This is a genomic window from Streptomyces sp. NPDC002181 (assembly GCF_042890485.1).
In the GTDB taxonomy this organism is placed as follows: domain Bacteria; phylum Actinomycetota; class Actinomycetes; order Streptomycetales; family Streptomycetaceae; genus Streptomyces.
This window is the reverse complement of record NZ_JBIASC010000011.1, coordinates 1-57,671: the sequence shown is the minus strand read 5'-3', so window position 1 is coordinate 57,671 and position 57,671 is coordinate 1. Positions and strand designations below refer to the sequence as shown.

The 57,671-nt window shown below is 72.9% G+C and carries 48 protein-coding genes (1 of these 48 running past the window's edge); 33 read left to right on the top strand and 15 right to left on the bottom strand.

The annotated features are described in order from the left end of the window. From ACFYXV_RS24800 to ACFYXV_RS24770, 7 genes are all read left to right on the top strand, one after another. Window positions 1-1,143: the 3' portion of an allantoate amidohydrolase gene (locus ACFYXV_RS24800; protein ID WP_385473425.1), read on the top strand. Its footprint begins 48 nt before the window's first position; 1,143 of the gene's 1,191 nt are visible here — the last part of the coding sequence; the start codon falls outside the window, past its left edge; the stop codon is at window positions 1,141-1,143. Then, the gene (locus ACFYXV_RS24795; protein WP_385473423.1) at window positions 1,134-2,474 is read left to right on the top strand and encodes a formimidoylglutamate deiminase; all 1,341 of its coding nucleotides are present in this window, start codon (window positions 1,134-1,136) and stop codon (window positions 2,472-2,474) included. The genes ACFYXV_RS24800 and ACFYXV_RS24795 overlap by 10 nt, the downstream gene beginning before the upstream one ends. Before the next feature lie 23 nt (window positions 2,475-2,497). After that, window positions 2,498-3,676 carry an imidazolonepropionase gene (hutI, locus tag ACFYXV_RS24790; RefSeq protein ID WP_389384064.1) on the top strand — a complete coding sequence of 393 codons (1,179 nt, stop codon included), beginning with the start codon at window positions 2,498-2,500 and terminating at the stop codon, window positions 3,674-3,676. Window positions 3,677-3,803: 127 nt separating this feature from the next. Then, a complete protein-coding gene (locus tag ACFYXV_RS24785) occupies window positions 3,804-4,493 on the top strand; it encodes an LPXTG cell wall anchor domain-containing protein (RefSeq protein WP_389384063.1) in 690 nt (229 codons plus the stop codon). A 16-nt stretch (window positions 4,494-4,509) separates the two neighbouring features. Beyond that, entirely contained in the window at window positions 4,510-5,550 is a 1,041-nt protein-coding gene (locus tag ACFYXV_RS24780; protein WP_389384062.1) for a hypothetical protein, read from the top strand. Between the two features lie 104 nt (window positions 5,551-5,654). Then, window positions 5,655-6,698: a hypothetical protein gene (locus tag ACFYXV_RS24775; RefSeq protein WP_389384147.1), complete on the top strand. Its 1,044-nt coding sequence runs from the start codon at window positions 5,655-5,657 to the stop codon at window positions 6,696-6,698. A gap of 14 nt (window positions 6,699-6,712) precedes the next feature. Continuing rightward, window positions 6,713-8,014 carry a hypothetical protein gene (locus ACFYXV_RS24770; RefSeq protein ID WP_389384061.1) on the top strand — a complete coding sequence of 434 codons (1,302 nt, stop codon included), beginning with the start codon at window positions 6,713-6,715 and terminating at the stop codon, window positions 8,012-8,014. Between the two features lie 76 nt (window positions 8,015-8,090). Here ACFYXV_RS24770 and ACFYXV_RS24765 read toward each other — a convergent pair whose 3' ends face one another. After that, complete coding sequence (locus ACFYXV_RS24765; protein WP_385475884.1) at window positions 8,091-9,608, bottom strand: peptide MFS transporter; 1,518 nt, start codon at window positions 9,606-9,608, stop codon at window positions 8,091-8,093. Window positions 9,609-10,083: 475 nt separating this feature from the next. Here ACFYXV_RS24765 and ACFYXV_RS24760 point away from each other — a divergent pair, with 475 nt between their 5' ends. Together ACFYXV_RS24760 and ACFYXV_RS24755 are read left to right on the top strand one after the other, a co-directional pair. After that, window positions 10,084-10,761, top strand: coding sequence for a response regulator transcription factor (locus tag ACFYXV_RS24760; protein WP_030865957.1), 678 nt, complete (start codon window positions 10,084-10,086; stop codon window positions 10,759-10,761). Window positions 10,762-10,776: 15 nt separating this feature from the next. After that, entirely contained in the window at window positions 10,777-12,042 is a 1,266-nt protein-coding gene (locus ACFYXV_RS24755; protein ID WP_383338171.1) for an ATP-binding protein, read from the top strand. Window positions 12,043-12,126: 84 nt separating this feature from the next. Here ACFYXV_RS24755 and ACFYXV_RS24750 read toward each other — a convergent pair whose 3' ends face one another. After that, window positions 12,127-12,672, bottom strand: coding sequence for a GtrA family protein (locus tag ACFYXV_RS24750; protein WP_389384060.1), 546 nt, complete (start codon window positions 12,670-12,672; stop codon window positions 12,127-12,129). Between the two features lie 223 nt (window positions 12,673-12,895). On the opposite strand from ACFYXV_RS24750, the gene ACFYXV_RS24745 reads away from it, so the two are divergent. The 4 genes from ACFYXV_RS24745 to ACFYXV_RS24730 all read left to right on the top strand — a co-directional run bounded on the left by ACFYXV_RS24745 (window position 12,896) and on the right by ACFYXV_RS24730 (window position 17,010). Next, a complete protein-coding gene (locus tag ACFYXV_RS24745; RefSeq protein WP_383338175.1) occupies window positions 12,896-14,035 on the top strand; it encodes a 5-(carboxyamino)imidazole ribonucleotide synthase in 1,140 nt (379 codons plus the stop codon). Continuing rightward, window positions 14,032-14,568, top strand: a complete 537-nt coding sequence (purE, locus tag ACFYXV_RS24740; RefSeq protein ID WP_383338177.1) for a 5-(carboxyamino)imidazole ribonucleotide mutase — start codon at window positions 14,032-14,034, stop codon at window positions 14,566-14,568. The genes ACFYXV_RS24745 and purE overlap by 4 nt, the downstream gene beginning before the upstream one ends. After that, entirely contained in the window at window positions 14,565-15,743 is a 1,179-nt protein-coding gene (locus ACFYXV_RS24735) for a dipeptidase (RefSeq protein WP_385475879.1), read from the top strand. Before purE ends, ACFYXV_RS24735 begins: the two co-directional genes overlap by 4 nt. Window positions 15,744-15,906: 163 nt before the next feature. Then, entirely contained in the window at window positions 15,907-17,010 is a 1,104-nt protein-coding gene (locus ACFYXV_RS24730) for a membrane dipeptidase (RefSeq protein WP_389384059.1), read from the top strand. 15 nt (window positions 17,011-17,025) lie between these two features. On the opposite strand, the gene ACFYXV_RS24725 is transcribed toward ACFYXV_RS24730, so the two are convergent. Beyond that, complete coding sequence (locus ACFYXV_RS24725; RefSeq protein ID WP_389384058.1) at window positions 17,026-18,369, bottom strand: UDP-glucose dehydrogenase family protein; 1,344 nt, start codon at window positions 18,367-18,369, stop codon at window positions 17,026-17,028. 194 nt (window positions 18,370-18,563) lie between these two features. Here ACFYXV_RS24725 and ACFYXV_RS24720 point away from each other — a divergent pair, with 194 nt between their 5' ends. The 4 genes from ACFYXV_RS24720 (at window position 18,564) to ACFYXV_RS24705 (ending at window position 24,933) form a co-directional block, all read left to right on the top strand. Continuing rightward, window positions 18,564-19,721 (top strand): acyl-CoA dehydrogenase family protein, encoded by a 1,158-nt coding sequence (locus ACFYXV_RS24720; protein ID WP_366100388.1) that lies wholly within the window; start codon window positions 18,564-18,566, stop codon window positions 19,719-19,721. A 210-nt stretch (window positions 19,722-19,931) separates the two neighbouring features. Continuing rightward, the gene (locus tag ACFYXV_RS24715; RefSeq protein WP_389384057.1) at window positions 19,932-21,158 is read left to right on the top strand and encodes an LCP family protein; all 1,227 of its coding nucleotides are present in this window, start codon (window positions 19,932-19,934) and stop codon (window positions 21,156-21,158) included. A gap of 225 nt (window positions 21,159-21,383) precedes the next feature. Further along, window positions 21,384-23,129, top strand: coding sequence for an LCP family protein (locus ACFYXV_RS24710; protein ID WP_385475870.1), 1,746 nt, complete (start codon window positions 21,384-21,386; stop codon window positions 23,127-23,129). Window positions 23,130-23,262: 133 nt separating this feature from the next. After that, complete coding sequence (locus tag ACFYXV_RS24705) at window positions 23,263-24,933, top strand: LCP family protein (protein WP_389384056.1); 1,671 nt, start codon at window positions 23,263-23,265, stop codon at window positions 24,931-24,933. A 75-nt stretch (window positions 24,934-25,008) separates the two neighbouring features. On the opposite strand, the gene ACFYXV_RS24700 is transcribed toward ACFYXV_RS24705, so the two are convergent. Beyond that, window positions 25,009-26,052, bottom strand: coding sequence for a glycosyltransferase family 2 protein (locus ACFYXV_RS24700; protein ID WP_383338199.1), 1,044 nt, complete (start codon window positions 26,050-26,052; stop codon window positions 25,009-25,011). 374 nt (window positions 26,053-26,426) lie between these two features. On the opposite strand from ACFYXV_RS24700, the gene ACFYXV_RS24695 reads away from it, so the two are divergent. Then, complete coding sequence (locus ACFYXV_RS24695) at window positions 26,427-27,761, top strand: LCP family protein (RefSeq protein WP_389384146.1); 1,335 nt, start codon at window positions 26,427-26,429, stop codon at window positions 27,759-27,761. A 35-nt stretch (window positions 27,762-27,796) separates the two neighbouring features. Here ACFYXV_RS24695 and ACFYXV_RS24690 read toward each other — a convergent pair whose 3' ends face one another. Continuing rightward, on the bottom strand, window positions 27,797-28,348 hold the full coding sequence (locus ACFYXV_RS24690; RefSeq protein WP_383338201.1) for an acyl-CoA thioesterase: 552 nt from the start codon (window positions 28,346-28,348) through the stop codon (window positions 27,797-27,799). A 106-nt stretch (window positions 28,349-28,454) separates the two neighbouring features. Here ACFYXV_RS24690 and ACFYXV_RS24685 point away from each other — a divergent pair, with 106 nt between their 5' ends. Continuing rightward, window positions 28,455-29,807, top strand: coding sequence for an LCP family protein (locus tag ACFYXV_RS24685; protein WP_385475864.1), 1,353 nt, complete (start codon window positions 28,455-28,457; stop codon window positions 29,805-29,807). A gap of 107 nt (window positions 29,808-29,914) precedes the next feature. On the opposite strand, the gene ACFYXV_RS24680 is transcribed toward ACFYXV_RS24685, so the two are convergent. Together ACFYXV_RS24680 and ACFYXV_RS24675 are read right to left on the bottom strand one after the other, a co-directional pair. Next, the gene (locus ACFYXV_RS24680) at window positions 29,915-30,997 is read right to left on the bottom strand and encodes a sugar phosphate nucleotidyltransferase (RefSeq protein WP_385475886.1); all 1,083 of its coding nucleotides are present in this window, start codon (window positions 30,995-30,997) and stop codon (window positions 29,915-29,917) included. A gap of 121 nt (window positions 30,998-31,118) precedes the next feature. Continuing rightward, window positions 31,119-31,871, bottom strand: a complete 753-nt coding sequence (locus ACFYXV_RS24675; RefSeq protein WP_389384055.1) for a TIGR03089 family protein — start codon at window positions 31,869-31,871, stop codon at window positions 31,119-31,121. A 139-nt stretch (window positions 31,872-32,010) separates the two neighbouring features. Here ACFYXV_RS24675 and ACFYXV_RS24670 point away from each other — a divergent pair, with 139 nt between their 5' ends. Both ACFYXV_RS24670 and ACFYXV_RS24665 read left to right on the top strand, forming a co-directional pair. After that, entirely contained in the window at window positions 32,011-33,450 is a 1,440-nt protein-coding gene (locus tag ACFYXV_RS24670; protein WP_389384054.1) for a peptidoglycan recognition protein, read from the top strand. Between the two features lie 43 nt (window positions 33,451-33,493). Then, window positions 33,494-34,504, top strand: a complete 1,011-nt coding sequence (locus tag ACFYXV_RS24665; RefSeq protein WP_389384053.1) for a DNA-3-methyladenine glycosylase family protein — start codon at window positions 33,494-33,496, stop codon at window positions 34,502-34,504. Between the two features lie 43 nt (window positions 34,505-34,547). Here ACFYXV_RS24665 and ACFYXV_RS24660 read toward each other — a convergent pair whose 3' ends face one another. The 3 genes from ACFYXV_RS24660 to ACFYXV_RS24650 form a co-directional block, all read right to left on the bottom strand. Next, the gene (locus ACFYXV_RS24660) at window positions 34,548-35,855 is read right to left on the bottom strand and encodes a coenzyme F420-0:L-glutamate ligase (RefSeq protein WP_389384145.1); all 1,308 of its coding nucleotides are present in this window, start codon (window positions 35,853-35,855) and stop codon (window positions 34,548-34,550) included. A gap of 2 nt (window positions 35,856-35,857) precedes the next feature. Then, a complete protein-coding gene (cofD, locus tag ACFYXV_RS24655; protein WP_385476077.1) occupies window positions 35,858-36,817 on the bottom strand; it encodes a 2-phospho-L-lactate transferase in 960 nt (319 codons plus the stop codon). 83 nt (window positions 36,818-36,900) lie between these two features. Next, window positions 36,901-37,449: a cysteine dioxygenase gene (locus tag ACFYXV_RS24650; RefSeq protein WP_389384052.1), complete on the bottom strand. Its 549-nt coding sequence runs from the start codon at window positions 37,447-37,449 to the stop codon at window positions 36,901-36,903. A gap of 647 nt (window positions 37,450-38,096) precedes the next feature. Here ACFYXV_RS24650 and ACFYXV_RS24645 point away from each other — a divergent pair. The 3 genes from ACFYXV_RS24645 (at window position 38,097) to ACFYXV_RS24635 (ending at window position 43,886) form a co-directional block, all read left to right on the top strand. Further along, window positions 38,097-38,360 carry a WhiB family transcriptional regulator gene (locus ACFYXV_RS24645; protein WP_003983763.1) on the top strand — a complete coding sequence of 88 codons (264 nt, stop codon included), beginning with the start codon at window positions 38,097-38,099 and terminating at the stop codon, window positions 38,358-38,360. 316 nt (window positions 38,361-38,676) lie between these two features. Then, the gene (locus tag ACFYXV_RS24640) at window positions 38,677-42,408 is read left to right on the top strand and encodes a glycosyltransferase (RefSeq protein WP_389384051.1); all 3,732 of its coding nucleotides are present in this window, start codon (window positions 38,677-38,679) and stop codon (window positions 42,406-42,408) included. Continuing rightward, complete coding sequence (locus ACFYXV_RS24635; RefSeq protein WP_385476083.1) at window positions 42,405-43,886, top strand: DUF5719 family protein; 1,482 nt, start codon at window positions 42,405-42,407, stop codon at window positions 43,884-43,886. Before ACFYXV_RS24640 ends, ACFYXV_RS24635 begins: the two co-directional genes overlap by 4 nt. A 52-nt stretch (window positions 43,887-43,938) precedes the next feature. On the opposite strand, the gene ACFYXV_RS24630 is transcribed toward ACFYXV_RS24635, so the two are convergent. Further along, entirely contained in the window at window positions 43,939-44,418 is a 480-nt protein-coding gene (locus tag ACFYXV_RS24630; RefSeq protein ID WP_385476085.1) for a metallopeptidase family protein, read from the bottom strand. Window positions 44,419-44,556: 138 nt separating this feature from the next. Here ACFYXV_RS24630 and ACFYXV_RS24625 point away from each other — a divergent pair, with 138 nt between their 5' ends. The 6 genes from ACFYXV_RS24625 (at window position 44,557) to ACFYXV_RS24600 (ending at window position 50,129) form a co-directional block, all read left to right on the top strand. Then, entirely contained in the window at window positions 44,557-44,937 is a 381-nt protein-coding gene (locus ACFYXV_RS24625) for a DUF3499 domain-containing protein (protein ID WP_053688375.1), read from the top strand. Window positions 44,938-45,010: 73 nt separating this feature from the next. Beyond that, window positions 45,011-46,381, top strand: a complete 1,371-nt coding sequence (locus ACFYXV_RS24620) for a phosphomannomutase/phosphoglucomutase (protein ID WP_383338223.1) — start codon at window positions 45,011-45,013, stop codon at window positions 46,379-46,381. Between the two features lie 86 nt (window positions 46,382-46,467). Beyond that, a complete protein-coding gene (locus ACFYXV_RS24615) occupies window positions 46,468-46,653 on the top strand; it encodes a Trm112 family protein (protein WP_030296876.1) in 186 nt (61 codons plus the stop codon). Between the two features lie 117 nt (window positions 46,654-46,770). Beyond that, the gene (locus tag ACFYXV_RS24610) at window positions 46,771-47,904 is read left to right on the top strand and encodes an SIS domain-containing protein (RefSeq protein ID WP_385476088.1); all 1,134 of its coding nucleotides are present in this window, start codon (window positions 46,771-46,773) and stop codon (window positions 47,902-47,904) included. 43 nt (window positions 47,905-47,947) lie between these two features. Next, window positions 47,948-49,105, top strand: a complete 1,158-nt coding sequence (manA, locus tag ACFYXV_RS24605) for a mannose-6-phosphate isomerase, class I (RefSeq protein WP_389384050.1) — start codon at window positions 47,948-47,950, stop codon at window positions 49,103-49,105. A 94-nt stretch (window positions 49,106-49,199) separates the two neighbouring features. Continuing rightward, window positions 49,200-50,129: a cation diffusion facilitator family transporter gene (locus ACFYXV_RS24600; RefSeq protein ID WP_383338231.1), complete on the top strand. Its 930-nt coding sequence runs from the start codon at window positions 49,200-49,202 to the stop codon at window positions 50,127-50,129. A 92-nt stretch (window positions 50,130-50,221) separates the two neighbouring features. Here ACFYXV_RS24600 and ACFYXV_RS24595 read toward each other — a convergent pair whose 3' ends face one another. Continuing rightward, on the bottom strand, window positions 50,222-52,315 hold the full coding sequence (locus ACFYXV_RS24595) for a fructose-specific PTS transporter subunit EIIC (RefSeq protein WP_389384049.1): 2,094 nt from the start codon (window positions 52,313-52,315) through the stop codon (window positions 50,222-50,224). A gap of 311 nt (window positions 52,316-52,626) precedes the next feature. On the opposite strand from ACFYXV_RS24595, the gene ahcY reads away from it, so the two are divergent. Further along, window positions 52,627-54,081 carry an adenosylhomocysteinase gene (ahcY, locus tag ACFYXV_RS24590; protein WP_030866050.1) on the top strand — a complete coding sequence of 485 codons (1,455 nt, stop codon included), beginning with the start codon at window positions 52,627-52,629 and terminating at the stop codon, window positions 54,079-54,081. 159 nt (window positions 54,082-54,240) lie between these two features. Next, window positions 54,241-54,861 carry a hypothetical protein gene (locus tag ACFYXV_RS24585; RefSeq protein WP_389384048.1) on the top strand — a complete coding sequence of 207 codons (621 nt, stop codon included), beginning with the start codon at window positions 54,241-54,243 and terminating at the stop codon, window positions 54,859-54,861. Between the two features lie 27 nt (window positions 54,862-54,888). Here ACFYXV_RS24585 and ACFYXV_RS24580 read toward each other — a convergent pair whose 3' ends face one another. Both ACFYXV_RS24580 and ACFYXV_RS24575 read right to left on the bottom strand, forming a co-directional pair. Beyond that, window positions 54,889-55,194, bottom strand: a complete 306-nt coding sequence (locus ACFYXV_RS24580) for a hypothetical protein (protein ID WP_385476097.1) — start codon at window positions 55,192-55,194, stop codon at window positions 54,889-54,891. A gap of 18 nt (window positions 55,195-55,212) precedes the next feature. After that, entirely contained in the window at window positions 55,213-56,163 is a 951-nt protein-coding gene (locus tag ACFYXV_RS24575) for an RDD family protein (protein WP_389384047.1), read from the bottom strand. A gap of 120 nt (window positions 56,164-56,283) precedes the next feature. Between ACFYXV_RS24575 and ACFYXV_RS24570 the strand changes: the two genes are divergently transcribed. Beyond that, entirely contained in the window at window positions 56,284-57,291 is a 1,008-nt protein-coding gene (locus ACFYXV_RS24570; protein ID WP_389384046.1) for a stage II sporulation protein M, read from the top strand. A gap of 184 nt (window positions 57,292-57,475) precedes the next feature. Here ACFYXV_RS24570 and ACFYXV_RS24565 read toward each other — a convergent pair. After that, window positions 57,476-57,671: hypothetical protein (locus tag ACFYXV_RS24565; protein ID WP_389384045.1), on the bottom strand; the 196-nt coding region annotated here is incomplete at its 5' end.

Genomic DNA, 57,671 nt, shown 5'->3' with positions numbered 1-57,671 from the left:
TACCGCCGCCACGCCTGGACCGGGGCCGACGCCGACTGCCGGACCTGGTTCCAGGCGCAGGCCGAGGCCCGCGGTCTCGCGTACGAGACCGACCGCAACGGCAACCAGTGGGCCTGGCTCGGCGACCCCCTCGCCGGTGACGCCGTCGTCACCGGCTCCCACCTGGACTCCGTGCCCGACGGGGGCGCCTTCGACGGCCCCCTCGGCGTGGTGTCCTCCTTCTCGGCCCTGGACGAACTCCGCAGGAGGGGCGTGGAGTTCACCCGGCCGCTGGCCATCACCAACTTCGGTGACGAGGAAGGGGCCCGCTTCGGCCTCGCCTGCGTCGGCTCCCGGCTCGCGGCCGGACAGCTGACCAAGGAGAAGGCGTACGAGCTCCGCGACGCCGACGGGATCAGCCTGCCCGAGGCCATGGAGGCCGCCGGGTACGACCCCTCGGCCATCGGCGCCGACCCCGAGCGCCTCGCCCGTATCGGCGCGTTCGTCGAGCTCCACGTCGAGCAGGGCCGGGCCCTGGACCTCTCCGGCGACCGCGTCGGCATCGCCTCCGCGATCTGGCCGCACGGCCGCTGGCGGTTCGACTTCCGCGGCGAGGCCAACCACGCCGGGACCACCCGTCTCGTGGACCGCCGCGACCCGATGCTCACGTACGCCTCGACCGTCCTGGCCGCCCGTACCGAGGCTGCCCTCGCCGGGGCCGTCGCCACCTTCGGCAAGATCTCCGTCGAGCCGAACGGGGTCAACGCCATCCCCTCGCTGGTACGCGGCTGGCTCGACTCCCGCGCGGCCGACCAGGCGACGCTGGACACCGTGGTCACCGCCATCGAGAAGGCCGCCCGCGAGCGCGCCGACCAGGACGGCATCGACCTGGCCGTCGTACGGGAGTCCTTCACCCCGGTCGTCGAGTTCGAGCACGCCCTGCGCGACGAGATGAACCGGATCCTCGGCGGCTCCGTCCCCGTCCTCGGCACGGGCGCGGGACACGACGCCGGAATCCTCTCCGCCGCCGTCCCGACCGCGATGCTGTTCGTACGGAACCCGACCGGGGTCTCCCACTCCCCGCGGGAGTTCGCCGCCGAGGACGACTGCGTGGCCGGAGTCCTCGCGCTGGCCGACGTACTGGAAGGACTGGCCTGCCGGTGAAGACGTACTGGTTGGAACACGCCTGGCTCGGCACGCACGTGGAGCCGGGCGTGGCCCTCGACGCGGGCGCCGACGGACGGATCGCCAACCTGCGGACCGGGGTCGAGACCCCGCCGCCGGGGGCGGAGGTACTGCGCGGCCTGACCGTTCCGGGGCTGGCCAACGCGCACTCGCACGCCTTCCACCGGGCGCTGCGCTCCCGCGTCCAGGTGGGGTCCGGGACCTTCTGGACCTGGCGCGAGTTCATGTACACGGTCGCCCAGAACCTCACCCCCGACACGTACTTCGCGCTCGCGCGGGCGGTGTACGCGGAGATGGCGCTGGCCGGGATCACCAACGTCGGCGAGTTCCACTACGTGCACCACGCCCCGGGCGGCGCCCCGTACGCCGACCCCAACGCGATGGGCGAGGCCCTGATCGAGGCGGCCGCGGCGGCGGGCATCCGGATCACGCTGCTGGACACGGCGTACCTGTCCTCGGGCTTCGGCAAGGCCCCCGACCACCACCAGCTGCGGTTCTCGGACGGGACGGCCGAGGCGTGGGCGGAGCGGGTCTCGGCCCTGAAGCCGCGCGAGCACGCGCTGATCGGTGCGGCGGTCCACTCGGTGCGCGCCGTACCGGCGGACCAGCTGGACACCGTGGCCCGCTGGGCCGGGGAGCGGCGGGCCCCGCTGCACGTCCACCTCTCGGAGCAGACCGCCGAGAACGAGGCCTGCCAGGCCGCGCACGGGCGCACCCCGACGCAGCTGCTGGCCGACCACGGGGTGCTCGGCCCGCGGACCGTCGGCGTCCACAACACGCACCTGACGGACGGGGACATCGCGCTGCTCGGCGGCACGGCCACCGGCACGTGCATGTGTCCCACGACGGAGCGGGACCTGGCCGACGGCATCGGTCCGGCGGTCCGGCTCCAGCACGCGGGCAGCCCGCTCTCGCTCGGCAGCGACAGCCACGCCGTGATCGACCTCCTGGAGGAGGCCCGCGCGATGGAGCTGAACGAGCGCCTGCGCAGCCGGACCCGGGGGCACTGGACGGCGAACGCGCTGCTGACGGCGGCGACGGCGGACGGCCACGCGGCGCTGGGTCTGGCCGACGCGGGCCGCCTGGAGGCGGGCGCGCTCGCGGACTTCACCACGATCGCGCTGGACTCCGTACGCACGGCCGGTCCGCTGCCGCGGCTCGGCGCCGAGACGGCCGTCTTCGCGGCCACGGCCGCCGATGTCCGCCACACGGTGGTGGGCGGCCGCCACATCGTCCGCGACGGGTCGCACACCCTGGTCCCGGACGTCCCGTCCGCCCTTTCCGAGTCCATCGCAGCCGTCCGCGGCTGACGTTCTCGTTCCCGAAGGGAACCATGTCCACCACCCTCGTCACCAACATCGGCAGCCTCGTCACCAACGACCCCGCGCTGGGAGACGGCAGCCCCCTCGGGCTCGTCCGGGACGCGGCCGTCGTCATCGACGGCGAGACCATCGCCTGGGCCGGCCCCGCCGACCGGGCCCCGGCCGCCGACTCCGCGTTCGACGCGGGCGGCCGGGCGCTGATCCCCGGCTTCGTCGACTCCCACTCCCACCTCGTCTTCGCCGGCGACCGCACCGCGGAGTTCAACGCCCGCATGTCCGGGCGGAGCTACTCGGCGGGCGGCATCCGGACCACCGTCGCCGCCACCCGCGCCGCCACCGACGCCGAGCTCGAAGCCAACCTCGTCCGGCACCTCGAAGAGGCCCGCCGGCAGGGCACCACCACCTTCGAGACCAAGTCCGGCTACGGCCTCACCGTCGAGGACGAGGCCCGTGCCCTGCGCATCGCCGCCGCGCACACCGAGGAGGTCACCTACCTCGGCGCGCACATCGTCTCTCCCGACTACGCCGAGGACCCGGCGGGCTACGTCGGCCTCGTCACGGGCGAGATGCTCGCGGCCTGTGCCCCGTACGCCCGCTGGGTCGACGTGTTCTGCGAGAAGGGCGCCTTCGACGGCGACCAGGCCCGCGCGATCCTCACCGCCGGCGCCGCCGCCGGGCTGATCCCGCGCGTCCACGCCAACCAGCTCTCCCACGGCCCCGGCGTGCAGCTCGCCGTGGAGCTGGAGGCCGCCTCCGCCGACCACTGCACCCACCTCACCGACGCCGACGTCGACGCCCTCGTCCAGGCCGCGGACACCACCGTCGCCACGCTGCTGCCCGGCGCCGAGTTCTCCACCCGCGCCCAGTGGCCCGACGCCCGCCGCCTGATCGACGCGGGCGCCACCGTCGCGCTGTCCACCGACTGCAACCCCGGCTCCTCGTACACGAGCTCGATGCCCTTCTGCATCGCCCTCGCGGTACGCGACATGCGGATGACCCCGGACGAGGCGCTCTGGTCCGCCACCGCCGGCGGCGCCCGCGCCCTGCGCCGCACCGACATCGGCCGGATCGCCCCCGGGGCCCGCGCCGACCTGGCCCTCCTGGAGGCGCCGAGCCATGTCCACCTGGCCTACCGGCCGGGCGTTCCGCTGGTTTCGGCGGTCTGGCGGAAGGGCGTCCGCGCCCACTGACGAACGGTCAATCCCGGCCCGTCCTTTGTCTTCCCTCCGTAAGGCCCCGGGCGTACCTTGAGCCACCAATCTGATGCGCCGTCAGGAATCGGCCATCGGGAATCCGTGGCCCGAGGGGAAGACGAAGGTGTCCGACCGGAAACGCTCCACCGCGCTCGCGCTGGCCTCCGCGCTGGCCGCGGCGGCGGTCCTGCTGGCCGCCCCCGCAGCCCATGCGGACGTCGTCGACGTCGCGTACGACTGCAAGACCCCCATCGGGGACAAGTCGGCGGTCTCGCCCATCGACATCAAGGCCGTCAAGGAGGGCGGCGGGTACAAGCTGACGATGTCCTTCCAGAAGGGCGTCTCGTCCAGCCCGGTCGAACTCGGCAAGGGCGCCATGAGCCCCAGCGCCGTCATCCTCGTCGGCGGGGCCGAGAAGGCGTCCGTGCCGGTATCGGGAGCGTCCAATCCCGAGGCCGTGCCCGCCAACACCCCCATCAAGATCACCGACCTCTCGGGCACCTACACCCCCAAGAAGAGCGGCAAGGTCACCTTCACGGCGGGCGTGCTCACCATCAAGGCGCTGGGGACCACGACCACCTGCACCCCCGGCAACAGCCCCAAGCCCTCCCTTGAGCTGGACGTGACGGGCACAGGGCCCTCCGGGGCATCCGCGGGATCCGCGGGATCCGGGGACACCGCGGAAGACACCCTCCCGCAGACCGGACCCACCGACTCCGCCCTCGCCCTCGGCACCCTCGGCGCCACCGTGCTCCTCACCGGCGCCGCCGGCGTGCTCTGGCTGACCCGGCGCGGCCAGCGGGCCCGGTCCTGAACGGAGCACCCCGGCCATGCCCGTGCTCCACACCCCCGCGCACACCGCCGGCCGGCGCCCGCGCACCGCGTTGCTCGCCGCGGTCCTGCTGCTCGGGGCCGCGGGCGGCGCCGCCGTCACCACCGCCGCCCCCGCCCACGCCGACGAGCCCGGCTGGACCGCCGAGCCCGCCGCGGGCGGCGCCGGGCCGGCGCGCCCGTACTTCTACCTCGCGGGCCCGGCCGGCACCGTCCTGGAGGACCGGCTGGCCCTGACCAACACCTCCGACCGGGAGCACACCGTCACCCTGCGCGGGGCCGACGCCTACAACACGGCGGACGGCGCCCTCGCCGTGAGCCCGGCGGTGCCCGCGGCCAAAGACGGCCGCGCCACCGCGGTCCCCGGCGCCGGCTCATGGATCAGCTTCGGGCCGGCCGGCACCGTGAGGATCCCGCCCCGCACCCGCGCGGTGGTCCCCTTCACCGTCACCCTCCCGCCCGCCTCCCTGCCCGGCGACCACCCGGCCGCCGTGATCGCCTCCGAGGACGGCCGCGAGGCGGGCGTACGGATCCACCTGCGCGTCGGCGGCCCGACGCTGGCCGCCCTCACGGTCGAGGACGTCTCCGTACGCGGCAAGGGCGCCCGCGCGGTCGTCGCGTACACCCTGGTCAACCGGGGCAACGTGGCCCTCGTCCCCGAGTTGGCCCTGCGCGCCGAGGGGCTCTTCGGCGAGGTCCCGGGCCGCACCGCCCGCGCCTTGCCCGTCGAACTGCTCCCCGGTCAGCGGGTGTCGCTGACCGAGCCCTGGCCCGGGGCCCCGGTCCTCGACGACGTCGACCTCACCCTCACGGTCACCGCTCCCGGCGCGGCCCCGGCCACCGCCGGCGCCTCGGCGTGGTTCGTGCCCTGGGGGATCGCGGCCCGGATCGGCGCCGGGCTGCTCGCCCTCGGCGGCGTCGGCCTGGCCGCGCTGCTCCTCGTACGCAAGCGGCGGCGCGGCGGGCCGCCGGCGGAGCAGGAGCCCGTACCCGCGGGGAAGCGGGCACCGGAACACGAGCTGACGGGAGCGTCCAGGTGAGCGGAAGAGTCGGCGGGAAGGCCGGCGGGAAGGCCGGCGGGCCGGTCGGCGGGCCGGTCGGCCGGGGGCGCTGCGGCAAGGCCGTGGCCCGCCTCGCGACGGGGCTGGCGCTGTGCGCCCTGATCCTGTTCCCGGCACCGGCCCCGGCGGCGCACGCCGCCGAGGGCAAGCCCGCCGTGGCGCTCTCGCTCCAGGAGGCCGCGAAGGGCGCCGAGATCACCGTCACCGGCACCGGCTGGCGCGCCAAGACCCTGGTGATGCTGCTGCTCTGCGGACAGAACATGATCGGCGGCACCAACAGCTGCGCCAACGCGGACGGGGCCGCGGTCTCGGTCGGCGAAGACGGCCGCTTCGCCGCCCGGCTGGCCGTCGTGGCGCCGCCCAAGCCCTGCCCCTGCGTCGTCAACGTCACCTCCGTGGGCGGGGACCAGGCCACCGTCGCCGCCCCGCTGAAGATCACCGACCACCCGGTGGCCGAGCTGCCCGCCGAGTCCGGCTCGGCGCGCCTGGCCATGCTCAGCGGGGTCCGGCTGGAGGGCGGGGACGGGGTGCTGACCTGGTTCGGTGCCCCGCCCGCCCGGAAGTTCACGGTCACCGTCGGCAACCTCGGCTCGGCCCCGGTCAAGGATCCCGTCTTCCAGCTCGGCACCGCCCACGGGGTGTTCGCGCCGCTGTGGGACGAGGTCCGGTGGAAGGGCACCATCCCGCCGGGCGGCAAGGCGGAGGTCCGGCTGAACGTCAGCCTGGCGGCCGGGGCGCACGGGGACTACACCGTCTCCCTCAAGTACGGGGACACGGTCGTGGCCACGCAGCCCTGGGGCGTGGACCGCCCGTACGGGGTGCTGCTGTTCTGGGGCCTGCTCGTGCTGGTGATCCCCGCCGCGGTCTTCCGCATCGGCATGGCCGTCGTCGACAAGGTCCGGCCGCGCACGGCGGCGGCGGGCGCCGGCCGCCACCGGGGCGCGAGCGCCCCGGAGCCGGGCGGCCCCTTCGAAGCCCGGCCGGCGCCCGCCCCGGACTCCCCCCAGACCACCACGGCGGTACTGCCGTGGTTCACCCCGGACAGCGCGCCGGGGCCGAGGAACCCCCACGTACCACAGGCGTCCGCACCGTCTGAGAACAGTCCGACGACGAAAGGACCTTTGTGAAGACCCAACGGAGGGTGAGCGCGGCCGTGATCGCGCTGCTGCTCGGCGGCGCCGGCATCGCCATCGGGGCCGGCCCCGCCCAGGCGGCCGAGACCAAGTTCAACGTCAAGTGCGTGCCGCCGGCGGGCGGCGGCGACCCGGTGCAGGGCGAGACCACCGCCAAGGTCACCGCCCCGGCGTCGGCGAAGGTCGGTGACGAGGTCGACGTGTCCTGGGAGACCGTGAAGCCGGCCTCGAACAACACGGACCTGATGGACATCCCGCAGGACGCGGTCCAGCCCACCGGCTGGATCACGGTGGGCGGCGGGGGAGGCGAGCTGAAGGTCGTCGGGGAGAAGAAGAACCCGCCGATCCCCAAGAAGGCCCCCATGCAGATGTCGACGATGAAGGGGAAGCTGAAGCTCACCAAGGCGGGCAAGATCACGCTGACCCCCGGCAAGTACGACGTCGCGGTCACCTTCTCCTTCGGCACGTTCGTCACCAAGTGCGCGCCCACGGGGGCCGTGGGCGTCGGTGCCACCATCGACGTGTCGGCCGGCACCAGCGGCGGCACGACGGCCGGCACCACGTCCGGCACGACCAGCGGCACCACCGCCGGTACGACGAGCGGTACGACGTCCGGCACGACCAGCGGCACCACGGCCGGGTCCACCGCCGGGTCCACGGCCGGTGGCGGTGGCGGCCAGACCGACTTCCCCGGCAAGCCCGTCGAGGTCGCCTTCGACTGCGGTCCGGTCGTCCCCGGCGGCATCAAGACCCCCGTCACGATCAACGCCAGGAAGAACGGCGGCAGCTACGACCTGACCGTCAAGACCGCCAAGGGCGCGATGGCCAGCCCGATGGCCCTGCCGGCGGGCGCCCTCAAGCCCTCGATGAACATCAAGCTCGGCGGCGCGGACAGCGGCACGGTCAAGGTCTCCGGCCCGGCCAACGCCGAACCGATCCCGGACAAGGCCCCGGTCAGCCTCAGCGACATGACCGGCACCTACAAGCCCGGCAAGACCGGCAAGGTCACGCTGAGCCCGGACCAGCTGACGATCGACGTCACGATGGCCCCCGGGGCCACGCCGATCAACGTGCCCTGCAAGGCGGCCAGCAGCGGCGTCTCGCTGGAGCTCGACACCACCGCCCAGGAGGGCGGCTCCGGCTCGCCGGCCACCACCGGCTCCACCTCCGCCTCGGGCGGCCTCGCCGAGACGGGCGCCGAGGACGAGGGCGGCATCAAGGCGCTGGCCCTGGTCGCCGGCACGGTGATCCTGCTCGGCGGCGCGGTCTTCACCTTCACCCCGTGGCGTCGTCTGCGCGGCACGAGGTAACCCCTGCGGGCGAAAACACGGCGGCCCGGCACACCAGGAGGTGTGCCGGGCCGCCGCGCGAGCCGGAGGGGGTGCGTCAGTGCACGTCGCCCATCAGGACCTGGACCTTCTTGCGGTACGCGTAGACCGCGAAGCCGGCCAGAGCCGCGGCGAGCGCCTGGAAGGCGATCACCCAGGTGCCGTTGAGGTCGACGCCGCCGATGGACAGGAGGCTGGTGATGCAGTCACCGGCGGTGACCGCGAGGAACCAGACACCCATCATCTGGGAGGCGTACTTCTGCGGGGCCATCTTCGTGGTGACGGAGAGGCCGACCGGGGAGACGCACAGCTCGCCGATGGTCTGGATCATGTAGATCGAGACCAGCCACATCGGGGAGACCTTGGTGCCGTCGCCGGCCATGCCCATCGGGACGATGAAGACGAAGAACGAGGCACCGATCAGGACCAGGCCCATCGCGAACTTCACGATGGTGTTCGGCTCCTGGTTCTTGCGCGCCAGCCACACCCACAGCCAGGCGAAGACCGGGGCCAGAGCCATCACGAACAGCGGGTTCAGCGACTGGTACCAGGTGGCCGAGAAGCCGAGGCCGAAGACGGTGTCGGCGGTCTTGTCGTCCGCGAACAGGGACAGCGTCGAGCCACCCTGGTCGTAGATCATCCAGAAGACGGCCGCGGCGATGAAGAACCAGATGTACGCGGTCATCTTCGACTGCTCGGCGCCCGACAGCTCCTTGTCGCGCTTGATGCGCGTCAGGACGGCGATCGGGATGAACAGACCGGCCAGCGTCAGCGGGACCAGGGCCCAGTTCAGCGTGTACGCGCCGAGGCCGACGACGGCGCCGTAGAAGACGGCGATGGCCACGACCGCGAGGACGACCTTGGTCAGGACGGCCTTGCGCTCCTCCGCCGACAGCGGGTTCGGGACGAGGCTGCTCTTCGGGCTCAGGTGCTTGGTGCCGAGCAGGAACTGGGTCAGACCCAGGCCCATGCCGACGGCGGCGAGGGCGAAGCCCAGGTGCCAGTTGTGCTCCTTGCCGACCGTGCCGACGACCAGCGGGGCGACGAACGCACCGAGGTTGATGCCGATGTAGAAGAGCGTGAAGCCACCGTCACGGCGCGGGTCCTCCGGGCCGTTGTACAGGTGGCCGACCATCGTGGAGATGTTGGCCTTCAGCAGACCGGAGCCCGCCGCGACGAGGATCAGACCGACGAAGAACATCGCCTGGCCGGGGACGGCCAGCGAGAGGTGACCGGCCATGATCACGAAGCCTGCGATGGCGACCGTCTTGCGGGCGCCCCAGACACGGTCACCGAACCAGCCGCCCGGCATGGCCATCAGGTAGACCATCGAGACGTACACGGAGTAGATGGCCGTGGTGGTGGCCGCGGTCATGGCCAGACCGCCACCCTGGCTGCCCGTCGCGGCGTCGGCGCCGCCCGAGACCAGGTAGTACACCAGCAGTGCACGCATGCCGTAGTAGGAGAAACGCTCCCACATCTCGGTCATGAACAGAGTGGCCAGGCCACGGGGGTGGCCGAAGAAGGTCTTCTCGGTGGACGGGTCCGCCGAGCCCTTCGTCAGGCTGGAAGCCATGGTCGATCCTTGCTTGCTCGGGACGCTTCGCTTCGTGAGCGGAACAGCGCCCGGTGGGGGGTGGCCGGCACCGGCGACGGGTGTCCCACCCCACGCCCAGGGGTCTGCCCCCGTCCGTCAGGAAGGGGGCAGGGGACATCCGTAACCGGGATCCACGCCCCGGCGCACACGTTTGGCGCGCGGGGCCCGGCCCACAGGTCATTCACTGTCATCTGGGCCGGTTGAAACCGACCAGAGCAGAATTTGAGGTCTTTGGCTCGCTTTTCGGCACAAAGATCCCCTGGGTAGTGCATCAGGCGTCTCGCCACCATACGACAGGACACTGCGGCATATGGAAGGACTTGAGATATGGATCACAGGATTCCGGGGAACCGTTTGATCGTATTCGAAGGCCGTTAGTAGTTCATAAGCCCAGATCGAAAGGGGTCTTCCGGCACGCCCCTGCGCGCACCCGCCGCGCACTACCATCACCCACATGACGCGTGTACTGCTCGCCGAGGACGACGCATCCATCTCGGAGCCCCTGGCCCGCGCCCTGCGCAGGGAGGGGTACGAGGTCGAGGTCCGGGAGGACGGCCCCACCGCCCTGGACGCGGGACTTCAGGGCGGCGTCGACCTCGTCGTCCTGGATCTGGGCCTGCCGGGCATGGACGGCCTCGAAGTCGCCCGCCGGCTGCGCGCCGAGGGCCACGGCTTCCCCATCCTCGTACTCACCGCCCGCGCGGACGAGGTCGACACGGTCGTCGGCCTGGACGCCGGCGCCGACGACTACGTGACCAAGCCCTTCCGCCTGGCCGAACTGCTGGCCCGGGTCCGGGCCCTGCTGCGGCGCGGCGCGAACGACGCCACCCAGGCCCCCGCCACCCACGGCGTGCGGATCGACGTCGAATCGCACCGCGCGTGGATGGGGGAGGAGGAGCTCCAGCTCACGGCCAAGGAGTTCGACCTGCTCCGGGTCCTGGTCCGCGACGCCGGCCGCGTCGTCACCCGCGACCAGCTGATGCGCGAGGTCTGGGACACCACGTGGTGGTCCTCCACCAAGACACTCGACATGCACATCTCCTGGCTCCGCAAGAAGCTCGGCGACGACGCCGCCAACCCGCGCTACATCGCCACCGTCCGCGGGGTCGGCTTCCGCTTCGAGAAGAGCTGAGCGGCCTCCCGGACCATGCGCCGCCGCCTGATCAACTCCACGCTCGCCGTGGTGCTCGTCGTCATCGCCGTCTTCGGGGTCTCCCTGGTGATCGTGGAGACCCGGACGATCACCAGCAGCGCCCAGGACCGCATCGAGTCCGAGGCGCTGCGCCTGGTCGGCATGGTCGAAGCGAGCGTCCTGGAGCGCAAGCCCATCGACGCCCACGCCCTCGCCGAGCAGCTCGACATGGGCGGCTACGCCCGGATCACCGTCCCCGGGCAGCCGCCCGTGGAGGTCGGCGACCGGATCCCCGACAGCGTCATCCGCGGCACCGCCAAGGGGGAGCAGGGCGAGACCGTCGTCGTCGAGGAGTCCCGCTCCACCGTGACCCGGGAGGTCGGGCGGACCCTGGCCGTGGTCGGAGCGGTGGCGCTGCTCGCCGTCGTGGCGGCCGTACTGCTCGCCGTACGGCAGGCCAACCGGCTGACCTCGCCGCTCACCGACCTCGCCGAGACCGCCGAGCGGCTGGGCTCGGGTGACCCGCGGCCGCGGCACAAGCGGTACGGGGTCCCCGAGCTGGACCGGGTCGCGGACGTACTGGACTCCAGCGCGGAGCGGATCGCCCGGATGCTGACCGCCGAGCGGCGGCTGGCCGCGGACGCCTCGCACCAGCTGCGCACCCCGCTCACGGCCCTGTCGATGCGGCTGGAGGAGATCACGGTCACCGACGACCTGGAGACCGTACGGGAAGAGGCGACGATCGCCCTGACCCAGGTGGAGCGGCTCACGGACGTGGTCGAGCGGCTGCTGACGAACTCGCGGGACCCGCGGACGGGCTCGGCGGTCCCCTTCGACCTGGACGAGGTCGTCAAGCAGCAGGTGGAGGAGTGGCGGCCGGCCTACCGCAGCGCCGGGCGGGCCATCGTGCGCTCGGGGAAGACGGGCATGCGGGCCGTCGGCACCCCGGGCGCGGTCTCGCAGGTGCTGGCGACCCTCGTGGAGAACGCGCTGATGCACGGTGGCGGCACGGTCGCGCTGCGTACCCGGGTGATCGGGAACCAGGCGGTGCTGGAGGTCACGGACGAGGGGCCGGGGGTCCCGCCGGACCTCGGCAACCGGATCTTCGAGCGGGCGATCAGCGGGCGCAATTCCACCGGGATCGGGCTGGCGGTGGCCCGGGACCTGGCGGAGGCCGACGGGGGGCGCCTGGAGCTGCTGCAGACGCAGCCGCCGGTGTTCGCGCTGTTCCTGAGCCGTACGGCCCCGGAGCGGCCGGAGCCGGAGCAGACGGTGCGCTGAACGGCGCCGAGCGGCCCCACGCCGGCGTGATGCCGGGTCGGCTGATGCGGGGGGAACCGCCGGGAGGACCGCCGGGGGACCGCGCTACTTGGCGGCGGGCTCGGGGGCGCGGGAGGCGCCGGCGGCTCCGCCGCGCGGCGAGGAGACCACGGCCGCGACCTCCGCGGCCTCCACGGGCTCGGACCGCTGCTCGGGCAGGGCCTTGAAGACCCAGGTCCGGTACGACCAGAAGCGGAACACGGTGGCGGTGCCGATGCCGATGAACTTGAACACGTTCGTGGCGAGCGGGCCGTCCCAGCCGAACCCGTAGGTGGCGGTGTACAGCACGCCGTTCTCGATCACCAGGCCGATCACGCTGAAGGCCACGAACAGCGGCAGCTCGCGGGAGCCGCCGGTGCGGGCGCGGTCGCGGTAGGTGAAGTACCGGAAGCCCAGGTAGTTGGTGACGATGGCCACGACGGTGGCTATGACGCTCGCCCGGACGACCTGGAGGTCGGTGGTGTGGCGGATCAGGTTGAAGACGCCCAGGTTGACGAGCACACCGACGCCGCCGACGGCCCCGAACTTCGCGACCTCGCGGGCGAGGCCGCGTACGCGTTCGAGCGCGGAACCCTGCTGCGGCGTGCTCATGTGATGGATCAGTCCTGTCGTCACCGCCCCGGTCGGGGGCGTCCGTGGAGGCGTCTGCCGCCTTCGGTCAACCCGCCCATGCTAAGTGTCGCCCCAGGGGCCCGTCTGTGCCTTCGCACACCGTGCGACGCACGGCACACGGGGGTGCGGACGCTACGCGCGTCGACCAGAACGGGCCAGGGTCACGTCCGTATGGCGGAATACCGGCGGATACCCTGGAGTGGTGACGTTCCCGGTAGTCGGCATGGTCGGCGGCGGTCAGCTCGCCCGCATGACCCACGAGGCGGGCATCCCCCTCGGCATCAGATTCAAGCTCCTCAGTGACACCCCACAGGACTCGGCGGCCCAGGTCGTGAGCGACGTCGTCATCGGCGACTATCGCGACCTGGAGACGTTGCGCGCCTTCGCGCGCGGCTGCGATGTGATCACTTTCGACCACGAGCACGTGCCCATCGAGCACCTGCGGGCCCTGGAAGCGGACGGCATCCCCGTCCGCCCGGGGCCCGACGCGTTGATGCACGCCGCCGACAAGGGGGTGATGCGCGCGAAGCTCGACGAGATCGGCGCCCCCAGCCCCCGCCACCGGATCGTGAGCGATCCGGCGGACGCGGCGGCCTTCGCGGCCGAGGTGGGCGGCTTCCCGGTCATCCTCAAGACCGTGCGCGGCGGCTACGACGGCAAGGGCGTGTGGTTCGTCCGCACCCCCGAGGACGCCGAGGCCCCCTTCAAGGCGGGCGTGCCGGTCCTCGCGGAGGAGAAGGTCGACTTCGTCCGCGAGCTCGCGGCCAACATCGTCCGCTCCCCGCACGGCCAGGCCGTGGCCTACCCCGTGGTCGAGTCCGTCCAGGTCGACGGCGTCTGCGACACGGTGATCGCCCCCGCCCCGAACCTCTCCGAAGCCCTCGCGGGCGAGGCCCAGGCCCTCGCCCTGCGCATCGCCAAGGAGCTCGGCGTGACCGGCCACCTGGCCGTGGAGCTGTTCGAGACCGCCGACGGCCGGATCCTCGTCAACGAACTGGCGATGCGCCCGCACAACAGCGGCCACTGGACCCAGGACGGCGCGATCACCTCCCAGTTCGCCAACCACGTCCGGGCGGTCCTGGACCTCCCCCTGGGCGACCCGCGCCCGCGGGCCCGCTGGACGGTCATGGCGAACGTGCTCGGCGGGGACTACCCCGACATGTACGCGGCGTACCTGCACTGCATGGCCCACGACCCGCAGCTGAAGATCCACATGTACGGCAAGGACGTGAAGCACGGCCGCAAGGTCGGCCACGTCAACACCTACGGCGACGACCTGGACGATGTGCTGGAACGCGCACGCCACGCAGCCGGCTACCTCAGGGGAACGATTACCGCATGAGCAGCTCCACCGCAGGTCCCGTCGTCGGCATCGTCATGGGCTCGGACTCCGACTGGCCCGTCATGGAGGCCGCCGCCCAGGCCCTCGACGAGTTCGAGATCCCCTACGAGGTCGACGTGGTCTCGGCCCACCGGATGCCGCGCGAAATGGTCGCGTACGGGGAGCAGGCCGCCGGGCGCGGCCTCAAGGCGATCATCGCCGGGGCCGGCGGCGCCGCCCACCTGCCCGGCATGCTCGCCTCCGTCACCCCGCTGCCGGTCATCGGCGTACCCGTGCCGCTGAAGTACCTCGACGGCATGGACTCCCTGCTCTCGATCGTCCAGATGCCCGCGGGCGTTCCCGTCGCCACCGTCTCCGTCGCCGGGGCGCGCAACGCCGGGCTGCTGGCCGTACGGATGCTGGCCGCCCACGACCCGGAGCTGCTCGGCCGCATGAAGGAGTTCCAGCAGGAGCTGAACGACCAGGCCACCGAGAAGGGCAAGCGCCTGCGGACGAAGGTCGCGGGCGCCGACTCCTTCGGATTCGGCAAGTGAGCGCCGCGCAGCGCCTGAGCGAGGCGCGGGAACTGCTCGCCGAGCACCCGGTGGTCGACGGCCACAACGACCTGCCGTGGGCGCTGCGCGAGCAGGTCCGCTACGACCTGGCCCGGCGCGACATCGCCGGCGACCAGCGCGGCCGGCTGCACACCGACATCCCCCGGCTGCGCGCCGGCGGCGTCGGCGCGCAGTTCTGGTCGGTGTACGTGCGCTCCGACTACGCGGGCGACACCGCCGTCAGCGCCACCCTGGAGCAGATCGACGCCGTCGCCCAGCTGATCGACCGTTACCCGGCGGACCTCGTACGGGCGCTGACGGCCGACGACATGGAGGCGGCCCGCGCCGACGGCCGGATCGCCTCGCTGATGGGCGCCGAGGGCGGCCACTCCATCAACAACTCGCTGGCCACGCTGCGCGCCCTGCACCAGTTGGGCGTGCGGTACATGACGCTCACCCACAACGACACGATCGACTGGGCCGACTCGGCGACCGACGAGCCGCGCCACGGCGGCCTGAGCGACTTCGGCCGCGAGGTCGTCCGCGAGATGAACCGCATCGGCATGCTCGTCGACCTCTCGCACGTGGCCGCGACGACGATGCGCGACGCGCTCGCCGTCACGGCCGCGCCGGTGATCTTCTCGCACTCCTCCTCGCTGACGATGTGCGACCACCCGCGCAACATCCCGGACGACGTGCTGGAGCGGCTGCCGGCCAACGGCGGCGTCGCGATGGCCACGTTCGTACCGAAGTTCATCCTCCCGGCGGCCGTCGAGTGGACCCTGGCCGCGGACGAGAACCTGCGCGCGCACGGCTTCCACCACCTGGACACCTCGCCCGAAGCGATGGCCCTGCACCGGGCCTTCGAGGCGGAGCGGCCGCGCCCGGTGGCCACCGCGGCCACCGTCGCCGACCACCTGGACCACATGCGCGAGGTGGCCGGCGTCGACCACATCGGCATCGGCGGGGACTACGACGGCACGGCCTTCACCCCGGCCGGGCTGGACGACGTGGCGGGCTACCCGAACCTGATCGCGGAGCTGCTCGCGCGCGGCTGGTCCCGGGCCGACCTGGCCAAGCTGACCTGGTCCAACGCCGTACGGGCGCTGCGCGACGCGGAGGCGGTGGCGCGCGAGCTCTCGGCATCCCGCGGCCCCTCGAACGCGGTGCCGTAGCCGCCGGAGGCCCTCGGCGACTGCCCTCCCGGCGGCTGCGGCGAGGGGTGTGACCTGCGGGTGACACCCGAACGCCTCATCCGCCGGGCGGCCCGGCCGCCCCGCGTGTCACCGTGGCAGCATCTCTCTCTCCCTGCTGCCGCCGAGACCGGAGCCGAACGCCATGGCCGACCTGCAGGATGAACCGCACACCGACTATGCGGCGCACACCGCGTACGCCGCCGACACGGTCCCCGCGGGCCCCGGATCCGCGGGAGCCGGGGACCCACCCGCCCCGGTGACGGGCAGCGCCCTGGACCGGGCCGTCGCGCTGTTGTCCGTGCATCCCGTCACCGACGGGCACAACACCCTCGTCTGGACGCTGCGCCAGAGCCCGTACCACGACATCGACACCCCCGACAGCGGTGTCGACACCGACATCCCGCGGCTGCGCGCCGGAGGGGTCGGCGCCCAGTTCTGGTCGCTGCTGCTGCCGCACGAGGACGAGGCCGCCGACCGGGTGCTGTCCGACACCCTCGACCAGATCGACACGGCGCTGGCCCTGATGCGCCGCTACCCGGACGGCCTGTGCCTCGCGCTGACCGCGGACGACATGGCCGACGCCCGCAACCGGGGCCGGATCGCCTCGTTCCTGGGCCCCGTGCCCGGCCGTACGCTGACCGACTCACTGGGCGCGCTGCGCGCCTTCCACGCGCTGGGCGTACGGATCCTCGCACCCGCGGGAGCCCCCTGGGCCCGGGACGAGCTGACCCCCTTCGGCCACGAGGTGGTCAAGGAGATGAACCGGCTGGCGATGCTGGTGGACCTGACCGGCTGTACCCCGGAGGTGGCCTGCCAGCTCGCGGGCGCCTCCAAGGCCCCGGTGATCGTCTCGCACACCGCGGCGGCGGCGCTGAAGCCGCATCCGGGGAACGTGACCGACGACGTCCTGCTGGCCCTCCGGGCCGCCCAGGGGCTGGCGATGGTCACCTTCGACGCGGACCAGACCGGCGACTCCCTCCACGCCGTCGCCGACCACGTGGAGCACGTACGGGCCGTGGCCGGTCCGGACTGCGTCGGCCTCGGCGCCACCTTCGGCACCGAGCCGGGCGTCCGGCGGCCGACGGGCCTGACCGATCCCTCGGGCTACCCCCGGCTCATCGCGGAGCTGCTGGAGCGGGGCTGGTCGGAGACCGATCTGGCACTGCTGACCTGGGGCAACGCCCAGCGGGTGCTGCGCGACGCGGAGTTCACGGCCCGTGCCGCCCAGCACCGCAGACCGGCGTAGGCCGGCCGGTGGACGTCACGCGCGCGGGCGGCCCATCGCGCGGTACGTCCAGCCGGCCGCGCGCCAGCGGTCGGTGTCCAGGGCGTTGCGGCCGTCGAGGATCAGGCGGTCGGTGACGACCACGCCCAGCGCCACCGGGTCGAGGTCGCGGAACTCGCGCCACTCGGTGAGGTGCAGGACGACCTCCGCGCCGCGGGCGGCCTCCAGCGCCGAGTCCGCGTACCCGAGCGTCGGGAAGACGCGGCGGGCGTTGTCCATGCCCTTCGGGTCGTAGACGGTGACCTGGCCGCCCTGGAGGTGGATCTGGCCGGCCACGTTCAGCGCGGGGGAGTCGCGGACGTCGTCGGAGTCCGGCTTGAAGGTGGCTCCGAGCACGGCGACCCGCTTGCCGAGGAAGGACCCGCCCACGGCCTCGCGGGCCAGCTCGACCATGTGGCCGCGCCGGCGCATGTTGATGGAGTCGACCTCGCGCAGGAAGGTCAGCGCCTGGTCCGCGCCGAGCTCGCCGGCGCGCGCCATGAAGGCGCGGATGTCCTTGGGCAGGCAGCCGCCGCCGAAGCCGATGCCGGCGCGCAGGAACTTCTTGCCGATGCGGTCGTCGTGCCCGATGGCCTCGGCGAGCTTGACCACGTCCCCGCCGGCCGCCTCGCAGACCTCCGCCATCGCGTTGATGAAGGAGATCTTGGTGGCGAGGAAGGAGTTGGCTGCGGTCTTGACGAGCTCGGCCGTCGGGAAGTCGGTCACCACCAGCGGGCTGCCCTCGGCCATCGGGGTCTCGTAGACCTCGCGCAGCACCTTCTCGCCGCGCTCGCCGTGGACGCCGATCACGATCCGGTCGGGGTGCAGGGTGTCCTGGACGGCGAAGCCCTCGCGCAGGAACTCCGGGTTCCAGGCCAGCTCGACCTCCTCGCCCGCCGGGGCCAGCTCGGCCAGCTTCGCGGCGAGCCGCTCCGCCGAGCCCACGGGCACGGTGGACTTGCCGACGACCAGGACCGGGCGGGTCAGGTGCGGGGCGAGGGATTCGATCGCGGAGTCGACGTAGCTCATGTCGCAGGCGTACTCGCCGTGCTTCTGCGGGGTGTTCACGCAGACGAAGTGGACGTCGCCGAAGGCGCCGACCTCCTCCCAGGACTGGGTGAAGCGCAGCCGCCCGGTGGAGCCCGGCAGGCCCTCGACGTGTGCGGCGAGGAGCTCCTCCAGCCCGGGCTCGTACATCGGCACCCGGCCGGCGGACAGCATCTCGATCTTCTCCGGGACCACGTCCAGCCCGAGCACCTCGAAGCCCAGCTCCGCCATCGCCGCGGCGTGGGTGGCGCCGAGGTAGCCGGTGCCGATCACAGTGATCCTGAGGGGGGCCATGGGTGCTCCAGAGGTGCGGGGCCGTTTGCGGCCACTGAGCATAGTCGGGCCGGTCCGGGGGGACGTTCCCCAGGAGACCCGGCTGTCACGCAGCTCACGTACTCCGTACATATCGCTGCCGGGACGCCGGACACTAAGATTTGGGTTACTTAACGGTAGTTAGCATCACGCATCACACTTGGGGAGTGAGAGTCTTGGCGGGTTCTGCCGACTTCGACCTGTACCGCCCGGCCGAGGAGCACGACATGCTCCGCGAGTCCGTCCGCTCGCTCGCCGAGGCGAAGATCCTGCCGTTCGCCGCCGCGGTCGACGAGGAGGCCCGCTTCCCGCAGGAGGCGCACGACGCGCTCGTCGCCAACGACCTGCACGCCGTCCACGTCCCCGAGGTCTACGGCGGTGCGGGCGCGGACGCGCTGGCCACCGTGATCGTGATCGAGGAGGTGGCCCGCGTCTGCGCGTCGTCCTCCCTGATCCCGGCCGTGAACAAGCTCGGCTCGCTCCCGGTGATCCTCTCCGGCTCCGAGGACCTGAAGAAGAAGTACCTCGGCCCGCTGGCCAAGGGCGACGGCATGTTCTCGTACTGCCTCTCCGAGCCCGACGCGGGCTCGGACGCGGCCGGCATGAAGACCCGCGCCGTGCGCGACGGGGACTTCTGGGTGCTCAACGGCGTCAAGCGCTGGATCACCAACGCGGGCGTCTCCGAGTACTACACGGTCATGGCCGTCACGGACCCGGAGAAGCGCTCCAAGGGCATCAGCGCGTTCGTCGTCGAGAAGTCCGACGAGGGCGTCTCCTTCGGCGCCCCGGAGAAGAAGCTCGGCATCAAGGGCTCCCCGACCCGCGAGGTCTACCTCGACAACGTGCGGATCCCGGCCGACCGCATGATCGGCGCCGAGGGCACCGGCTTCGCCACCGCGATGAAGACCCTGGACCACACCCGCATCACCATCGCGGCCCAGGCGCTCGGCATCGCCCAGGGCGCCCTGGACTACGCCAAGGGCTACGTCCAGGAGCGCAAGCAGTTCGGCAAGCCGATCGGCGACTTCCAGGGCGTGCAGTTCATGCTCGCGGACATGGCCATGAAGATCGCCGCCGCCCGCGCGCTGACCTACCAGGCGGCCGCCGCCTCCGAGCGCGGCGACGCCGACCTCACCTTCCTCGGCGCGGCGGCGAAGTGCTTCGCCTCGGACGCGGCGATGGAGGTCACGACGGACGCCGTCCAGCTCCTCGGCGGCTACGGCTACACCCGTGACTACCCGGTGGAGCGCATGATGCGCGACGCGAAGATCACGCAAATTTATGAAGGCACGAACCAGGTCCAGCGGATCGTCATGGCCCGCAACCTGCCGTAGCCCGGCCTGCCCCGCAGCACCGAGAACGGCCCCCGGCACCCGCCGGGGGCCGTTTCGCGTCCGATCGGACGACGAGGGGCGATTTGTCACCCGGATGGGCCTAGACAGGGGGCTGTCCCCGGGCCGCCGGGGTGGGGTCGGGGCAGGATCGGCTGGGGTCGTGGTTTCGGTCGTGCGGCCCGCACGCGTGAGTCATGGGACGGAGCGCCAGTGACGGACAGCGCAGGCATACCGGGCGGCACCGATGCGGCCGGAGGCTCCCCGAAGCCCCCGCGCGGCCGCCGGCGCCGTCTGCTGCGCTGGATCGCGCTCGGGCTGGCCCTGCTCGTCCTGTGCGGGGCGGCGGTCGGCTGGTGGATCTACCGCAAGCTCGACGGGAACATCACCGAGGACACCTCCGCCGCCGCCGAGCTGGAGCGCTACGAGCGCGAGCGCCCCACCCACGCCGTCGGCGGTTCCCAGAACATCCTGCTCATCGGCTCGGACTCGCGCTCCGGCAAGGAGAACGCCCGCTACGGCCGGGACCGCGGCACCGAGCGCTCGGACACCACGATCCTGCTGCACCTCCCCGCGGACCGCAGGAGCGCGACGGCGGTCTCGATACCCCGGGACCTGATGGCGCAGATCCCCGCCTGTCTGACGGCGGACGGCAGCCGTACCGGCGAGCGGCTCGCCCAGTTCAACTGGGCGTACCAGTGGGGCGGGGCCGCCTGCACGATCCGTACGGTGGAGAAACTCACCGGAATCCGGATCGACCACCACATGGTGGTGGATTTCGGCGGGTTCAAGAAGATGGTCGACGCGGTCGGCGGGGTGGAGGTCTGTCTCAGCCAGCCGATGAAGGACTCCGAGGCTAAGCTGAAGCTCCCGGCCGGCCGGCAGACCCTGCACGGCGAGCAGGCCCTCGGCTTCGTCCGCGCCCGTTACAGCCTGGGCAACGGCAGCGACACCGAACGGATGGAGCGCCAGCAGCAGTTCCTCGGCTCGCTGGTCAAGAAGGTCCAGAGCACCGGGGTGCTGCTGAACCCGGGGCGGCTCTACCCGCTGCTGGACGCGGCGACGTCATCGGTGACCACCGACCCCGGGCTGGCCTCGCTGCGCGGACTGTACGAACTGGTCCGCGGCGTCCGGGACATACCGGCCGAGCAGGTCAAGTTCCTGACGGTGCCGCGCCGCCCGTACGCCGCCGACCCGAACCGGGACGAGCTGGTGCAGCCGGAGGCGGCCCAACTGTTCGAGCACCTGCGGACGGACAAGCCGCTCACGGTGGCCCCGCCGAAGCCCGCGGCCCCGACGGCGGCCGGAACCGCGCGGGCCCCGCAGAGCGCCCGCGCCGCCGATGGCGGGGCCTCGGAGCCCCCGGAGGGAACCGGACCCACCCCCGCGCCCGTCCCCACCTTCACGGGAACCACGGCGGGCACGGCCGATTGCCGGTAAAGCAATCCCAAAAGGCGGTGTCCGAACCGAAGGCCTTGGGTGGTTTGGGCCGTTATAAGGGGAGTGGAATTTGTCACCACCATGGTTTGCGGTCAACTGGGGCGGATAAGGTGAGCGATCCGGTGCCCCGACCAGACCAAGAGGCCGTGCACCAGCAGCCGGATCGTTGACCGAGCGTCTTGGGGGAGACGCGTCGTGAGGCACCGACGGAGGATTCGAGCAACCGTGGATGCGCAAAGCCGTGGGCGGGCGGAAGAAATCGACCCCGCAGACCAGTGGGTGCTCAACCCCCGCACTGGCAACTACGAACTGCGACTGGACCGTTCCGCTGCGCAGCAGCAGCCCTCTGTCGCCGCCCCCCGCAGACCGTCCTCGGCGCGCACCGGTGCGCCCGGAGCCCCCAAGGCTCCCAAGGCCCCGTCTCCGGCGGTGCCCGGGCCGCGGCGCGGCGACGGCCCGCCCGGGCGGCGCGGCGGCCGGCCGCGCAAGGGCGGCGGCGGAGGCGGCCGGCGCAAGAAGGTTCTGGTCGTCACCGGCGGCACCCTGGCGTTCCTGCTGATCGCCGGTTCGGTGGGCGGGTACCTCTACTACGACCACCTGAACAACAACCTCAACGTCACCGATGTCGGCGACGCGGGCACGGGCGGGTTCAAGAAGGACCAGCCCATCAACATCCTGGTGATCGGCACCGACAAGCGCAGCGGCGCGGGCAACGAGGGCTACGGGGACGCGGAGAGCGTCGGCCACGCCGACACCACCATCCTCTTCCACGTCGCCAAGGACCGCAGCAACGCGACCGCGCTGTCCATCCCCCGGGACCTGATCACGAACATCCCGGCCTGCCCGACGAAGCAGCCCGACGGCTCGACGAAGACCATCGCCGGCCAGAAGGGGACGCGGTTCAACGTCAGCCTGGGCCAGGAGGGCCGCGACCCGGGCTGCACCATGCGTACGGTGAAGGAGATCACCGGCGTCACCGTCGACAACTTCATGATGGTCGACTTCAACGCGGTGAAGGTGCTGAGCACGGCGGTCGGCGGTGTTCCGGTCTGCCTCGCGAAGCCGGTGGACGACAAGGACTCCAAGCTGAAGCTGGACGCCGGCGAGCACCGGCTCCAGGGCGAGCAGGCCCTGGCCTTCGTGCGGACCCGGCACTCGTTCGGCAACCACGGCGACCTCGACCGGATCAAGACCCAGCAGCAGTTCCTGGGCTCGATGATGCGCGAGATGAAGTCGAAGGAGACGCTGACCAGTCCGAAGAAGTTCTTCTCCCTCGCGGAAGCCGCCACCAAGTCGCTGACCGTCGACTCGGGCATAGGGTCCATCGACAAACTCACCAACCTCGCGGGTGAGTTGAAGGACATCGATCTGAAGAACGTCACCTTCACCACGCTCCCGGTGCTCGACAACCCGGCCGAGCCCGAGGGCAAGAAGGCGACCGTCGTCGTCGACCAGCGCGTGGCCGACCCCCTGCTGAAGATGATCCAGGCCGACGTCTCGCTGACGGAGGTCGAGAAGAAGGAGCAGGCGGCGAAGGACGCGGCCGACGCGGAGGCCAAGAGCAAGGCGGACGCCCTGCTCCAGGGCAACCGCGCGCCCGCCGGCGACGTACGGGTGGACGTCTACAACGGCGGCGGTCCCGGCGGCGCCGCCTCGACCACCGTGAACTGGCTGCAGAACAGCAAGGGCGTGAACAAGTCCAGCAACCGCGGCAACGCGCCCGCCAAGCTCGACGCGACGCAGCTTGAGTACGCGCCCAACCAGGCCGACCAGGCCCGCGCGCTGGCCGACCTGATGGGGCTGCCGGCCACGGCGCTGAAGATGGGCACGGCCGACGCCGCGGCCAAGACCCCGATGAAGCTGACGCTCGGCGCCGACTTCAAGGGGGCGGGGGTCTCGCTGACGGCGCCGCAGAAGGCGCCGGAGGACATTCAGCGGGTCGAGGCGGACAAGGCGATCTGCGCGAAGTAGGCCCACTGGGGCCCACTGGGGCCCACTGGGGAAGACGGGCCGGCCGGCCGAGCACGACCGAGCAAGGCGAACGGCCGGCCCGTGCCGGTGCGACCGGCACACCACGACACGAAGTGAATCTTGAGGGGGACGTGTGAGGCACAGCAGCGTGCGAGGGGAGGGGGCGCCCGCCCAGCCCGGTGAGATATCCGGCGGCGGATCCGGCGCGTCCGGCGCCGTCCCCCCACCGGGAGACGGGTCGGGCGGCGGCACCCCCAAGCGGCGCGGCCGGCGGCGGGTCCTGCGCTGGGTGTCCTCCATCCTGTCGTTCCTCATACTCGCGACGGCGGCGGGCGGCTACCTCTACTACCGCCACCTCAACGGCAGCATCAAGACGGACGTCCTGAACCTCGGCGAGAACAAGCTGGGCGGCTCCAAGCCCAACGCCTTCGGCCAGACCCCGCTGAACATCCTCCTCATCGGCTCCGACGCCCGTGACGACGCGGCCAACCAGGCCCTCGGCGGCGCGAAGGACACCTTCGGCGGACCGCCCCTCGCGGACGTGCAGATGCTGCTGCACCTGTCGGCGGACCGCAGCAACATGTCGGTGGTGTCCATGCCCCGCGACACGATGCTGATGATGCCGAAGTGCACCGAGCCGGGCGGCACGGTCCACCAGGCCAGCAAGGGGCTCGTACAGACCAACGAGTCCCTCGGCCGGGGCGGGCCGGGCTGCACGGTCGCCGCCTGGACCGAGCTCACGCGCATCCCGATCGACCACTTCATGATGATCGACTTCAAGGGCGTGGTGACGATGGCGGACGCCATCGGCGGCGTCCCGGTCTGCGTCCAGCAGAACGTGGAGTCGCGCACCCGCGACGGCAAGGGCTCCGGCCTGAGGCTGCCCGCCGGTACGAGCACCATCCAGGGCGAGCAGGCCCTGCAGTGGCTGCGCACCCGCTACGGGTTCGAGGACGGCACCGACCTCGGCCGCACCCACGCCCAGCACATGTACATGAACTCGATGGCCCGCGAGTTCCGCAAGAACGCCAAGCTCAGCAACCCGGTGAAGCTCAACAGCCTGGCGCAGGCGGCCATCAAGGCCATGGTCGTCGATCCCGGCCTGAACAAGATCGACAAGCTGTACGACCTCAGCATGGAGCTCAAGAAGGTCCCCACCGGGCGGATCACCATGACCACCATGCCGTGGGTGTACAGCACCCGCGAGGAGGGCCGGGTCGAGCCCAAGCCGGTCGAGGCCGAGGGCCTGTTCCGGATGGTCCGCGAGGACATCGCGCTCGACGGCAAGGGCTCCGGGAACCCGGACGGCACCACGCCCTCGCCGGGCGCCCCGTCCTCGACCGCCCCCTCCACGGCGCCCTCCCAGCCCGCCGCCGACCCGGCAGCGCCCCCGGCGAAGATCGCGGTCAGCGTGCGCAACGCGACCGGCGGCAAGGACGGCGCGCAGGTCCGGGTCAAGGGCCGGGCCGACGAGGTCGCCGCGATCCTCGTCGGGAAGGGCTTCACCAAGGCCCAGTCCACCCAGCAGACCGGGGCCGAGGACACCACCGTGATCCGCTTCTCCAGCCCCGGCCAGGCGGGTGACGCGGCGGCCGTGGCCACCGCGCTCGGCCTGCCGGCCACCGCCGTGGAGAAGTCCGACGACGTCACCGGGATCGTGCTGTTCGTCGGCAAGGACTGGCGCAGCGGCAGCGCGCCGGCCTTGCCGCCGCCCGCCCCGACGAAGGCGCCGGACTCCGCACGTCCGCTCAACGGCGACGACGACAAGGAGTGCATGGCGGTCCAGCCGGGCTTCACCTGGTAGGACCCCTGCGCACGAAGGGGCCCGGTGGCGTCAGCGCCACCGGGCCCCTTTTCCGTACGTGCGTACGCGGCCTGCTCAGACCCCGCCGGCCAGGTCCCGGCGCACCGCCGGGCGGCGGCTCGCGATGACCTTGGCCGCGAGTGCGCGCGGGCTGGTCAGGAAGCCGAAGCCCCAGGACATGTGCATGGTGGCCATGGCCACCGGGATCTGCGCCCGGGCCTTCAGCGAGAGGCCCTTGCCGGCCGGGACCGAGCCCACGGTGATCGCGGCGAGGTAGCCGGCCGGAACCACGAAGCCCCACGGGCTGACGGCCGCGCCGACCACGACGCCGGCGGCGATCGCGCACAGCGCGGTCGGCGAGGCGAGGTAGCGCAGGTTGATCGAGCCCGAGTGGTAGCGGGCCACGACGTGCCGCCAGCGGCCGTAGTCCTTGTACTGCTTGGCGAGCGCCCGCAGGGAGGGCCGCGGGCGGTACTGGACCTTCAGCTCGGGCGAGAACCAGATCAGCCCGCCGGCCTCGCGGATGCGGAAGTTCAGCTCCCAGTCCTGGGCGCGGATGAACTCCTCGTTGTAGCCGCCCGCCAGATCCAGCGCCTCGCGGCGGAAGACGCCCAGGTAGACGGTGTCGGCCGGACCGGCCTTGCCTCCGGTGTGGAAGGCCGCGTTGCCGACGCCGATCCGGGAGGTCATCGCGGCGGCGACCGCGTCCTCCCAGGCGTTCTCGCCCTCGGCGTGCATGATGCCGCCGACGTTCTGCGCGCCGGTCTCCTCCAGGAGGCGGACCGCCGTGGCGATGTAGTTCGGCGACAACATGCCGTGGCCGTCGACGCGTACCACGATCGGGTGGCGCGAGGCCTTGATGGCGGCGTTGAGGGCGGCCGGAGTACGGCCGGAGGGGTTCGGAACGGTGACGACGCGGGCTCGGTCACCGGATGCCGTCTCGCGTACGAGCTCGGCGGCGATCTCGTCGGTGCGGTCCGTGGACGGCCCGAGCGCGATCACCACCTCCATTTCACCGGCGTACTCCTGTCCGAGGATGTGGCGGACGGAGTCACGCAGATGGCGCTCCTCGTTGAGCACCGGCATGATCACCGAGACTGCGGGCTGCTGGGCGGGCATGTGGTCCTTCAAGGTCGGGTATCGGTGTCACGTTACCGCGTACGGGGGAAACGGGTGCGCGCCGCATGATCGGTAGGGACAGAGGCTGATCGTATGGGCCTACTGTTCTGACGATCTGCCCGATGTGTCCGGTCCGACGAGGCCGGCTCCGATGCTTTCGGTCCGTCCCTGTAGGTCCTGCTGCCCCCGCGGAGGTGTCCCCCGTGCCCCAGCCGCACCGCCCCACCCGACCCGCCCGGCCCCCGCAGCCGCAGCGCGCACGGCGCGGAGGTGCTCCGGACCGGCGCCGGGGGGACGCCCGGCCCCGGTGGGGGGTCCGGCTGGCGGCCGGGCTGGCGGTGGCGGTACTGGGCTCCGGGGCGATCGGGCACGCGATGATGACCGGCCTGGACACAGGGATCGAGCGGGTGGACCCGTTCAAGGACATGAAGAACCGGCCGCAGGCCGGGCACGGTCTGAACTTCCTGCTGGTCGGCACCGACGGACGGGACAAGATCACCCCCGCGGACAAGAACGCGTACCGCCTCGGCGGCGCCCCCTGCCACTGCACCGACACCGTCATGCTGGTGCACCTCTCCGCCGACCGGGAGCGGGCCAGCGTGGTCAGCCTGCCCCGCGACAGCTACGCCGAGCTGCCCGAGCACCGCGACGAGTCCAGCGGGAAACAGCACGGGCCGCACCCGGTGAAGCTGAACGCCGCGTACGCGGAGGGCGGGCCGCAGCTGACCGTGCGAACCGTCGAGAACATGACCCGGGTCAAGATCGACCACTACCTGGAGGTCGATTTCACCAGCTTCATGAAGACCGTCGACGCGATGGGCGGCGTGGAGATCTGCACGGCCAAGGCCCTGCACGACCAGAACACCGGCCTCGACCTGCTGCCGGGCAGCCACCGGCTCAGCGGCGGACAGGCCCTGCAGTACGTCCGCTCGCGCCACGTGGACGGGGCCGCCGACCTCGGCCGGATGCAGCGCCAGCAGAAGTTCGTGGCGGCCCTGATCAAGCAGGCCGCCGGCGGCGGGGTCCTGCTGAACCCGGTCAAGTTCAAGGAGGTCAGCTCCACCCTCCTGGGCTCGGTCCGGGCCGACCGCGGCTTCGGCTCGGAGCAGATGCTGGCCCTGGGCCAGGCCCTGCGCGATTTCACCCCCTCGTCCTCCGAGTTCGCCTCGGTCCCGATCGGGAACCCCTCGTACCCCGTCAAGGGCATCGGCTCCACGGTGAAGTGGGACGAACCGAAGGCCGCGAAGCTGTTCGAGGCACTGCGCCTGGACCGGCCGCTGCTGGTCCCCGCCGCGCCGGGGCGCCCGCCCGCCGGCGGGCCGCCGCAGCCGCCCGCGGTGCCGGTGGACGTGCCGCCGGGGCAGATCCGGGTACGGGTGGAGAACGGCACCCGGATCGACGGGCTCGGCGGGCGCGTGGACACGGCGCTGCGCGCCACCGGCTTCGACACCACCCGGGCCCCGGGCAACGGCGCGAGCCGCGAGGTCAAGCGCACCGTGATCGTGTACGACCCCCGCTGGGACCGCTCGGCCCGTACGGTGTCGACCGCGCTGCCCGGCAGCGAGCTGCGGGCGGTGGCGGGCCAGGGCCGGACGGTGCTGGTGATCGCCGGGGCGGACTACCGGAAGGTGGTGCCGGTCCGGCCCGAGGACCCGCAACAGGGCCGGTACGGGGCGGTCACGGGCGACCAGGTGATCTGCGGGAAGTAGCTCCGGGGGCCGGGGGCCGGGGGCCCGGGCCGCGATCAGTCGTCGTCGAAGCCCTGGGCGGCGCGCTCCTCGCGCAGCGCCATGATCGCGCGGCGCCGGGCGAGCCGGTGCGTGCGGCGGATCTGGGCCTCCTGGTTGCGGCGCCGGTCCTGGTCCGTCTCGGGGAGCACCGGCGGGACCGTGCGGGGCTTGCCGTCGGCGTCGACGGCGGTGAAGACGAGGTAGGCGCTGCCGACCTGGGTGGCGGGGGTGGATTCGTTCCACCGCTCGGCCAGGACCCGTACGCCGATCTCCATGGAGGAGCGGCCGGTCCAGTTGACCTGCGCCTTCACGTGGACGAGGTCGCCCACGCGGACGGGGGCGAGGAAGGCCATCTCGTCCATGGACGCGGTGACGGCGGGGCCGCCGGAGTGGCGCCCGGCGACGGCGCCGGCCGCGTCGTCGACCAGTTTCATGATCACGCCGCCGTGCACCGTGCCGAGGAGGTTGGTGTCGTTGGCCGTCATGATGTGGCTGAGCGTGGTCCGCGAGGCCGAGATCGGCTTGCCCTGGGGTTCGCCGGCCGTCACGCCCGGTATCTCTGTCATGCGCCTACCTTAAAGCCGACGCGCAGGCATCAGCTCTGCAACAGCACCGGAACGAAGCGCCGCCCGGACTGTCGGGCACCCCGTCCGGCCAGGCATCCTAGGCGGCATGAGTGAGTGGCCCGAGGGGCGCAACGACAACGGCGACGACCGGTACGGACGCGGCAGCGCGCAGGCGCAGCCCGAGGGTGCCCGGCGGATGCCGCATGTCCAGCGCCGGCAGCAGCGGCCGGTGCCGCCGCAGCAGCAACCGCAGCGACCGGTGCAGCCGCCGGCCCGGCCCGGACAGCCGCCCGCGTACGGGGTGCCCCCGCAGCAGGCCCCGAGCCACGACACGTACGGCTACGACAGCGGCTACAACACCGGCCAGGTCTACGGGCGGCCCCAGAGCGCCCCGGCGGGTCCGGGCGGCCCGGGCGCGCCCGCCGGTCCGGGTGGTCCGGGGGGTCCCGGCGGGCCGGGGCGCAGGCCCGCGGGGCCGGCCCCGGACTGGCGCAAGCGGATCAAGATCGGCTCCATCGTGCTCGTCACGGCGCTGCTCGCGACCACCATCGGCACCTACTTCTGGGCCGACTCCAAGGTGCGCCGCGAGGTGGACCTCTCCAAGGTCATCGAGCGCCCGAAGGAGGGCGACTGCACGACGTACCTGGTCGTGGGCTCGGACAGCCGCGAGGGCCTGTCCGACGAGGACAAGAAGAAGCTCCACACGGGTTCGGCCGAGGGCAAGCGCACCGACTCGATGATGATCCTGGCGGCCTGCTCCAGCGGGAACACCATGATCTCGCTGCCGCGCGACTCGGACGTGGAGATCCCCTCCTTCGTCGGCTCCGAGTCCGGGAAGAAGTACCCGGGCACGGGCAAGCACACCAAGCTCAACGCGGCCTACGCGGACGACGGCCCCGAACTGCTCGTGCGCACCGTGGAGCACAACACGGGCCTGCGCATCGACCACTACGCCGAGATCGGTTTCGCCGGGTTCGCGAACATCGTGGACGCGCTCGGCGGCGTGGACATGAACATCGAGAAGGGCTTCAAGGACGAGAAGTCGGGCGCCGACTTCAAGGCCGGCGAGCAGACCCTCAACGGCAGCCAGGCGCTGGCCTTCGTCCGGACCCGGTACGCCTTCGCCGAGTCGGACCTGGCCCGTACGAAGAACCAGCAGAAGTTCCTGTCGACGCTGGCCAACCAGGCGGCGACGCCGGGCACGATCCTCAACCCGTTCAAGCTGTACCCGGTGCTGGGCGCGGGCCTGGACACGCTGATCGTGGACAAGGACATGTCCCTGTGGGACCTGGCCGACATGTTCTTCGCGATGAAGGGCATCAGCGGCGGCGAGGGCGTGTCGATGAACATGCCGATCGCGGGCGAGCGCGGCGGCAACCTCCTCTGGGACAAGGCGAAGGTGCAGCAGCTCGTCAAGCAGATCCAGAACGACGAGAAGGTCACGGTCAAGGCCAACTAGCCGGGCCCGGACCGGACCTGACCGGCCGTCACCGGACCCGGCCGGGCAGGACCCGGATACGGAGATGCCGCCGGCCCCCGCGGGGGCCGGCGGCATCTCGCGTTCTGTCAGCGGTCGGAGGAGAACCGGACGGTGGCGGAGGGCAGTTCGGCCCCGCACCACACCCGTGCGCCCGCGCGCAGTTCGTTGTCCGCGCCGACGACGGCCCCGTCGCCGAGGACCGCTCCGTCCAGGACGGTCCGCAGGCCCACGGTGGCCCCGGCGCCGATGAGGCTCGCGCGTACGCGGGTGTCCGCGGAGACGACCGCGCCGTCGAGCACGATCGAGCCCTCGACCACCGCGCCCGCCCCGATCCGGGCGCCCGCGCCCACGACGGTGCCCCCGGACAGCTTCGCTCCGGCGGCCACCTCGGCGCCCGGGAGCACCAGGGACTCGCCGCGCGGGCCCGGGACGGCCGGGGAGGAGACGATTCCGCGCACGAGGTCGGCGGAGGCCTGGACGAAGGACTCGGGCTTGCCGAGGTCCAGCCAGTACGTGTTCTCGGTGACCCCGTGGAGCCGGGCTCCGGAGGTCAGCAGGCCGGGGAAGGTCTCGCGTTCGACGGAGACGGGGCGCCCGGCCGGGATGGAGTCGATCACGCTGCGGCGGAAGACGTAGCAGCCGGCGTTGATCTGGTCGGTGATGATCTCCTCGGGGGTCTGCGGCTTCTCGGTGAAGGCCAGCACCCGCCCCTCGGGGTCGGTGGGGACCAGGCCGAACGCGCGCGGGTCCTCGACCCGCACCAGGTGCAGTGAGACGTCGGCGGCGGCCGCCCGGTGGGAGTCGACCAGCCCGGCGATGTCCAGGCCCGTGAGGATGTCCCCGTTGAAGACGAGGACGGGCTCGTCCGGCCCGCCGGTCAGCCGCTGCGCGGCGTTGCGGATGGCTCCGCCGGTGCCGAGCGGCTCGTCCTCGACGACGTACTCCAGCGAGACGCCGAAGGCGGAGCCGTCGCCGAAGTACGGCTCGAAGACCTCGGCGAGGTAGCAAGTGGCCATCACGATGTGCGTGACACCTGCCGCGGCGGCCCTGGCTATCTGGTGGGCGAGGAACGGCACACCGGCCGCGCGCACCATCGGCTTGGGAGTGTTGACCGTGACGGGGCGCAGACGCGTCCCCTGCCCCCCGACCAGCAGGATGGCTTCCAAAATTGTTCTCCCCACCCGGTTCGGGCCCTATGAGGGTCCCAAGTTAGCCCATCCGCGTCAGCACCTGCCCGGCCCCCGAACGAGACGAGACCCACACCACCCGGGCGCCCTCCGGGCGCCCGCTCTACAGGGCGGTGTGGGTGACGCGCTCGGTTTCGGTGCGGGCGGTCAGGGCTTCCGGGGAGAGGTGCTCCGGGTTGCGGCACAGGACCACCGAGCCGTCCGCCGCCAGGGCGGCGAACAGCCCGGCCGAGAGGCCCTCCCAGGTGTCGTAGCCGAGTCCCGAGAGCAGGCGGGAGCCCGTCGTGAGGCCGCGCTTCGCCGCGTCCTCGCGAGCGCGGTCGACGAGCTGTGCGTACGACAGCTCCTCGCCGCCGACCACCAGGCCCGGCCCGTCCGCGTCCACGGGGACGAAGGGGGCGAAGCGGTCGCCCTGGCCCGGTACTTCCACCGCGTAGTCCGCGAACCCGGCGGGCGGCTGCGGGAACCGCCCGCCCAGCGGCCGCAGCGCGAGCGCGACGCGCTCGCCGGAGCAGGCCGCGGCCTCCTCCAGGGTGTCCGGCCCGCTGACGACGAGATCGGCGCCGGCCGGGTCCCCGCCCACCTCGGCGACGACTCCGACCGAGGCGCAGGCGAGCAGCCACACGGCGCTCTGCCAGTGCGCGGGGAGCAGCAGCGCGAGCCGGTCGCCGGGTTCGGCGCCCAGGTCGCCCTGGAGCAGATTGGCGGTCTTGGCCACCCAATTGGCGAAGGTGGCGACGGACAATTCGACGCGCTCGCCCGTGGCGTCGTCGTAGAACGTGACGAGCGGGCGGCCCGGATCGGCGGCGAGCGCGGATCGCAGCAGGTCGGCAGGGGTGCGGTCAGTGGCGTTCACCCGGCCCACCCTACGCGGGCCCCTCGCCCGTACGGAGGGCATCGGCTCCTCCGTACGGGCGAGGGACGCGCGGGAGCGATCGGACGGGCCGTCAGTTCTCCGATGGCGCTTCGTGGTGACTGTGCCCAGCATCGCTTTCATGCGTGGATTCCTTGCTTCCTCGATCGGTGTCGCGACGGCTGCCGCCCTGGCCCTGCCGCTCGCGCTCTCCACTCCGGCCCTGGCCGCGCCCTCGCAGGGCGCGGCCGCCCCCGTGGCCCCCGCCGGGTCCACCCAGTCGCTGCCGCTCGCCCCTCTGGGTCCCGCGGCCGGCCGGTCGCCCGGCGTCCCCGGCATGAGCACCTCGCCCCGGCTGCCCGAGACCCGGGGGCTGACCCCGCGAGAGGTCAAGAGGTTCTCGCTGGTCGGCGTCGTCTGGGACGACGCGGGCACCGAGCTGTTCGGCCGGGTCCAGGTCCGCACCCGCGCGGTGGCGACCGGGACCTGGTCCGACTGGCAGGACATCGAGACCCACAACGGCGAACACGCCCCCGACCTCGGCACCCGTGAGAGCGGCTCCGGCCGCGTCCGCGGCAGCACCGCCCCGCTCTGGGTCGGTGACTCCGACGGCGTCGAGCTCCGCGTCCAGGCGCAGCCCGGCGCCCCGGCCACCCGCGCCGGGGCCGCCCGGCTCCCGTCGGGCATGCGGATCGAACTCGTCGACCCGGGTGCTTCGGGCCCGGTGACGGTGGTCGACGCCAAGAACGGCGCCGGCGGCGCCGGCGGCGCCACCGGCACGGCCGACGAGCCCGAGGGCGACGACAAGGGCGACGTGGTGGCCCTGCCGGGCATGACCATGGAGACGGCGGAGTCCTCCTCCGCCAACGTCCCGCTGGCCGCGCTCGGCGCGAAGGAGATCACCGCCCTCGACAAGGCGGACACCACCGCCGACGCCGTCGCCGACAGCGGCCTCACCGCGGCGGCCCGCCCGTACATCGGCCCGCGGCCGCGGATCGTCACGCGGCTGGGCTGGGGCGCGGACGAATCCCTGCGCGAGTCGGGCTTCGTCTACACGGGCACGGTCAAGGCGGCCTTCGTCCACCACAGCGCCTCCGGCAACAACTACGCCTGCAAGGACGCCCCGGCGGTGCTGCGCAGCCTGTACCGCTACCACGTGGTCAGCAGCGGCTGGCGCGACCTCGGCTACAACTTCGCCGTCGACAAGTGCGGGACGGTGTACGAGGGCCGCGCGGGCGGCGTCGCCAAGGCGGTGCTCGGCGCGCACACCATGGGGTTCAACACGGACAGCATGGGCGTCGCGGTGCTCGGCACCTACACGAGCACCAACCCGCCGGCGGCCGCGGTGAAGGCGGTCGCGCAGCTGACGGCGTGGAAGCTGGGCCTGTTCAACCGGGACCCGCGGGCGAAGACCACCCTGAAGTCGGGCGGCGGCAACCGCTTCAAGAAGGGCACCAACGTCAAGCTGAACGTGATCTCGGGCCACCGCGACGGCTTCGCCACGGAGTGCCCGGGCAAGCTCCTCTACGCGCAGCTCCCGCCCACCCGCACCTCGTCGGCGAAGCTCCAGGGCCGCCCGTAGGCGGGGAGGGGGCCGACCCGCGGCGCCGGGCTACGCTCGATGCATGGCCGGCCGCTTCGACCCCCTCAACCGCACCGCCGTCCGCGGCGGCCGCACCGACGTGCCCGCGGGCCGGGGCTCCAGCGGCCCCGGCCCCGGCCAGGCCGGCGGCGGGCGCACGCGCCGCTGGAGCCCCGGCGCCCCCGTCGACCTGGGCCTGACGCTCGGCCCCCTGCGCCGCGGCCCCGCCGACCCCACGTTCCGCACCACCCCCGACGGCTCCGTCTGGCGGGCCACCCGCACCCCCGAGGGCCCCGCCACCCTGCGCGTGTCCCGCGCCGCGGACGGGGCGATCGAGGCGGAGGCCTGGGGACCCGGCGCCGACTGGGCGCTGACCGCGCTTCCCGCGCTGCTCGGCGCCGACGACGACCCGGCCGCCTTCGTCCCGCGCCACCGGCTCGTGCACGCCAGCCACCGCAGCCGCCCCGGGCTGCGCCTGACCCGTACCGGCCTGGTCCTCGAATCGCTGGTCCCGGTCGTCCTGGAGCAGAAGGTCACCTCCGACGAGGCCTACCGCTCCTGGCGCCGTCTGGTGCGCCGCTACGGGGAGCCCGCCCCGGGCCCCCAGGACATGTACGTGATGCCCGACGCCCGCGCCTGGGCGCTGATCCCCTCCTGGGGCTGGCACCAGGCCGGGGTGGACATGAAGCGGTCGTCGACCATCGTGCGCGCCGCCCGCGTCGCGGCCCGGCTGGAGGAGGCCGCCGCGATGGAGCCGGCACAGGCCGCGGCCCGGCTGGAGGCGGTTCCCGGGATCGGACCGTGGACCTCCGCCGAGACCCTCCAGCGCAGCAACGGCGCCGCCGACGCCGTGACCACCGGCGACCTGCACCTGCCGGGCATCGTCGGCTACGCCCTCACGGGCGAGCGGGACGCCGACGACGAGCGGATGCTGGAGCTGCTGGCCCCGTACGCGGGCCAGCGCCACCGCGCCGCCCGCCTGATCCTCCTCGCGGGCCGCACCCCGCCCCGCCGCGCCCCGCGCATGTACCGCAGCGACATCGCCCGTTTCTAGGGGGTGTCCGGCGGATCAGGGTCGGTCAGCCCCTGGGCCGTCCTCACCGGACCTCGATGAACGCCCCGGCCGACCGCGCGGGCCGCTCCGCCGGGGCCGTCGCGGCATGGCCCACCGCCACGGCACCCATCGGGTCCCAGTCCTGCGGCAGCCCGAGCACCTTGCGCACCACGTCCCGGCAGAACATCGTCGAGGACACCCACGCCGAGCCCAGCCGCTCCCCGGCCAGCGCGACCAGGAAGTTCTGCACGCCCGCGCCCATGGCGACGACGAACATCTCCCGTTCCGCCGCATCGCGCCGGGCGTGCCCGTAGTCGTGCGCGCCGTCGGTGACCAGGCACGGCACCACCAGGTACGGGGCGCCCCGCAGCACGTCGCCCCGCCGGACCCGCTTGGCGATGGACTCCTCGGACTTGCCGTCGCGCCGCAGGTCCTCGATCCAGGCGTCGCGCATCGCGTCCAGCAGCTCCAGCCGGGACCCGGGGGACTCCAGCAGGACGAACCGCCACGGCGTCGTGTGGTGCGGGGCCGGGGCGGTCACCGCCGCCGCCACCGCGCGGCGGACCGCGCCGGGGTCCACCGGCTCGTCGGTGAAGGCCCGTACGGTACGCCGCTGCGTCACGGCCTCCCGTACCGCCTCCGAGGTTCCCAGCCGGAACATGTCGTCGGCGGGCGCCCGGACCAGGTCGGCGGCCGCCGAACCCCCGCCGAGCACGTGGCCCAGCCCGCGGACGACGGCCACCGGAAGCCCGGCCGCCTTGCCCTTGACCAGGTCCCCGGCCGCGGCCAGTTCGTCCGCCGTGGCCACTATCGTCGCGCTCAGCGGGTTGCCCCGGTCGTCCGTACCGCCGCGCAGGTCGTCCAGGACCCGCACTCCGGCCGAGCCGATCGCCACGTCGGTCAGCCCGGTGCGCCAGGGCCGTCCGAAGGTGTCGGTCACGATGACCCCGACGTCGACGGAGAGCAGCCCGCGCAGGGCGGAGCGGATCCCGGCGGCGGAGGCATCGGGGTCCTCGGGCAGCAGCAGTACGGTGCCCGGATCGGTGTTCGAGGCGTCGACGCCGGCCGCGGCCATGACGAGTCCCTGCCGGTTCTCGACGATCCGCAGGGCGCCCCGGCGCGCGACGACCCGTACGGTCTCGGCGTCGATGGCGTCCTCGCGGGACTCGGCGCGGACGATCCGGCCCTCCGCCTTGGAGACGATCTTCGAGGTGACCAGCAGGACGTCCCCGTCCCGCAGCCCGGGCTCGGCGGCCGCGATCAGCGCGGCCAGGTCGTCCCCGGGGCGGACCTCCGGGATCCCGGCGAGGGCGCGCACCTCGTACGAGGGGGCGGCGGGGGCGGCGGGCACGCTCACCGGGAGGCCTCCGCGAGGGCCAGCGCGGCGCGGGCCATCTCGGCCGTGGCGGCCAGGTCGGTCATCATCAGCGGCACGGCGCGGCAGGCGATCCCGGCGGCCTCCACCTCGGCGACGGCGTCCGCGTCGGCGGTGTCCACGAGCCAGCCGTCGAGGAGTTCCCCGCCGTAGTGCAGGGCGACGGCCGCGGCGGTCGCCTCGACGCCGACGGCGGCCAGCACCTTGTCGGCCATCCCGCGCACGGGCGCGCCCCCGACGATGGGGGAGAGGCCGACGACGGGCGCGTCGGCGGCGGCCACGGCCTCGCGGATGCCGGGTACGGCGAGGATGGTGCCGACGGAGACGACCGGGTTGGACGGCGGGAAGACGATCAGGTCGGCGGCCGCGATGGCCTCCAGCACGCCGGGGGCGGGCTTGGCCTGCTCGGCGCCCACGGGTACGACGGCCTCGGCGTCGAGCGAGGCGCGCAGCCGGACCCAGTACTCCTGGAAGTGGATGACGCGGCGCTCGCCGGTCTCGGGGTCGGTGACGGCCACGTGCGTCTCGACGCGGTCGTCGGACATGGGCAGCAGCCGGACCCCGGGCTCCCAGCGGTCGCAGAGCGCCTCGGTGACGGCGCTCAGCGGGTAGCCCGCGCCGAGCATCTGCGTACGGACGATGTGGGTGGCGAAGTCGCGGTCGCCGAGGCCGAACCAGGAGGGTCCGACCCCGTACGCCGCGAGCTCCTCCTTGACGGTGAAGGACTCGTCGGTGCGGCCCCAGCCCTGGTCCTCGTTGATGCCACCGCCGAGGGTGTACATCACCGTGTCCAGATCGGGGCACACCTTCAGCCCGAACAGGTGGATGTCGTCACCGGTGTTGCCGATGACCGTGATGTCCGCGTCGGGAGCGGCGGCCTGGAGGCCGCGGAGGAAGCGGGCGCCGCCGATGCCGCCGGCCAGAACAACAATGCGCATGCGGACAGTCTGTCAGCCGGGCGCGGGCCGTCGCCCGGGGGTGGCGGTCGGGCGGGCGGCCGGAGTGTCGGGCGGCGGGAGCGTCAGGCGGTCGCGTGTTCCCGGTGCGCCGGGGAGCAGCCGTGCATCGGCATCTCGGTCAGGCCGGGGAAGTAGACGTGCAGGCTGACGGCGCCTTCGAGGGTGTCGTTGACGACCTCGTGGGCGTAGCCGGGGGCGAAGACGCGCTGGGCGCCGGCGCCGAGGGTGAGGGGTCCGCGCGGGCCGTGCTCGGTGAGCTCGCCGTCGAGGACGGTCAGGACGCCGGAGGCGGCGCCGTGGTCGTGGCGGCCGCTGCCCTGGCCGGGTACCCAGCTGAGCAGCCAGACCTCGTAGCCGGGGCCGGTGCGGAGCCGGTGGTACCAGCGGGTGGCGGCGTCGTACTGGACCAGGTGCTCCCATTCGGCGCGGTTCGCGGCGATGGAGCGGGAGAGTCCGGCGAACTCGGCGACGGTGGCCGGGTGTTCGCGGGCGGGCTGGAGCAGGTGCTGGACGGAGAGGATGTCGCCGGCGATCTGGAGGTCGCTCTCGACGGCGAGGGGGGTGGCGGTGAGGGGGGCGGTGGGGGCGGTGCTCACGGAGGCGCTGTTCATCGTGGGGAGTCCTCGACGGATGTCAGTCGTGCTGGCGGTCGCTGTGGGGGTGGCCGGAGCTCAGGGGAGCCGAAGCTCCGCAGGCATCAACAGCTGCAACAGCGACAGCGAACCTGGACAGCACTCAGGAACCCACGAATGGGGGTCCGGGTGGCGGTCGAGGTCACTGACATGGAGACAAGGAGACCGGGTCGCGGGCCCGGCTGTCAACCCAATGCCTCGAATGGCCGCAAAAGTTTCATCTGATCCGGTTGCCGTGCTGGAAGAAAGGTTTGTGCAAACCGATGCAGGGGAGGTGGCGCTGCACATCGCGTCAGCCCCACAGGCCCGGCCCAAACCCGACGCGCCGCCCCGTGATCGAAATGTGATCTGCGCCGCTTCTTTGGCTTGATCGCAACCGCACCGCGGAGCGGTACGTCGATTGCGGGTGAACACGGCCCCGTGGGGCACTCGATGCATGTGTCACGATTTTTGGCGATATGAACACTTTCTGCATACGCTTGGTTCCGCAGAGTGAATAAGGGGCCCAATAGCAGATCTCGGCTTGACTGCCCGGGAGCGGCCCACTTGTAATTTCACTCGTGTCGTTACGTAGCGATGAGTGACGACAACACCACGGGGACGCACAGACAGAGCGAGGGGCGCACATGACCGAGCTGTTTCAGGAACTGCTGGTCGAGGAGGCGGACGAAGAGCTCGGATGGCAGGAGCGCGCTCTGTGCGCCCAGACCGACCCCGAGTCCTTCTTTCCCGAGAAGGGCGGCTCCACCCGCGAGGCCAAGAAGGTCTGCCTCGCCTGTGAAGTCCGCTCCGAATGCCTTGAGTACGCACTCGCCAACGACGAGCGGTTCGGCATCTGGGGCGGTCTGTCCGAGCGTGAGCGCCGACGGCTGAAAAAGGCCGCCGTCTGAGCACGCAGCGCAACACCGCGCCACGCACGGCAACGCGCGGCGGTACGCGGAACGCCGCACGGCTCATCACGCGGAAGTCACGCACAAGTCACGCAGAACATCGCGCGGAACGGCGCGACGAGCAGAGCAAACGGTCCGCCTCCTGCACCTTCCCCGCAGGAGGCGGACCGCTGTGTTTCCAGCCGTTAGTGTGGGGCGCTGTCCAGCAGCCTCCGGGAGACACCACCCCCGGATCCACTTCCCCCAGCTACCGCTGGGAGGTGCCCCCACCGGACCGCGTCCGGAGGGACCCCCAGGCCGGAGGGCCAGTAGAGCGATGTCCCTGCACAGCCAGTCGACGGCCTCCCACCAGGCTGCCGCCACACCCGAGTTCCCCCGGCACGTCGTCACCGCGGTCCTCGTCGCCCATGACGGCGCCCGCTGGCTGCCCAAAACCCTCGCCGGCCTCCTCGGCCAGGAACGCCCCGCCCAGAACCACGTCGCCGCCGACACCGGCAGCTCCGACGAATCCGCGCGGCTGCTCGGCGAGGCCCTCGGCGAGGACCGGGTCCTGCACCTCGCCCGCCGCACCGGCTTCGGCGCCGCCGTCGACGAGGCCGCCCGCACCGCAGGCACCCTGACCCCCGAGGACCTCCCGTACCTCAAGCGCCCCAGCGGCTGGGACCCCGTCAGCCGCACCTGGCGCGACGACGCGTACGACCTCCCCGAACTCCCCCACGGCGACCCCGTCCAGTGGCTCTGGCTGCTCCACGACGACAGCGCACCCGAGCCCGACGCCCTCACCGAACTGCTCCGCGTCGCCGAAGAGAACCCCGACGCCGCCGTCATCGGCCCCAAACTGCGCGGCTGGTACGACAAGAAGCAGCTCCTCGAAGCCGGCGTCACCATCGCCCGCAGCGGCCGCCGCTGGACCGGCCTCGACCGCCGCGAACAGGACCAGGGCCAGCACGACCAGGTCCGCCCCGCGCTGTCCGTCTCCACCGCCGGCATGCTCGTGCGCCGCGACGTCTACGACGCCCTCGGCGGCTTCGACCGCCGCCTGCCGCTGATGCGCGACGACGTCGACCTCTGCTGGCGCGCCCAGAGCGCCGGCCACGAAGTCCTCGTCGCCCCCGACGCCGTCATGCGCCACGCCGAGGCCGCCGCCCGCGAACGCCGCACCGTCGACTGCGCCGGACGCACGAGCACCAGCCCCCACCGCGTCGACAAGGCCGGCGCCGTCTACACGGTCCTCGCCAACAGCTCCGGCCGCGCCCTGCCGTACGTCCTTCTCCGCCTGCTCGTCGGCACCGTGCTCCGCACCCTCGCCTACCTCGTCGGCAAGGCTCCCGGCCAGGCCGTCGACGAGATCACCGGCCTCCTCGCCACCCTGCTGCGGCCCGGCCGGATCCTCGGCGCCCGCCGCAGACGCGGCCGCCCCGCCGTCCCCGCCAAGGAACTGCGCCCCCTCTTCCCGCCCCCGGGCGCGAGCGTTCGGGCCAACGCCGAACAGCTCGCCGGGTACTTCGGCGCCGACCGCGACACCGAGACGGCCGCCGTCGGCAGGCACGGCGGAGCCGTCGAATCCGGCCCCGGCGGCGACGACGCCGACTACCTGGAGATCGAACAGTTCGCGCGCCTCAAGCGGATCGCCCGCAACCCAGCGCCCGTCCTCTTCGCGCTCCTCCTGCTCGTCTCCGTGATCGCCTGCCGCGCCCTGCTCGGCGGCGGCTCCCTCATGGGCGGCGCCCTGCTGCCCGCCCCCGACAGCGGACTCGCCCTCTGGCGCGCCTACACCGATGACTGGCAGCCCGTGGCCACCGGCTCCACCGCCGGAGCGCCCCCCTACCTCGCCGTCCTCGGCGCCTTCGCCACCGTGCTGCTCGGCTCCACCAGCGCCGCGCTGACCCTGCTGCTCGTCTGCTCGGTCCCGCTCGCCGGGCTGACCGCCTACTTCGCCTCCCGGCCGCTCGTCGAGTCCCGGCTGCTGCGCGCCTGGGCCGCCATCGCCTACGCCTTCCTGCCCGCCGTCACCGGAGCCCTCGCCGGCGGCCGCCTCGGCACCGCCGTCCTCGCGATCCTGCTCCCGCTCATCGCCCGCTCCGCCGTCGCCGCCTTCGGCTTCGGCGGGGCCGAGGGCGAGCGGGCCGGCCGGCGCCCGGTGTGGACGTACGCCCTCCTGCTGACCCTGGCCACCGCCTTCACCCCCGTCGTCTGGCCGCTCGCCGCGGTCCTCGGCACCGCCGCGCTGGTCTTGCGCCGCGCCGAGTGGAAGACGTACGGCCTGCGGCTGCTGGCCACCCTCGCCGTCCCGCTGCTCGTGCTCGCCCCCTGGTCGCTCAGCCTGCTCACGCACCCCGGCCGGCTCCTGCACGAGGCCGGCCTGCCCTACGGATCCGGCTCGGCCACCGCCCTGGACCTGCTCGGCATCAGCCCCGGCGGCCCCCGCACCGCCGGCGGCCTGCTGCTCGTCGGCATCGTCCTGGCCGCCCTGGCCGCACTGCTGCGCGCCGAGCGGCAGTTCGCCGTCCGCACCGCCTGGGCCGCCGCCCTCGCCGCGCTGCTGCTGGCCGTCGTCGTCAACCGCACCGGCTGGGCCGGACCCGCCACCCTCGTCTACGGACTGGCCCTGCTCGCCGCCGCCGCCGTCGGCGCCGACGGCGCCAGGGAGCGGGTCGCCGCCAGCAGCTTCGGCTGGCGCCAGCCGCTCGCCGCGCTGATCGCGCTCGCCGCCGCGGCCGGCCCCCTGCTCGGCGCCGCCGGCTGGATGATCAGCGGCGCCGACGGCCCGCTGGAGCGGCGGGACCCGGTCCAGGTCCCCGCCTTCGTCGCCGAGGAGAGCGGCACCCGCGACCAGGCCCGCACCCTCGTCCTCGGTGGGGGTCCCTCCAGCGGAGCGGGGGGGAGCACCTCTCCCGCCACCGTCTCCTACACCCTGGCCCGCGGCTCCGGCGGTCGCCTCGGCGACGCCGAACTCGCCGCCGCGGCCGGCAGCAGCGCCCAGCTCGACAAGGTCGTCTCCAGCCTCGTCGCCGGTTCCGGCGCCGACCAGAGCGACCAGCTCAGCGGGTTCGCGATCCGCTACATCCTGGTCCGCGACGGCGCCCCGCAGCAGATGCGCAAGGTCCTCGACGCCACCCCGGGCCTCAGCCGCCTCAGCCAGCTCGACGGCAGCGCGCTGTGGCGGGTCGACCGCCAGGTCGCCCGCGCCACCATCGTGTCCGGCAAGCCGGGCGAAGCCCCCATCCCCGTCGCCTCCGGCCCCGTCGAGGTCCACACCAAGATCCCCGCGGCCGAGGCGGGCGGCGCCGGCCGGATGCTGCGCATCGCCGACCGGGCGGCCCCCGGCTGGACGGCCACCCTCGACGGGAAGCCCCTCAAGCCCAAGACCCTCGACGGCTGGGCCCAGGGCTTCGAACTGCCCGCCGCGGGCGGCCGCCTCGACCTCGTCCACGAGGACGCGCTGACCCGGACCGCCTGGCACTGGGCACAGGGCCTGCTCGCCCTCGTCCTGCTCGTCATGGCCCTGCCGGGCCGCAAGGCCCGCCTCGACGACGACCTGCCCGAGGAGGAGGCGGAGGCCGCCGAGCGGTCCGCCGCGGGCGAGGCCGGCGAGGGCCGCCGGGCCCGCCGGCTGCGCGCCGAGGCCGAGTCCGCCGGCGCCGCCACGGCAGCCGCCGGGGAGCCCTCGGGCGCGGTCGCGGACCCGTACGCGGAAATCCCGGCGCAGCCGGTGTACGGGGAGGACGCGTACGCGTACCAGGCGTACGGAGACCAGGGGTACGGGTACGAGCAGCAGCCCCAGCAGCCGCAGCCGTACGTGCCCGCGCCCGCGCAGGCCCCGGGGTACGAGCAGTACCCGTACCCGCAGCAGGACCACGAGGCCCGGCAGGCGTACCCGCAGCAGCAGCCGCACCAGCAGCAGCCGCACCAGCAGCAGCCGCACCAGGAGCAACCGCAGCACCAGCAGCCGCACCAGCAGGAGCCGTACGCCTACCCGCCGTACGAGCAGCCGTACGACACCTACGGACAGCACGAGCAGCGTCCCGACGGGAGCCCCCAGCAGTGAAGCAGCGCGCACCCCTGACGCTGGCGGCGGTGGCCGCGGCCCTGGCGGCCGTCACCGGCGTCGGGTACCTCACCGCCCCCGCCGCCCCGGCCGCCGAGGCCAAGCCCGCGGCCGCCGCCCGGATGCCCGTGGAGCGCTCCGCGCTGGTCTGCCCGGCGCCCAGCTCCTCGGACATCGCGGAGACCACGTACACGGCGATCACCCCCGGTGCGGCCGGCGCCGCGGGCAAGGGGACGGCCCGGCTCCTCGGCGCGACCAAGGAGGCCAAGCCGGTGCTGGAGCTCAAGGAGCCCGGCAAGCCGGCCGGATCCACCGCCTCCGGCGCGGGCGCCCCGGGGCTGACGGGCGTCGCCGACGGGACCCTGGCCCCCGGCTGGACCGCGCAGCAGACCACGAAGGTCACGGTCGGCCGGGCGCGCGGCGTCCTCGGCGTCGCCTGCACCACGCCCGGCACCGACTTCTGGTTCCCCGGCGCGAGCACGGCGAAGGGCCGTGAGGACTACGTGCACCTCACCAACCCCGACGACACCGCGGCCGTGATCGACATCAAGATGTTCGGCCCGGACGGGGCGGTCAAGTCCGACGGCGGCACCGGCGAGAACATCAGGATCGACCCCAAGTCCAGCAAGGCCGTCTCGCTGGCCTCCCTGGCGCCCGGCACGCAGCTCCCGGACGTCACCGCCCACGTGACGACCCGTGCGGGCCGGGTGGGGGCCTCCGTGCAGGTCGGCGAGGAGGGGGTGGGCGCCGACTGGCTGCCCGCCTCCGCCGACCCGGCGGGCTCGCTGGTGCTGCCCGGGATCCCGGCGGACGCCGCCTCCGTGCGGCTGGTGGCCTTCGCGCCGGGCGAGGAGGACGCGGACCTCACCGTCAAGCTGGCCGGGCCGAACGGCTCGATCAGCCCGGCGGGCAACGAGCAGCTGCACCTCAAGGGCGGCATGACGGCGAGCCTCGACCTCAAGGACGTGACCCGCGGCGAGGCGGGCTCGCTCGTGCTGACCCCGGCGAACGGCAAGAGGGCCGTACCGGTGGTGGCGGCCGTACGCGTGGTCCGCGGCAGCGGCGCCAAGCAGGAGCTGGGCTTCGTCCCGGCGGTCGGGCCGGTCGGCACGCGTGCCACGGTCGCCGACAACCGGGCCGACGAGAACGCGACGGTGCTCTCGCTGACGGCGGTGGGCGGCACGGACGCGAAGGTCAAGGTGACGGCCTCGGCGGGCACGGAGGCCGGGGAGCCGGCCTCGAAGGAGGTCACGGTCAAGGCGGGCACCACGCAGACCGTTTCACTGGCCCCGGCGGGTGCCAAGGGCGCCTACGCGCTGACGGTCGAGACCGTCTCCGGCGGTCCCGTGTACGCGGCGCGGACGCTGACCCTGCCGCACGAGGGCATCCCGATGTTCACGGTCCAGACGCTGTCGGACGACCACGCGATGGTCTCGGTCCCCAAGGCCGCCCAGGACCTCACGGTCCTGATCGACTGACGCGCCGTACGGGCGGACCGGCCGGCCCCGGCCGTCCGCCCGTACGCGTACGTCAGTCCTGGCCGTACCGCGGGTCCACCGTCTCCGGGGACAGCCCCAGCAGCTCCGCCACCTGCTCCACCACGATCTCGTGCACCAGCAGAGCCCGCTCGTCCCGGCTCTTCGTCCGGATCTCCACCGGCCGCCGGAACACCACGACCCGCGCGGGCCGCCCCGGCCCGTCCGGCTCCGACATCGCCCCGAGCGGCACCGCCTCGTCGTTCCAGCCGCCGGCCGGACCGCCCGGCGGCCCCGGCACGTCCGCGACCACGAACTCCACCTCCGCCAACTGCGGGAAGCGCCGCTCCAGCCGCTCGACCGAGTCCCGTACGAGGTCCCCGAACAGCTCCGCCCGGCTCGCCGACAACGGAACCTGTGGCGGGGCCAGCGGCCCCCGCATCCCCCGCCCGTGCCGGTCGCGGCGGCGCGGCCGCGGCTCGGCGGGAGGTTCGGCGGAGCGGGGCGGGCCGGGGGTCAGGGGGCTGTCGGTCACCCCCGCAGCGTAGCCCTCGCGGCCCCTGCCACCCGGGCGTTTCCGGACCCGCCGCGCCCCTCCGCAGGCACGACACGGGGGAGTGGGCCGGGGGAGAGTCGTCGCGGCCCGGTCAAGAGTGCGGTACCGTCCAACGTCGTGAGCCTTGTACGTCGCTGTTCGCGCACCGCGTGCGGCCGCCCTGCCGTCGCGACACTGACGTACGTCTACGCCGATTCGACCGCAGTCCTCGGCCCGCTCGCCACCTACGCGGAACCCCACTGTTACGACCTGTGCGCCGAGCACTCCGAGCGCCTGACCGCCCCGCGCGGCTGGGACGTCGTGCGCCTGACGGACGGGTCGGCCCCGTCCCGGCCGAGCGGCGACGACCTCGAAGCCCTCGCCAACGCCGTCCGCGAAGCGGCCCGTCCGCACGACCGCGCCGCCCAGGCCGGCGGCACCGGTCCGGGCAGCGGGGGCAGCGGCACCGGGGAGACGCGCCGCGGACACCTGCGCGTCCTGCGTTCGCCCGACTCCTGACATCGGATGGTCTGAAGAGCCGCTCTTCGTGCAGGTAGGTTTGCTCCACCGCACAGCACCAGGAGGGCAGGCAGTGGCCGCAGATCTTTCGAACATCGTCAAGGCGTACGACGTACGTGGTGTCGTACCCGACGAATGGGACGAGTCGCTGGCCGAGCTGTTCGGGGCTGCCTTCGTCGAGGTCACCGGCGCGACGGCGATCGTCGTCGGCCACGACATGCGGCCCTCCTCGCCCGCCCTGTCCGGCGCCTTCGCCCGCGGCGCCGCCGCCCGCGGCGTGGACGTCACCCTGATCGGGCTGTGCTCCACCGACCAGCTGTACTACGCCTCCGGCACGCTGGACCTGCCCGGCGCGATGTTCACCGCCTCGCACAACCCGGCCCGCTACAACGGCATCAAGCTCTGCCGCGCGGGCGCCGCCCCCGTCGGCCAGGACTCCGGGCTCTCCACCATCCGCGAGCTCGTCGAGCAGTGGTCCGAGCAGGGCGCCCCGGCCGTCGCCGAAGGCACCGCCCCCGGCGCGATCACCGAGCAGGACACCCTCGCCGGCTACGCCGAGCACCTCAAGGGCCTGGTCGACCTCGGCGCCATCCGCCCGCTCAAGGTCGTCGTCGACGCGGGCAACGGCATGGGCGGCCACACCGTCCCGACCGTGTTCGAGGGCCTGCCGCTGGAGCTCGTCCCGATGTACTTCGAGCTCGACGGCACCTTCCCGAACCACGAGGCCAACCCCCTCGACCCGAAGAACATCGTCGACCTCCAGGCCCGCGTGAAGGCCGAGGGCGCCGACCTCGGCCTCGCCTTCGACGGCGACGCCGACCGCTGCTTCGTCGTCGACGAGCGGGGCGAGGGGGTCTCCCCGTCCGCCGTCACCGCCCTGGTCGCGGCCCGCGAACTGGCCCGCAACGGCGGCACCGGCACGGTGATCCACAACCTGATCACCTCCTGGTCGGTGCCCGAGGTCGTCCGCGAGCACGGCGGCACCCCCGTGCGCACCCGCGTCGGCCACTCCTTCATCAAGGAGGAGATGGCCCGCTCCGGCGCCATCTTCGGCGGCGAGCACTCGGCGCACTACTACTTCAAGGACTTCTGGAACGCGGACACCGGCATGCTCGCCGCGCTCCACGTCCTCGCCGCCCTCGGCGGCCAGGACGGCCCGCTCTCCGGGCTGGTCTCCTCCTACGACCGCTACGCGGGCTCCGGCGAGATCAACTCCACCGTCGCCGACCAGGCCGGGCGGCTCGCCGCCGTCAAGGCCGCGTACGGCTCAGCCGAGGGGATCACCCTCGACGAGCTCGACGGCCTGACCGCCACCTCCGCCGACTGGTGGTTCAACCTGCGCGCCTCCAACACCGAGCCGCTGCTGCGCCTCAACGTCGAGGCCCGCGACCCCCGGACCCTCGCCAAGGTCCGCGACGAGGTCCTCTCCCTCGTCCGGGCATGAAGCCCGTGTCACCGCCGGGCCGCGCCGGGTGCGGCCCGGCGGTACGCTGACCTCGCCCAATCCGCATGTTCGAAGGGAACCGCCCCATGCCGCTCGAAGCCGGCCTTCTGGAGATCCTCGCCTGCCCCGCCTGCCACTCGCCCCTTGAGGACAAGTCGGCGGACGAAGCGGCTCCCGAGCTGATCTGCACCGGTCGGGACTGCGGCCTCGCCTACCCGGTCCGCGACGGCATCCCGGTCCTCCTCGTCGACGAGGCCCGCCGCCCCGCCTGAGGCAGGGCCCGCACGGGCTTCGCACGAGGCACCGAACAGGCATCAAGGGCGCCCGTCACCGCGCCGGGCGCCCGAGCAACCGAGTCGCCCGCCCTTCTGAATCAGCCGGAGGCCGCAATGCTCGACGAGTCGCTCCTCGACGCACCGGACGAGCTCGCCCGCGCCGACCGCCGCGGCCTGCTCCGCGGCGCAGCCGAGGCCGGGGCCAGAGTCCGCACTGCGGCACGGCACGCGACCGAGGCGGGCCTCGTCGACCTGCGCCCCGACGGCCGGCCCCGCGCCGTGCTCATCGCCGGGCCCGGCACCGCCGCCACCGGGGTCGCCGACCTGCTCGGCGCCCTCGCCGGAGCCTCCGCACCCGTCACCCGGCTGCACCCCACCGGCGTCGCCCACGCCGCCGGCGCCCTGCGCTGGGCGCTGCCCGGCTGGGCCGGCTCCGTCGACCTGCTGCTCCTGGCCACCGCCGACGGCACCGAGCCCGGGCTCGCCGTCCTCGCCGAGCAGGCCTACCGGCGCGGCTGCACCGTCGTCGCCGTCGCCCCCGAGCGGTCCCCGCTGAGCGAGGCCGTCGACGGCGCGCACGGGCTCCTCGTACCGATGGCCAAGGCCCCGTACCAGGAGTACGACGAATCGGCGGCGGCCGGCCCCGGCGCCCTGTGGGCCCTGCTCACCCCGCTGCTCGTGCTCCTCGACAGGGTCGGGCTGATCACGGCCGCCCCCGAGACCCTGCAGCGCGTCGCCGACCGGCTCGACCGCACCGCGGAGCGCTGCGGACCGGCCATCGCCACGTACTCCAACCCGGCCAAGACCCTCGCCGCCGAGCTCGCCGACTCCCTCCCGCTCATCTGGAGCGAGGGCGTCGGCGCCGGACCGGCCGGGCGCCGCTTCGCCGCCACCCTCGCCGAGCTCGCCGGCCGCCCCGCCCTGGCCGCCGACCTGCCCGAAGCCCTGCCCGCCCACGGGGTCCTGCTCGCCGGCTCCTTCGCCGCCGGGGCCGACCCCGAAGACTTCTTCCGTGACCGGGTGGAGGAGCCCCAAGCGCTCCGCGCCCGCATCGTCCTGCTGCGCGACCGGCCCACGGGCGGCCTCACCGCCGCCCCGGCCGCGCGCGAGCTCGCCCTCAGCCACGACACGGCCATCAGCGAGCTCGAACCGGAGGAGGGCGGCGAACTGGAGCAGATCGCCGAACTCCTCGCCGTCACGGACTTCGCCACCGCCTACCTGGCGCTGGCGACCAGGGGACACGGCTGAGCACACCACCGTGCCGGCCCTTCATCCAGGAAGACGGACGAAGATGGACCGCCTGACGAACACGATCCGCCCCTACGCCTGGGGATCGACCACCGCGATCCCGGGGCTCCTCGGCGTCGAACCCACCGGGGAGCCCCAGGCCGAGATGTGGATGGGCGCCCACCCCGGCGCCCCCTCCCGCCTCGACCGCGGCGCCGGCGAGACCACCCTCGCGGACGTCATCGCCGCCGACCCCGAGCGCGAGCTCGGCGCGGCCGCCGTCGCCAAGTTCGGCCCCCGGCTGCCCTTCCTCCTCAAACTCCTCGCAGCCGGCGCCCCGCTCTCCCTCCAGGTCCACCCCGACCTGGAGCAGGCCGAAGCCGGCTACGCCGACGAGGAGAGCCGCGGGATCCCGATCGAAGCGGGCCACCGCAACTACAAGGACCCCAACCACAAGCCCGAGATGGTCTGCGCGCTCACGCCCTTCGACGGCCTGTGCGGGTTCCGCCCGCCGCTGGAGGCCGCCGCGCTCCTCGAAGGCCTCGGGGTGGACTCGCTCAAGCCGTACGCCGACCTCCTGCGGGCCCACCCGGAGGAGGCGGCCCTGCGCGAGATGCTCACCGCCGTACTGACCGCGGACCGCGCCGAGATGGCCCGTACGGTCGCCGAGGCGGGCGCCGCGATCGAACGCCTCGGGGGCCCGTACGCCCCGTACGCCTCCCTCGTCCACCACTACCCGGGCGACCCCGGGGTGGTCGCGGCCATGCTGCTCCACCACGTACGACTCCAGCCCGGCGAGGCGATGTTCCTCGGCGCCGGCGTCCCGCACGCCTACCTCGACGGCCTCGGCGTGGAACTGCTGGCCAACTCCGACAACGTGCTGCGCGCCGGTCTCACCCCCAAACACGTGGACGTGCCCGAACTCCTGAAGATCGTGCGCTTCGAGCCCGCGGACCCGGCCGTGCAGCGCCCCGAGGGCAACGGCGAGGAGGTCTACGAGTCCCCAGTCGACGAGTTCCGGCTCTCCCGCTTCGCGCTGGCCCCCGGCGCCGCCCCCCACCACCTTCCGGACGGGGCCCCGCAGATCCTGCTCTGCACGGCGGGCCGCCCGAAGGCGGGCGAAGTGACGCTGTCCCCCGGGGAGTCGGTCTTCGTCCCGGCCGGCGAAAAGGTCGAACTGTCCGGTACCGGTACGATTTTCCGGGCCACCGTGTCGGTGTGAACGTGGCGTCCGCCGCTACGACTGCAACAATGTGCCGCCGTAGCGCGGCGCCCCGGGCAGGGGTGCCGTACCGAGGAAGGGACTCCGGAAACCCATGAGCGCGTCGGGCGGTACCAGGGCGATCGTGGCGGCACTCGCCGCCAACCTCGCCATCGCTGTAGCCAAGTTCGTGGCCTTCGTCTTCAGCGGCTCGTCGTCGATGCTCGCGGAAAGCGTCCACTCGCTGGCCGACTCCGGGAACCAGGGGCTGCTGCTCCTCGGCGGCAAGAAGGCCCAGCGCGAGGCGACCCCGCAACACCCCTTCGGGTACGGGCGCGAACGCTACATCTACGCCTTCCTCGTCTCCATCGTGCTCTTCACCGTCGGCGGCATGTTCGCCATCTACGAGGGTGTCGAGAAGGTCCAGCACCCGCACCCCATCGAGGACTGGTACTGGCCGATCGGCGTGCTCCTCTTCGCGATCGTCGCCGAAGGGTTCTCCTTCAAGACGGCGATCAAGGAGTCGAACGAGATCCGCGGCGCCCTCTCCTGGAGCCAGTTCATCAGGCGCGCCAAGGCCCCCGAGCTGCCCGTGGTCCTGCTGGAGGACTTCGGCGCGCTCGTCGGCCTGGTCCTCGCCCTCGGCGGCGTCGGCCTCGCGCTCGCGACCGGCGACGGCATCTGGGACGGCATCGGCACCCTGTGCATCGGCACCCTCCTGATCCTCATCGCCATCGTGCTGGCCGCCGAGACCAAGTCCCTGCTGCTCGGCGAGGCCGCGGGCGCGGAGGACGTCGAGAAGATCAAGGCCGCGCTCGTCGACGGCGACGTCGTCACCCGCGTCATCCACATGCGCACCCTCCACCTCGGCCCGGAGGAGCTGCTCGTCGCCGCGAAGATCGCCGTCGAGGGCGACGACACCGCGACGCAGGTGGCGGACGCGATCAACGCCGCCGAGATCCGCATCCGTGCGGCGGTCCCGATCGCCCGCGTGATCTACCTGGAGCCGGACATCTACAAGGCGGAAGCCGCCACCGAGGGCTGACGCACCTCCGGGACGCCGGGACGCCGGGACGTACGAAGGCCCCCGCCGCGCAGGACGCGCCGCGGGGGCCTTCGCGTCTCACCGCCGCCCGGTCACCGGATCTCGCGGAGCACCTCCAGGACCGCAGGGGTGTCCGGCGCCGATCCGAGGCGCTCGCGGAAGTCCCCGTCCATCAGCTTGCGGGACAGCAGCGCGAGGATCCGCAGGTGCTCGTCGCCGGCGGCGGCCTCCGGCACGGAGATCATGAAGACCAGCCGGGCCTTCGTACCGTCCAGCGAACCCCACTCGATGCCCGCGCCGGACCGGGCGAAGCCCACCGTCGGACGGGACACCGCGTCCGTCTTGGCGTGCGGGATCGCGATGGACTCGCCGAGACCCGTCGTGCCCTGCGCCTCGCGGGCGAGGGCGACCCGTACGAGCTCGTCCACGTCCCGCACGTTGCCGGTCGCGGCCAGCATCTCGGCCATCTCGCGGATGGCCGCCTCCTTGGAGCCGGAGGCCAGTTCGGTCTTCACGGTCCGCGCGGTCAGGTACCCGGAGAGCACCTCGGGCACGGCGACGGCAGCAGCGGAGTCGGCAGCAGCAGGGGCGGCCGCAGCGGGGGAGGCCGCCGCCATGGCCACGGCCGCGGCGGTGCCCGTACCCGCGCCGACGCCCGCGAGCACCGGCTCGGGGGCGCCGGTACCGGCACCGGGCCCGGCGCCGGCGGCCACGGCGACGGGCGCCACGGCGGCGACCGCCCCCCGGCGCGCCTTGAGGTCGATGAGGGCGTTGGTCGTCAGGGCGGTGACCACCGTGCCCGCCGCGATGGCGGTCAGGAACCCGGCCCAGCCGCTGATCGCGCCCAGCGCGGCCACGACCGGACCGCCGTGCGGCACGTGGTCGCCCACGCCCGCCACACCGGCGATCGCACCGGCCACCGCACCACCGAGCATGTTCGCCGGGATGACGACCGCCGGCCGCGCCGCCGCGAACGGGATCGCGCCCTCCGAGATGCCGAACATCCCCATGAACAGCGCCGCCATGCCGGTCTCGCGCTCCTGGTCGGAGTACAGCTTGCGGCGCAGCAGCGTCGCCAGGCCCTGGCCCAGCGGCATGACCGGGATGGCCGCCGCGCACATGCCCATGACCGCGTGGTTCCCGGATGCGATGAGCCCCGTACCGAAGAGGAACGCCGTCTTGTTGACCGGCCCGCCCATGTCGAAGGCGATCATCAGGCCGAGGATCGCGCCGAGCAGGACCGCGCTGCTCCCGGTCATCCCGGAAAGCCAGCTCGTCAGGTTCTCGAACACCCAGGAGATCGGCTTGCCGATGACGTAGATGAAGAACAGGCCCAGCGTCGTCGTCGCGACGATCGGGATCACGATGATCGGCATGATCGGCTGTACGACCTTGGGGACCTTGACCTTCTTGATCCACAGGACCAGATAGCCGGCCAGGAAGCCCGTCACGATGGCTCCGATGAAGCCCGCGCCCGCCTTGGAGTCGTAGAGCGCCCCCGTGTTCGCGATGAATCCGCCGATCATGCCGGGCACGAGTGCCGGCCGGTCGCCGATGGCGTACGCGATGTAGCCGGACAGGATCGGGATCATCAGCTGGAAGCCGATGCCGCCGATGGCGTTCACGTGGGCCCAGAACGTGCCCTCGGGGATCACGTACCCCTCGGCCGTCGCGTGCCCGCCGAGCGCGAGCGAGACGGCGATCAGCAGACCGCCCACGACCACGAACGGGATCATGTACGAGACGCCGTTCATCAGCGCCTTGTACGCGAGGCTCCGCTCCCTGCCGCCGCCCGCCCCTTTGCCCGGGACCGCCGGGCCCCCGGTCTGCACCGGCGCGCTCCGCACGCGCTCGATGAGCTCCTCCGGCCGGTGGATGGCGTCGGCGACCCCGGTGGACAGCACCCGCTTGCCGGCGAACCGCTCGCGGTCCACCTCCTTGTCGGCGGCGATGATGATCCCGTCCGCCTCTCTGACATCGTTGTCATCGAGCACGTTCTCGGCCCCGATGGAGCCCTGGGTCTCCACCTTCATGCCGACGCCGAGGCGGGCGGCGGCCTGCTGGAGCTTCTCCGCGGCCATGTACGTGTGCGCGATCCCCGTGGGGCACGCGGTGACGGCGAGCAGCTTCAGGCGCTCGCCCCCGCTCGTGGTCCCGCCACCGGGAGAGTCGGCCGGAGTGGTCACTGCAATCTCCTTCTCGCGCGTACGAACGATCCTCCGGCATCGTCCACCACGCAGGGGGCCGATCAAAAGTCCAAAAGGCCTGAATCAGGCCCGCCGGACGGCCCCTTCGGACGGCGACTTCTTCCCCGGCCCACTGGGGCGCGCTCGGCCGATCGGTGTAGATTCGTCATCAGTGTCAGGCGTCGCTGCTGATGGCGGTCGGGCGGTCTCCGCGACCGGCCGAGGGGAGAGAGGACCCCCGACGGACTGAGTGCCCGGTGCACCGCCCGCACAGGCGATGCGCGGCTCAGCCGTACCCACCCTCTCGACCCATGAGGAGAGCAGCACCCATGGACTTCAAGGTCGCCGACCTTTCCCTCGCCGCCTTCGGCCGCAAGGAGATCACCCTCGCCGAGCACGAGATGCCCGGCCTGATGTCGATCCGCCGCGAGTACGCCGCGGCCCAGCCGCTGGCCGGCGCCCGCATCACCGGCTCGCTGCACATGACCGTGCAGACCGCCGTCCTGATCGAGACCCTGGTCGCCCTCGGTGCCGACGTCCGCTGGGCCTCCTGCAACATCTTCTCCACCCAGGACCACGCGGCCGCCGCCATCGCGGTCGGCCCGAACGGCACCCCGGAGAACCCGCAGGGCGTCCCCGTCTTCGCCTGGAAGGGCGAGACGCTGGAGGAGTACTGGTGGTGCACGGAGCAGGCGCTGACCTGGCCGAACACCCCCACCGGCGGCCCGAACATGATCCTCGACGACGGTGGTGACGCCACTCTCCTCGTCCACAAGGGCGTCGAGTTCGAGAAGGCCGGCTCCGCCCCGGACCCGTCGACGGCGGACTCCGAGGAGTACGGCCACATCCTCACCCTGCTGAACCGCACCCTCGGCGAGACCCCGCAGAAGTGGACGCAGCTCGCGTCCGAGATCCGCGGCGTCACCGAGGAGACCACCACCGGTGTCCACCGCCTGTACGAGATGATGGCCGAGGGCACCCTGCTCTTCCCGGCGATCAACGTCAACGACGCGGTCACCAAGTCGAAGTTCGACAACAAGTACGGCTGCCGCCACTCCCTCATCGACGGCATCAACCGCGCCACCGACGTCCTCATCGGCGGCAAGGTCGCCGTCGTCTTCGGCTACGGCGACGTCGGCAAGGGCTGCGCCGAGTCCCTCCGCGGCCAGGGCGCGCGCGTCATCGTCACCGAGATCGACCCGATCTGCGCGCTCCAGGCGGCCATGGACGGCTTCCAGGTCGCGACGCTGGACGACGTCGTCGAGACGGCCGACATCTTCATCACGACCACGGGCAACAAGGACATCATCATGGCCGCCGACATGGCCAAGATGAAGCACCAGGCGATCGTGGGCAACATCGGCCACTTCGACAACGAGATCGACATGGCCGGCCTGGCCAAGGTCGAGGGCATCGTCAAGGACGAGGTCAAGCCGCAGGTCCACACCTGGAAGTTCCCCGACGGCAAGGTCCTGATCGTCCTCTCCGAGGGCCGCCTGCTGAACCTGGGCAACGCGACCGGCCACCCGTCGTTCGTGATGTCGAACTCCTTCGCGGACCAGACGCTGGCCCAGATCGAGCTCTTCACCAAGCCCTCGGAGTACCCGACCGACGTCTACGTGCTGCCCAAGCACCTCGACGAGAAGGTCGCCCGCCTCCACCTGGACGCCCTCGGCGTCAAGCTCACGACCCTCCGCAAGGAGCAGGCCGACTACATCGGCGTCAAGGTCGAGGGCCCGTACAAGCCGGACCACTACCGCTACTGATCCCGGTCCGGTCCGTCCGGTCCGGTCCGGACGGTCCGGTTCCCGCGGATCCGCAGCACCGAGCAGGCCCCCGGCAGGTACGTCGCCGGGGGCCTGCCCCGTGAGCACGACCCGTACGACCCGTACGACCCGGTACGACGCACGCAAGGACGGCACCCCATGCCCCGCGGCCGCTACTCGCTCCACGACCCGCACGACCACGCGCCCCTCGGCGAGGAGCACTTCCACTGCGCGCCCGGCCCCTCCGGCTGGCGCTACGTCTCCCAGCTCACCGGCCCGGACGGCGACCACCGCGGCTCGGTCGACCTCGCGATCGACGAACTCGGCCGCCCCATCCGCCTCGAAGCCAACGCCGCGAGCTGGCAGGTGCGCGGCGCCGCCATCGACGGGATCACCTGGGTGCGCTCCGACCCCACGGGATCCGAGGCCACCGAGGGCAACGTCCCCGCCGCCGGCTTCACCGGCACCTCGCCGGCCTTCCTCGTGGCCACCGCCCGCCTGCTGCGGCTCGCCCCCGGCGCACCCGCCACCCGGGTCCGGCTCGTGGCGCTGACGGACCCGGTGCTGGCGCCCCGTACGGTCGACCAGGCGTGGGCCCTGCGGGGACGCGCCGAGCACGCGACGGACAGCGGGCCCCTCGTGGTGGACGAGTACCAGGTCACCGCCCTGGACACGGGCGAGGTGCATACGGTGCACATCGCGGGTGACGTCGTTCTCGCGGCCCCGGGTATCGAACTGGAACACCTGGAGACCCCGCCCTCGGCCTTCCCCGAGGACTGAGGCCCCGAGCGGCTCGCCGGCCCCGGATCAGGGCTGCTCGTCGGGGTGGCTCCACTCGACGGCGCAGGTCGCCGAGGGCGCGGCTTCCCTCGCGTACCAGGCGACGGACTTCTCGAACTCCGGGCACCACAGGTGGGCGCGGCTGACGGAGACCGGGAAGTCGGTCCCTCCGGTGACGACGTGCGCGCCGTCCTCGTTGCGGATGCCGATCGTGACCTGGCGGCCGATGCTCTCGTCCCGCATCAGCTCCCGGAGCTCCTCGACGACGGCTCGCGCCCGGGCCTCGTCCTCGATGCCGGTGACGCGGAAAGTGAATGCGAGGTTCGCTGACATGCCGCGCAGGTTAGGCGATCACGCCGGGGGTGCGAACCCCGTCGCGGGCCGCGGCGGCTCCGGAGTCGCGGGCATCTCGCCCGGGACCGCGACCGGGACCGGCGTGGTCGCGGGCGGCACGGCCTGCGGCGCGTACGCCCCGTGGCTCGGGTGCCCCCACGCGGCGGGCATGACGGGCGGCGCGTACGCAACGGGCGCGGGCGGAGCGTACGCGGGCGCGGCCTGGCCGAACGCGCGGACCGCATCCCGGGACTGCCGCTCGTGCACCACCGCCATCAGGAACGCGGCGGCCGGCACCCCCGCCGGCGCCGGAGCCCCCGTACGCGCGACCAGGTCATCGGCGAGCCGCACCGCCATCGCGGCGCCCACCTGCGGGTCCAGCTGGTTCATGCGCGTCAGGTACTGCCGTATCGCCAGCCACAGCCCGTCCGGCACGGCCGACAGGTCCAGCCCCGAGAACCGCCCGGCCAGCCACGGCGGCGGCGGGGGAACCGGCATCACCCGCGCCCCCGGCACCCGCTCCCGTACGACCAGGGCCCCGGCGAACACGTCACCCAGCCGCCGGCCGCGGGCCGAGATCAGTGACGCGATGCAGGCGATGGCACCGAAGGTGCCCAGCAGCTCCACGACCCCCATCGCCCCGCGCACCAGCGCGTGCCGGAACCGGATCGGCCCGCCGTCGTCGCGGACCACCCGCAACCCGCAGGCGAGCTTGCCGAGCGAGCGCCCGTGGGACAGCGTCTCCACCGCGATCGGCACCCCGACCAGCACCAGCAGGAAGCTCGCGACCGACACCGCGGCTTGTGCGGCGGGGTCGAGGGAAGCGGTGGCGAGGGTCAGTCCGATCGAGATGATCAGGTAGCCGGTGAGGTACACGAGCAGGTCGAGGAAGATCGCCAGCGCCCGGCTCGGCAGCCTCGCCGGCCGCAACCCCAGGACGACCGCGTCCCCCGTCACCAGATCGCTCACCCTGCACACCTTTCCCGTGACCGGACCCGCCCCTCGGCCACCAGTCTGCCAAGCTGACCACGGTAGAAGTAAGCAGAAGCTGAAGCAGAGCAGGTCCTGGGGCAGGGGAGCGGTAACCGGATGGATCTCGACGTCTTCGCCACGGCCCACCGGGCGGAGTGGGACCGCCTGGAGCAGCTGCTCGGCCGCGGCCGCCGGCTGACCGGCGCCGAGGCGGACGAACTGGTCGCGCTCTACCAGCGGGCCTCCACCCATCTCTCGCTGATCCAGTCCAGTACCCCGGACCCGATGCTCACGGGCCGCCTGACCCAGCTCGTCGCCCGCGCCCGCGCCACGGTGACCGGCGCCCGCCGCGCCGGCTGGCGCGATGCCGCCCGCTTCTTCACCGCGAGCTTCCCGGCCGCCGTCTACCGCAGCCGCCACTGGTGGATACCGACGGCCCTGATTTCCACGGCGGTCGGCGTCCTGCTCGGCTGGTGGATAGCCACCCACCCGGAGGTCCAGGGGGCCATCGCGGCCCCGGAGGACCTGAAGGCGCTCACGAAGCCGGGCGGCGGGTACGAGACGTACTACTCCAGCAACCCGGCGGGATCCTTCGCCGCCCAGGTCTGGACGAACAACGCCCAGGCCGCCGCGATCTGCCTGGTCCTGGGCGCGTTCCTGGGGATACCCGTGCTGTGGATCCTCTTCGTGAACATGCTCAATCTCGGCACGGGCATCGGCCTGATGGCCTCGGCGGGCCGCCTCGACGTCTTCCTAGGCCTGATCCTCCCGCACGGGCTGCTCGAACTGACCGCGGTCTTCGTGGCCGCGGGCACGGGCCTGCGCCTCGGCTGGACGGTCATCGACCCGGGCCCGCGCACCCGGCGGGCCGCCCTCGCCGAGCAGGGACGCGCCGCGCTGGGCATGGCGATCGGGCTCGCGGTGGTCCTGTTCGTATCGGGCCTGATCGAGGGCTTCGTGACCCCGTCCGGCCTCCCGACCTGGGCCCGCATCACGATCGGCGTCGCAGCCGAGGCCCTGTTCCTGACGTACGTCTACGTCCTCGGCGGCCGTGCCGCGCGCGCCGGCGAGGTGGGCGACGTGGAAGCCGCGGACCAGACGGCCACGCTGCCCACGGCGGCCTGATGTGCGTCGGACCCCGTTCAGCTGCTAGTCTCCTCGTCGTCCCGCAGCGACTGTTGACACCGTCGCAGTGGGGAGGTAGATTCGAACGGTTGCCTCGAACTGGACAAGTTCGGCAGTGATGGTTTAAAGTCTCTCTCGCCCCCAACAGGAATTGAATTCCAGTGGGGCACAATCGACTCCTCATTCAGGAATCTGAAGCCGGGAAATCCGGTGGAAAACTTCTGATAGAGTCGGAATCGCCGGAAAGGGAAAACGCGAAAGCGAAGAACCTGGAAAGCAAGCGGAACTGACTCTGATAGAGTCGGAAACGCAAGAACGAAGAACGAAAGCCCGGAGGAAAGCCCGAGAGGGTGAGTACAAAGGAAGCGTCCGTTCCTTGA

Coding starts and splice junctions, on each gene's coding strand:
- hutI (WP_389384064.1), top strand. CDS start 2,498: ATGTCCACCACCCTCGTCACCAACATCGGCAGCCTCGTCACCAACGAC.
- ACFYXV_RS24780 (WP_389384062.1), top strand. CDS start 4,510: ATGCCCGTGCTCCACACCCCCGCGCACACCGCCGGCCGGCGCCCGCGC.
- ACFYXV_RS24765 (WP_385475884.1), bottom strand. CDS start 9,608: ATGGCTTCCAGCCTGACGAAGGGCTCGGCGGACCCGTCCACCGAGAAG.
- ACFYXV_RS24760 (WP_030865957.1), top strand. CDS start 10,084: ATGACGCGTGTACTGCTCGCCGAGGACGACGCATCCATCTCGGAGCCC.
- ACFYXV_RS24755 (WP_383338171.1), top strand. CDS start 10,777: ATGCGCCGCCGCCTGATCAACTCCACGCTCGCCGTGGTGCTCGTCGTC.
- ACFYXV_RS24750 (WP_389384060.1), bottom strand. CDS start 12,672: ATGAGCACGCCGCAGCAGGGTTCCGCGCTCGAACGCGTACGCGGCCTC.
- purE (WP_383338177.1), top strand. CDS start 14,032: ATGAGCAGCTCCACCGCAGGTCCCGTCGTCGGCATCGTCATGGGCTCG.
- ACFYXV_RS24730 (WP_389384059.1), top strand. CDS start 15,907: ATGGCCGACCTGCAGGATGAACCGCACACCGACTATGCGGCGCACACC.
- ACFYXV_RS24725 (WP_389384058.1), bottom strand. CDS start 18,369: ATGGCCCCCCTCAGGATCACTGTGATCGGCACCGGCTACCTCGGCGCC.
- ACFYXV_RS24700 (WP_383338199.1), bottom strand. CDS start 26,052: ATGCCCGCCCAGCAGCCCGCAGTCTCGGTGATCATGCCGGTGCTCAAC.
- ACFYXV_RS24695 (WP_389384146.1), top strand. CDS start 26,427: ATGATGACCGGCCTGGACACAGGGATCGAGCGGGTGGACCCGTTCAAG.
- ACFYXV_RS24690 (WP_383338201.1), bottom strand. CDS start 28,348: ATGACAGAGATACCGGGCGTGACGGCCGGCGAACCCCAGGGCAAGCCG.
- ACFYXV_RS24685 (WP_385475864.1), top strand. CDS start 28,455: ATGAGTGAGTGGCCCGAGGGGCGCAACGACAACGGCGACGACCGGTAC.
- ACFYXV_RS24670 (WP_389384054.1), top strand. CDS start 32,011: ATGCGTGGATTCCTTGCTTCCTCGATCGGTGTCGCGACGGCTGCCGCC.
- ACFYXV_RS24665 (WP_389384053.1), top strand. CDS start 33,494: ATGGCCGGCCGCTTCGACCCCCTCAACCGCACCGCCGTCCGCGGCGGC.
- cofD (WP_385476077.1), bottom strand. CDS start 36,817: ATGCGCATTGTTGTTCTGGCCGGCGGCATCGGCGGCGCCCGCTTCCTC.
- ACFYXV_RS24650 (WP_389384052.1), bottom strand. CDS start 37,449: ATGAACAGCGCCTCCGTGAGCACCGCCCCCACCGCCCCCCTCACCGCC.
- ACFYXV_RS24645 (WP_003983763.1), top strand. CDS start 38,097: ATGACCGAGCTGTTTCAGGAACTGCTGGTCGAGGAGGCGGACGAAGAG.
- ACFYXV_RS24640 (WP_389384051.1), top strand. CDS start 38,677: ATGTCCCTGCACAGCCAGTCGACGGCCTCCCACCAGGCTGCCGCCACA.
- ACFYXV_RS24615 (WP_030296876.1), top strand. CDS start 46,468: ATGCCGCTCGAAGCCGGCCTTCTGGAGATCCTCGCCTGCCCCGCCTGC.
- ACFYXV_RS24610 (WP_385476088.1), top strand. CDS start 46,771: ATGCTCGACGAGTCGCTCCTCGACGCACCGGACGAGCTCGCCCGCGCC.
- manA (WP_389384050.1), top strand. CDS start 47,948: ATGGACCGCCTGACGAACACGATCCGCCCCTACGCCTGGGGATCGACC.
- ACFYXV_RS24600 (WP_383338231.1), top strand. CDS start 49,200: ATGAGCGCGTCGGGCGGTACCAGGGCGATCGTGGCGGCACTCGCCGCC.
- ahcY (WP_030866050.1), top strand. CDS start 52,627: ATGAGGAGAGCAGCACCCATGGACTTCAAGGTCGCCGACCTTTCCCTC.
- ACFYXV_RS24585 (WP_389384048.1), top strand. CDS start 54,241: ATGCCCCGCGGCCGCTACTCGCTCCACGACCCGCACGACCACGCGCCC.
- ACFYXV_RS24580 (WP_385476097.1), bottom strand. CDS start 55,194: ATGTCAGCGAACCTCGCATTCACTTTCCGCGTCACCGGCATCGAGGAC.
- ACFYXV_RS24570 (WP_389384046.1), top strand. CDS start 56,284: ATGGATCTCGACGTCTTCGCCACGGCCCACCGGGCGGAGTGGGACCGC.